The sequence below is a fragment of the Thiocapsa sp. UBA6158 genome, from assembly GCF_002423035.1.
GTDB lineage: Bacteria > Pseudomonadota > Gammaproteobacteria > Chromatiales > Chromatiaceae > Thiocapsa.
Window position 1 is genome coordinate 1 of record NZ_DIUM01000094.1, and the last position, 54,793, is coordinate 54,793.

The following is a 54,793-nucleotide window of genomic DNA, read 5'->3' on the forward strand; positions in this document are numbered from 1 at the left end:
GGTGTAACTGCTCTTTTTAGGATCAAGGACTGGGGAGACCTGGTCAACGAAGGGGTCGCCGTGATCACACCCAATCCCAAGACCTCGGGCGGGGCGCGCTGGAACTATCTGGCGGCTTGGGCCTGGGCGGAGAAGGAATACGGCGGCGGCGAGGCAAAGGTGAAGGACTTCATTGCGCGACTCTACAAGAATGTCCCGGTGCTCGATTCGGGTGCCCGCGGCTCGACCACCACCTTCGTGCAGCGCGAGCTCGGCGATGTCTTGCTCTCCTGGAAGAACGAGGCATTCCTGGCACTCGAGGAGTTCGGCGCGGACAAGTTCGAGATCCTCGTCCCATCCCTGTCGATCCTCGCCGAGCCGCCGGTCACGGTCGTCGACCGTACCGTGGACAAGAAGGGGACCCGCGCCGTGGCGACGGCCTATTTGGAATTCCTCTACTCGCCCGAAGGCCAGGAGCTTGCCGCCAAACACTTCTATCGTCCTACCGATCGCGAGGTCGCGGCACGGTTCAAGGATCGGTTTGTCCAGGTCGATATGGTGACGATCGAGGACCTCGGCGGCTGGAAGGCCGCGCAGGAGAAACATTTCGCCGACGGGGGCATCTTCGATCAGATTTACAGCGTTCGCTGATCGATTCCGCGTTGAGTCGAGCGCGCGAGGCCAGGCGTTCGCAGCCACCCGAAACGCAGGAGGTCGGGCCTCGCTCACGCTCGGTCCAACCTACGCCGCCCTATCCGATGGAAGCTCTCCCCGATGACGACGACATCGACAAGAGTTTCATGATCGCCTCGGCCGCCTCCTCGGCCGAGAGGCGGATCGAGTCGATGCGGATCTCCGGGGCGTCGGGCGGATCTTAGACGCTGTCGATGCCGGTGAAGTTCTTGAGATCGCCGCGACGCGCCTGCGCGTGAAGGCTCTTGTGATCGCGGATCTCGGGCAGATCACATGACGACTTACTCAGATCTCAGCCGTTGCAGGAGATCCAGCAAAGGTGCAGCCTTATCGAAAGTCTCGCGATACTCGGCCTCGGGGTCGGAGTCGGCCACGATGCCGCCGCCGGCCCAGAGGCGAACGACACCGGCCGAATAGACCAGGGTGCGGATGACAATGTTGGTGTCCATGGCCCCATCGTAGCCGAGATAGCCGATGGCACCGCAATAAACCCCGCGACGGTGCGGCTCCAGCTCTTCGATGATCTCCATGGCACGGAGCTTGGGCGCACCGGTGATGGAGCCGCCCGGAAAGCAGGCCCGCAGGAGATCCACCGCGTTGCGCCCCTCGGCGAGACGACCGCGCACCGTGCTGACCAGATGATGAACCCGCGTATAGCTCTCCACCTCGAAGAGCGTCGGGACATGCACACTGCCGATGGCGCAGACCTTACCCAGGTCGTTGCGCAGCAGGTCGACGATCNNCGACGATCATGAGGTTCTCGGCGCGATCCTTCGCGCTTTGGCGCAGTGACTCCGCCAGCCTCGAGTCCTCGGCAGGATGACTCCCCCTCGGCCTGGTCCCTTTGATCGGCTTGGTCTCGACCCGGTCGCCGCGCACGCGCAGGAAGCGTTCGGGCGAGGAGCAGAGGATGCTGCAATCGGGAGTCGCAAAATAGGCCCCGAACGGCGCGGGATTCAGGCGCCGCAGGCCTTTGTACGCCTGCCAGGCGTCACCCTGCGCGGGGGCGGCGAAGCGTTGCGCGAAATTGACCTGGTAGCAGTCGCCCTCGTGCAGGTAACGCCGGATGCGCTCGAGTGCGCACATATACTGAATACGGCTCAGGTTGGACCGAACCGGCGCCAGGACACGGAAGGCACCAGTCGCGGGATCTGCCCCGGACAGGGCGCGAATCAGACGTCCGAACACCTCGTCGAGACAGGCCGAATCCTGCGCAACGATCCGGGAACAGCCGCGTGCGTGATCCACCACAAGCGCCCAGTCATAGATCCCGACAGCCATATCCGGGATACAGTCCGCGTCTTCCGCCATGTTCGGGAGACGTTCCAGACGGCGGGCAAGATCATAAGCGAAGTAGCCGATCGCGCCCCCGCAGAAGGGCAGACCGGGGATGCGGGGTCGCCGCGGCCCAAGCGCCGTGTCCATCAACACGAAGGGATCCTCGATGGAGTCGCGCACGCCGTGTGCGTCTCGAATCTCGGTCCGATCCCCGCGCGTCACCAAGGTGACGCGCGGGTCCGCGGTCAGGATATCGTAGCGCCCCAGCGTGCCCGCCGCCCGGCCGCTATCGAGAAAGACCGGCCAAGCGCGCCCGACCAGGGTCTCGAAGACTGGACTGCTGTCGGGCCGATAGGGAAACTCGCGTATGCAGGGGGGCATCAACCTGAATCCGGAAATTGGAGGTGCAAAGAACCTAAAGCATGCGTGGAACGGCGATCTCCCGTGACATCCTGATCGCTCGTACGGTGAGCCGCCACACCGATGTCCCCGAGGATCCGGAAGCCTCGCCCGGGACCACCCTTCTCCGCCACCAGGGAGTCTTGCCGATGAGCCTCGTCCACCCGAGCGACAACCGCCGCCGCACCGTCATCGACCTCTTCTCGGGTGCCGGAGGCATGAGCTACGGCTTCCACGCGCACCCTTCGTTCCGGATCGTCGCGGCAGTCGACTGCGAGCTCGGAAAGCCGAGCAGCGGTCAGGGCCGCTCGGGCTGCAACGACACCTTTCGGCTCAACCTGAATCTTGCACCGATGCCCGTGGACCTGGCTCATGTCGAGGACGCCGACATCGCAGGCGCAAGACACGACATCCTCGGCGGACTGGATCTGGACGTCTTGTCCGCGTGCCCGCCCTGCACCGGATTCTCGAGGGCGAACCCGAACAACCACATGGATGACGACGAGCGTAACAGCCTGGTGACGAGAACGGCGCGATGGGTACGTATTCTCGCACCGCGGGTTCTGGTCATGGAGAATGCGAGAGAGCTTTTGAAGGGCAACTTCGTGCATCACTTCGGCGAGCTTCGTCGGCAGCTCGAACGGATGGGCTACGACGTGCAAGCGACAATCCACATGCTGGACAGATTCGGTCTCCCCCAGCGTAGAGAGCGCGCGTTGGTGGTCGCGACCAGACTTGCGGTCGGCGCCAAGAGCCTCGAAGACCTCTGGCAAGGCTACGAAATCGATCCAAAGGCCGCTCACGTGCGCCGATGCATCGGTCACCTGCCGCCGGTGTCTGCGGGAGAGCGCCATCCGGAGGATCCCTTCCACGTCTCGCCCGGGATGAACGGCGAAACGCTCGCCCGCATCCATGCGATCCCCGCCGACGGAGGATCATGGATCGACCTTCAGGGGCATCGCGATGCCGATCGCCTCATGACGCCTGCAATGAAACGCTACGTCGCGGCCGAGGACTTCGGATCCCATCCGGATGTCTACGGGCGCATGGCCTGGGACCGACCGGCAGTCACGATCAAGCGCGAATGCGCACACGTCGGCAACGGTCGCTACAGCCATCCGGAGCAGCATCGACTCTGCACCCTCCGAGAGCTCGCGCTGCTGCAGGGTTTCCCCGAGCATTACCGGTTCGGCGGCGGATCCTTGTCCAATCAGTACCGTCACATCGGAGATGCGGTCCCGCCGCTGATCTCCCATCAACTTGCCCATGTCGTGGAGTGGATGTTCACGGGCGATAAACCCGAACTCGCTGACTGCGTGCTGCCCGGCACCAGTCTTCACGCGGAGGACATCCAGCCGGCGCCGATCCAACCCCGTCGAATCTAGGAATACCCGCCGGAGGTTCCGATGGGGCTCGCCCCGTTCCGCGACGCTTCCACCGCCGGATCCGAGTCGCCCAAGGGCTCCACCCCGTCGCGCTCGCAGCGCTCGAGCAGCTCGGCCAGGATCCCGACGCCGGGCACCGCCAGATCGGGCGGCGCCACGTCGGCCAGCGGGACCAGCACGAAGGCACGTCGGGCCATCTCCGGATGCGGGATCGTCAGGCCGGGCTCCTCGATGCGCTGCTCGCCGTAGATGAGGATATCGAGATCCAGGATACGCGGTCCCCAGCGGGTGCCGTCGCGCCGACGACCGTGGGCCAGCTCGATCCGATGGAGCTCCGCCAAGAGTGCCTGCGGTGCCAGGCGGGTCTCGAGACGGGCCGCCGCATTGATATAGTCGGGTTGACCGGGCGGACCGACGGGCGCGGTCCGATACAGACGAGAGACGGCCCGCAGACGGCTTTCGGGCAGCGCGGCCAGCTCCTCGATGGCCGCCCTTACCTGCCGCTCCGGCTCCTGCAGATTGCTGCCGAGGCCGATCCAGACGGCGACCGGCGCGTCGAGGGTCGACCGACCGGGGAAAGAGTCAATCAGGGTCATGAAAGCCGCCTCGAACGCATCCGCAAAAAGACCGCCCCCGGCATCCGTTCTCGCGGATGACCGGGGGCGGTCGGCGCACACGCGATGGTGTGCGATGGGCGCTCCAGGCGCCTTGTCGATTACGCAACCTCGATCCGCCGACGCTCCGTCTTCTCGGTCTTCGGCAGATGGATCTCGAGCACACCGTCCTTGAACTCGGCCTTGGCGTTCTCCAGATCCACGTTCTCCGGCAGTCTCAACGACCGCACGAAACTTCCGCGCGCGATCTCGGACCGATAGTAGGTGCCCTTCTCTTCGGTCTTCTCATGCTTACGCTCGCCTTTGAGCGTCAACACCTGGCCGATAAGCTCGATTTCGAGATCATTCTTCTCGACGCCCGGCACCTCGGCGCGTACCAGAAGCTCTTCCTCGCGGTCGATCAAGTCGACCCTCGGAGTCATCTCGACCGCATGCTCGAGGCGCGCCCACTCCGGCCACATCTCACGGAACGGATGCATCCAACCATGCCGCCAACCACGCTGCGGGCCACCCAGCATGAGGTCATCGAAGGCGCGATCCATCTCGTCGAAGAGTGTCATCTCACGACGCGGGACCGCTTCGCCAAGCGCTTTGCTTTTGGTTTTCATGGCAGTCCTCCTGTCTTCTATTCCCACCTAAAGTATAGCTCAGAGACCGAGGCTTGCTCACCTCGCACACCCTGCACCACATCATGGCTGTCACGGATTGATCGCCCGATGATTTCATCGTCATCAGGGCAACGCCGCCACGCAGACCATGCCCGCCTCAAGCGGCCAGCGCCAGCCGCTTGGCCGCGCCGAAATCCGTCTTGCCGCTGCCGAGCTTGGGGATCGCCCCGACCTGCAGCACCTCGGCGGGGATGCTCAGGGGGTTCATCCCGGCCTCGAGCAGTTGCTTGCGCAGACCATCGGCATCGATCTCGGCGGCGACCAGGAGCAGGATGCGCTCGCCCTTGCGCTCGTCGGGTAGGTTGACGGCAGCCAGCTCCAGCTCGGGTTGGCCGAGGATGCGGCGGATCTGATCCTCGACCGCACCCAGGCTGATCATCTCCCCGCCCAGCTTGGCGAAACGCGAGTAGCGGTCCACGATGGTGAGGAAGCCGTCAGGGTCCAGATGGCCCTTATCTCCGGTCTTGTACCAGCGCTGACCGTCCAGCTCGACCACCACATCCGCGGTCTTCGCCGGATCGTTGAGATAGCCCTTCATCACCTGGACGCCGCCGATCAGGATGAGCCCGTCCTCGCCCGGCGGCAGGGTCTCCAGGGTCGCGGGGTCGACGATGCGGAAGCTGGTGCCGGGCAGCGGCAGGCCCACGGTGCCGGGACGCGAGCCCGCCTGGATCTTCCAGGTCGCGGTCTCGAGCGCGTCCGGGACGTTGACGCTGGCGACCGGCGTGGTCTCCGTCGCTCCGTAGCCCTCGTAGATCGTCTTGTTGAACTTGAGCGCGAAGGCGTCGCGCACCTCCGGGGCAAGCCGTTCCGCACCGGCGACCACCACGCGTACGGACTGGAGCATCAGCGGATGGACGCGCTGATTGCGGATATAGAGCCGCAGGAAGGTCGAGGTGCTGCACAACACGGTCGCACGATAGCGGGCGATCGCCTTGGCGGTGCCGACCGCATCGGTCGGGTCGGGATGGCAGACCATCGGGATGCCCTCGAGCAGCGGCAGGAAGGTGGTCACCGTGAGCCCGAAGGCATGAAAGGGCGGCAGGTTGGCGAGGATGAGATCGTCCGGCTCGGTGTTGAGCACGTCCGAGATCTGGCGCACGTTGGCCATGATGTTGCGATGGCTGAGCTCGATCCCCTTGGGCGTGACCTCGCTGCCGCTGGAGAAGAGGATGGCGGCGGTATCGTCGGGACGACCGGGCCGCCCGAAGAGCCAGAGTAGGAGCCTCGCGGGCAGAAGGATGCCGATGCCCAGAAGCGCCAACGCCTCCGCCTTGCCGATCTCGGCGCGCAGTGCCTCCATCGGATGCAGCGTCGCCTCCGCGAAGGCCGCGTCAAGGTCAATCCCACGCTGTTGCAGCTTGACGAGAAAGCGATCCGAGGTGACGACATGACGCACGCCGGCGTTGCGCATCCCGGCCAAGAGCGACTCGCCGCTTGCGGTGTAGTTGAGATTGACCACCTGCTTGCCGACCAGCAGCGCCGCCAGATTGGCGATCGCAGCCGCACTGCTCGCGGGCAGCAGGATGCCGACCGCCGGCTCCGGGGCGAGGCGCTTGATCCGGAGCGCGAACAGCAGGACCGCCGCGATCAGGCGCCGATTGGTCAACCGGGTGCCAACCGAATCGATCACGGACACCTCGCCGAGGCGCCGTTTCGCCGCCGCGAGCCAGGCCGCGGGTAGGGTCGGCAGGGTCGCGATATGGGTCTGCCAAGAGGTCACCGACAGCTCGAAGACCGCCTGCTTCACCTGCTCCGCGCTCGCCTCGCGCGACAGCGGCCGGCCGAAGGCGACCAGCACGTCGCGGGTTCGGCCCTCGCGACGACTGGCCTTGAGCTTCTCTTTGGCGTAGGAGAAGCGACTCCCCCAAAGACCGCGCAGATAAAAGGGCAGGATGACGCCGGACGTGGCGGCGCGCGCGGATTTCTCGAAACCGCGCTTGAACTCGGAGAGCTGCCCGTTCTTGCTGATGGTGCCTTCCGGGAAGACGCAGACCACCTCGCCCGCGTCGATCAATCGCGAGACGGTCTCGATCGCCGCGCGGCTGCGCCCGCCCGAGATGGGCACCACGCCGAAGAAATCCAGGAACCAGCGCAGGTACCAGCGCTCGTAGATCACCCGCTCCATCACGAAGCGCACCGGTCGCGGGCTGGCCATCTGCACCATCGCCCAGTCGACCCAGCTGATATGGTTGCCGAGCATCAGCACGCCGCCCTGGGCCGGCATGTTCTTCAAGCCGATGACGTCGAGCCGATAATGGGTCGACATGGCCCGCGCCATCAGGAAGCGCACCATCGACTGGGGCAGCTGATAGAGGGTGTAGATGGCCCCGCAGAGCGCGACGACGGCAAGCGCGAGCATCACCGTCAAACCGCCGATGTGCAGATAGGCCGCGAGCACCGTGAGTCCGAGGAAGCTCAGCATCACGATGTTCTGGATGAAGTTGTTGGCCGCGAGCACGCGCCCGAGCCCTTTCTCGCCGGCGTTGAACTGGATCAGGGCATTGAGCGGCACCAGGAAGATACCGCCGAGAAAACCGAGCAGCAGGAAGTTCAGTCCATGCGCCCAGGCCGATCCCAGCCCCGGCAGGACAAAGAGCGCCGCGGAGACGCCGAGCGCGCCGACCGGAATCAGACCGGTCTCGATATGGTGACGCGACACCCGCCCGGCGACGACCGAGCCCAGGATGATGCCGATCCCCGAGCAGGCCAGCACGCCTTGGATCACGACCGTATTGGTCTCGCCGAGCGTCTCTTTGGCGAACGCCGGGAAGGCGGCGAGGATCACCTGCGCGATCGACCAAAAGATCGCCAGCCCGACGATCGAGAGCCAGATCACCTGGTTGTCCCAAGCGGCGTGCAGGTTGTTTCGCAGATAGCGCCCGCTGGCGTATTCCGGCCAGGCAAAGCGCATCTCGGTACCGGAGGCACGCGCAGGCAGGCGGTAGGCCAGCACGACCTCGATCAAGGCGCCCGCGACCAGCACCCAGCCGAGCGGCGCCATCATCCCCATCACCTCGTCCGGCGTGCTGTAGCGCATACCGGTCAGATGGCCCTCGAAGAGGATCGAGAAGACGAAGATCCCCGCCAGGATCGCCGTCGTGGTCGTTGCCTGGACCCAGCCGTTGGCCGAGGCCAGCGCCTCCTTGCCGACCAGCTCCTTGATATAGCCATACTTGGCTGGAGAATAGAAGGCGCTCTGCACCGCCAGCAGGAAGGTCATGGCGAAGGCCGCCCAGAACCAGGCCAGATAATAGAAGCCCGTAATGGCGAGCGTGACGGCAACCGCCACCCAGGCGCTCGCGCGCATCACCAGATGCTTGGGGAAGCGGTCCGCCAGGAAGCCGGACGGCGTAAACAGCAGAACGAAGGGGAGCAGAATCAGCGCATTGACGATTGCCGTCAGCAGGATCTGGGCATCGCCGTCATAGGTCTTGAAGAGCGTGTTCTGGATGATGATCTTGTGACCCAAGTCCACGAAGGCATTCAGAAAAATCATGCCGATATAGGCGACGAAACCGGTGATGCGGAAGAGCTGACCCATGCGCATGCGCCCCCTGGCGTCGACCGATAGGATTGTCGTTGTCGTTGTCGTTGTCGTGTTCGTCCGAAATCCGATTACGACAACGACAACGACAACGAGCAGGGTACAAGGGGCGACTTAAGTCGCCCCTACCGATCACTCGGGAGGCGATTCAGTCGATAGGCGGGACATGTAGTCGCTCACCGCCGCGATATCCGCATCGCTGTAACCCTTGATCGCCTTCACCATCTCGGGATTCGCATTGCGCCGTCCGCCGTCGCGAATCAGCTTGGACTCATGGTCGAGATAGCTATAGTGCTGATGCGCGACGCGGGGGTAAAACTCCGCGGCGTCGCCCTCGCCCTGCGCGCCATGACAGATCGCACAGTCCTTCTCGTACAGGGCTTGACCGCGGGTCAGGTCCGTACCCTCGCCTTTGAGATTGGTCGGCGGAATCGGAAGCTGCGAGAGATAGGCGGCGATGTCGGCAACCTCCTCCGACGACACGACCCAATCGGCGACGAAGGGGTGCATCTTGGGGTTGTCCCGCCGCCCCGCGCGCACGTCGATCATCTGCTTGATGAGAACACTCGCATGTTGGCCGGCCAACTGCGGATAGATGGCATCGCCGCGACCCGAGCCATCGGCCTGATGACAACCGCGACAAACGGCGTAGACCTCCTCGCCGTTCGAGGGGTCGGCGCGATGGGCCAGCGCGATCATCTGGTCCTCGTTGGGCGCATTCCAGACATAGCCGGGCGACTCGATACCGGGCGCACGGGGTTGCGCCGGCGGAGACGCGGACGCACTGCCGGCTGCCAGCACGAGCGCTCCCAGGCAGACGAGACGGATGATCATGTCGTTCATTCCTCCTCCGTGTCGAGGACGATCAGGCTAGCGATGTATTGGGCCACGGCCAGTGTTTCGGCCTCGCTCATGCGATCGGCCACCGTCTGCATGAGTCCTCGGTCGTTGGTCCGCTCGCCGGCGGCATACCGGCGCATCTGCTCGAGGGTGTAGCCGACGTCCTGACCGGCGAGCCGCGGGAAGCGACGCGTGCCCTCGCCCTCGTCGCCGTGGCACCCGGAGCAGGCCGGTATGCCGCTGCCCGGATTGCCGTCGTCGTAAACGCGTCTGCCGAGCTCCAGCAATGAAGGATCGGTCACCACGCCCGGGATCACCTGGAGAGCGGCATAGTAAGCAGCGACATGCGGGATCTCCTCGTCGGTCAGTCCGCCGATGAAATTGCCCATCACCTCGTTGGTGCGCCGGCCCGCGCGGTAATCCTTCATCTGCTTGACGAGATAGGTCGCGTGTTGGCGGGCCAGCCGAGGCGTGTTCGGCATCGGACTGGTCCCGTCCTCCGCATGACAGGCCACACAGACCCGCGCCGCGATGGTCGCACCCATCTCGGGATCGCCTTTGGTTTGAGCAAACAGGGGCGCCGCCGAAAGAACCCCGACGCAGCCGGTCAGGACAACGAGCAATTGAATTGCGAGCAATCTCAATGCGGTTCCTCGAATCTGATCGTCCTCTAATCATGTCGCACGCCATCGGTCGCGGGCAAGTCAACAGTCTTGCGTCCGCACTCGGGACGCGGTTTAGCGGCTGAACGTCCCCAGGCCCTCCTCGTCCAGATATTCAATTTGCAGCGATGCGGCGTGATCGTCCGCGAACGCAAAGACCGCACCGCTGATGCCGAGCGCATTCTCGCCGACGGGTCGAAAGGTAAAGGCGTCGCCGTCGAAATGGCTCAGCGCAAGCACCGTCGGACTCGGTCCGAGCCGCAGGACCAATCCGGCATCGGTCGCCTCCACGACGGCCGTTCCATAGAGCTTGTTGGCGTAGCGACCCACATAGCTATCGAGCGGGCGTGCCGGAGCGGGTGCGAGCGGGGCCTCACCGAACTGTGTGTGCCAGGCGTATAGACCCGCCATCGCGCTGCCGTAGAGCGCCGGCCAGTCGTGTCGGATCTCACCTGTCTCCACCAGCTCGAGAAAGCTCGCGGCAATACCCTCGGGCGCACCGACCGGCTGCCCGTTGGTGAGGATCAGGATCCCCAGCGACTCCGAGGGGAGCATGGCGAGCGTCGTCGCGCCACCCAGGAGGAAAGCGCCGGAGTGAGACCAGCGCACCCGGCCGGCGCTATCGACACTGACCCCGAGACCCAGCCCGTAGAAGCTCGGTCGACTGCTCGGCCCGTGCAAAGGAGCACTCAACAGATTCGGCGAGTAGATCCGCGAAAGCGCCTCCGAGCCGATGACCGGCTTGCCGTCGAGCGCCCCTTCAGCCAGAACGAGCCGCATCCACTGCGCCATATCGGTCACGGAGCTGCTCACGCCGCCCGCGGGCGTTTGGGCATCGGGCCGGCGGACCTCGGGCGTCACCATCCAGACGCCGTCACGGCGGATGTGTGCGATGGCACGATTGGAGGCCGCGACGAAGTCTGCGAAACGCGAGCTGGTCGCAGCCATGCCGAGCGGGCCGTAGACTAGGTCTTGGCTCAGGTCTTCCCATGCTGTGCCCGCGGCGCGCGCGACCGCCTCGGCCGCGGCGGTCAGACCAAAGTTGGTGTAGGCATCGCTGGCCCGGAAGGGCGCCAGGGGATAAAAACGCAGCCGCGAGAGGATCTCCGCGCGCCCGTAGCCGATGTCCTCCAAGAGGTCCCCGGCATGGTCAGGCAGCCCGCTGCGGTGGGCAAAGAGATCCGCGATGGTCACCCGCGGCGTGATCGCCGGATCCTGCAAAGCGAAATCGGGCAGATGGCGGACGATCGGATCGTCCCAGGCAACCGCGGCTCGCCCGGCGCCGTCCTCGTCGACACCGGCTCGATCGACCGCGGCCGCAACCACAGTCGCTGCAACCGGCTTCGACAAGGACGCCAGCTGAAACACCGTCGCGGCATCGACGGGCGCCTCGCCGTCCAAGCTGCGTCGGCCGAAGCCCTTCAGGTAGACGACGCGATCACGATGGACGACCCCAATCGCCATGCCCGGAACACCGGTCGTCGCCAGCGCCGCCTCGGCCATAGCGTCGAGCTGCGACACCGCGGCGTCGACGCGACCCGCCGGGATCGCGACATCCGAGAAGGCGGAGGGGTCGAGGCGGGCCGATGCGGGCGGGCTGGATTCGCCGACCGGGTTGACGATCGGCGGGCTCGGGTGCTCGCTCGCCGGCACGCCGACCGGCGCGAGCAGCATCAGCGCCGTGAGCACGAACGGACGCACCTTCATCGGCTCCACGTTAAGATGGATCATTGCCGCCAGCCTCCTGAGTCAGACATGGATCCACGCCGATTCACCTATGCCTTCAATGTCCGCCTGCACGACACGGACGCCGCCGGGCGCCTGTTTTTCGGCCACCTCTTCCGTCATGCGCACGATGCCTACGAAACCTTCATGACACAGGTCGGCCTCCCGCTCGAGCGCCTCATCCGCGAGGGCGAGCTCCTGCTCCCTCTCGTGCACGCCGAGGCGGACTATCACCGACCGCTCCGCCAGGGTGATCGGGTTCAGGTCGTGCTGACGATCGACGAGATCCGCGCCCGCTCCTTCGCCGTGGCTTATCGCTTCGAGATGCCGGACGGCACACTCGCCGCAACGGCGAAGACGGTCCATCTCCGGATCAATCGCGACGGCTCGCCCGCTGCGGGACTGTCCGACGAGATTCGCAACGCCATCTTGCCCTATCTGCACGAGGACCACCCGCAGTGACAAGACGGCCGCCCATGCCGCCTCTCAGCTACCGGGCCGAGACAAGGGGATCTTCACCCCCTGCTCGTCGACCCGTACGAAGGTAATGCAAGTCGTGAAGATCGGCTCCTCGTCGCCGGTCCTCAGATCGTCGGCAAAGACATGCACCGAGTAGCTGATCGAGGTGTTGCCGCGACAGCTTTCGATCGCGTCGAAGCGCAGCACCGCGCCCTGCTTCACGCTGCGATGGAACTCCACGCGGTCCATCGCGATGGTGACGAAGCGGCAGCCGGGATGGTCGCGACTGGCCGCGATCCAGGCGATCTCGTCGACCCACTTCAACAAAAAGCCCCCAAACAGGTAGCCGTAATGGTTCAGAAACTCGGGGCGAACGACTTTGAAACTCTCCACGAACGGGCTCTCCTGGTCATCGACAGATCATCGATTGGTCATGAGTGGGTCAGAAACGGCCGTTTAACTGCGCTGGATCTATATAACAGTCCGAAGGTCCAGGTTATTTTTCGCCCCCGCGCATCCTGACACGACAACAACGATGACTTCGGGATCCTGAGGGGGACTCATGACCGGGCATTCTTCCGTAGGCTGGGTCGACATCGTCGTCATTTTGGCCTACCTCTTCGCGACCGGCTATCTCGGCTGGCTCGGTTATCGCGGCACCCGCTCGGCGGCGGACTTCCTGGTCGGCGGGCGTTCGGCCCATCCGATCATCATGGCGGTCTCCTACGGGGCCACCTTCATCTCGACCGCAGCCATCGTCGGCTTCGGCGGCGTGGCCGGGCTCTTCGGCATGAGTCTGCTGTGGCTCACCGTGCTCAATATCGGGTTCGGGATCCTGATCGCCTTCATCTTCCTGGGCGAGCCCACACGGCGACTCGGCCATCATCTCCGCGCCCACACCTTTCCCGAGCTGCTGGGTCGACGTTACCAGAGTCGCGGGATCCAGATCTTCGCCGGTGCGCTCATCTTTCTCTTCATGCCGCTCTACGCGGCCGCGGTCATGACCGGGGGCAGCATCTTCGCGGCCACCCAGTTCGGGATCGATTTCGAGGTCGCGCTCCTGATCTTCGCGCTCATCACCGCCGCCTACGTCATCCCGGGCGGGATCAAGGCGGTGATGTATACCGATACACTTCAGGGCTTCGTCATGGTCTTTGCCATGATCTTCCTGCTGGTCTTTACCTACATGAGCCTCGGCGGCATCACCGAGGCACACAACACCCTGACCGACATGGCGGATCTGGTTCCCGCACCGCTCGCGCAGATGGGGCATCAGGGCTGGACCGCGATGCCCGCCTTCGGCTGGGGCGCGCCCAGCTACGATCTGTGGTGGACCGTGATCACCGCGTTGGTGCTCGGCGTGGGGATCGGCGTACTCGCCCAGCCCCAACTCGTCGTACGCTTCATGACGGTGCGCAGCCGTCGCGAGCTCGACCGGGCGGTGCCGATCGGCGCCGTCTTCATTCTGCTCATGGTCGGGACGCCCTTCGTGGTGGGCAGCCTCTCGAACGCCTGGTTCGCACAGAAGGGCCCGCTGCTTCAGGGCAAGGTCGTCGAGGTCATCAATGTCGAGAAGGACCGCGCCTTGGTCGAGCTGATGCAGCAGAGCGAATCCGGGGCCTGGACATCGATCCTCAACCCCAAGACACAGGCGCCGGTTCGGGCACCCATGATCATCGGCGAGCGCACCTCGGCACAAGACGGCGAGGGCGCGACCTTCGAGCTGGTCGCCGGCCGCTCCATCGCCGCAACCTACACCAAGGGCGATGCCGACAAGATCATCCCGGCCTTCATCATGGCTGCGATGCCCCATTGGTTCGGCGTCATCTTCTTCCTCGCACTGCTCGCCGCCGCCATGAGCACCATGTCGAGCCAGTTCCACACCATCGGCACGGCGGCGGGGCGCGACCTCTACGAGCGCATCTCGGACAAGGGATATCAACGCGAGCCGAGCATCCTGGTGATGCGCCTCGCCATCATGATCGGACTCATCATTGCCGTGACCATCAGCTACACGGTGCGGCAGGAATACGTCATCGCCCGCTTCACGGCGATCTTCTTCGGACTCTGCGCGGCAAGCTTCCTGCCCGCCTACATCGGCGGGCTCGTCTCCAAGCGCGTGACCCGTGCGGGGGCGCTGGCCTCCATGACCGTGGGCATGAGCATCTCGCTCTTCTGGCTGGCCTTCATCAAGGCGCGCGAGGCCAGCGCCATCGGGTTGGTGCAGCTGGTCACCGACGGCAAGACCAGCCTGCTCGCGAATTATCCCAATTGGCCGTCGGTGGATCCGATCATCATCGCGCTGCCGGCATCCCTGCTGACCTTGATCCTGGTCAGCGCGTTCACGCGACCGCCGGATAAGGCGCATTTGCGTCGCTGTTTCCCCGATTAAACCGCGTTAAACCGCGTCTCGCTGGGATATGAGAGGTCTCGGGGTGCTGCTGCGTTCTCGCCATCAATGCATCTTGGCGTGGACGCGGTTTAAGTATTTTTAATTTTATTTGAATTGCGTCGACTAGGTTTGTTTTGGGATCGGCGACGAAACGCCTTTGCACCAGATCAACCGTAGCCTCGGACGCAATTCAATTCAGGAGCGCATGGGATGCTGGGTATCGATGATCCGTATGTCCTCATGGCCTATCTCGGCGCCGTCTCGATGGCCGTGATCGGCATTATCTACGGGCTCGTGCGTCGCAACGCAGCGCGCGACGAGGTGACACCTGAGGACCGCCTCTGGGCACTTGACGAGAAGAAGGTGGACGATGACTTCTAAAGGCTCATCGACTTGGCTGGCTGCACTCGCCGCAGCGCTGTTTTCGGCAGATGTCGCGGCAGGCACTCAGACAGCGGACGCAGCCTCGAGCTTCAAGCCGGGGGCGGATCTGCGTCTGCGCCAGGTTCTCATCGGCCATGTCGGCCTGAACGACCAAAGCCCGACCGCCGACCGGACCTTTCAACGCTACCGCGGGCGTCTTTGGGGGATCTACGCGCCGACCGACCAGATCGTCGGGACCGCGCGGCTCATGTGGGAAGGCCGCCGTTACGACAAGCCCAAGGAGAATCAATGGCCGGTGCCGGGTTTCGAGACCTGGTACAGCGGCGGACTCTTCTTCGATCTGCTCGATGTCGCCTTCAACGACATCGGCGGCGCGCCGCTCTCGGTCAAGGTCGGTCGCCAGGAGATCATCCTCGGCAACGGCTGGCTGGTACTCGAAGGCACACCGCTCGACGGCTCCCGCACCCTCTATTTCGATGCAGCCCGCGCGACCTATCGGCTGGAGTCCATCGGGACCACACTCGACATCATCTACCTCAATCAGGACGCCGACACGGGTCGCTTCCCGAGCCCACTGAACGGCGTGACCGAGGATCAGATCGAGCAGAACGAGACCGGAGCCATCCTCTACGCCCGCAACAAAAGTCTGGTCAAGGCGACGGACCTCGACGCCTATCTGATCTACAAGAGCAGCACGCCGGACAATACGCCGGGCAACATTCGAGTCAACAACGGTGCACCCTTTCCGTCCCCGCCCGATTCAGGCGTCGCCTACACGCTCGGCATGCGCGCCGAGTCCAAACCGACCCCGCACTGGGCGCTGCGCGCCGAGGGTGCCTACCAATGGGGCACCCGCAATGATGCGGACCTGGACGCATTCGGATTCAACGCACGCGCCACCTACAGTCTGAATGATCCACTCGCCAACCGGTTTCATCTCGGCTACGAGTTTCTCTCCGGCAACGACCCCGACAGCAACGACACTCAAGCCTTCGACCCACTCTGGGGACGCTGGCCGCAGTGGAGCGAGCTGATGATCTACCAGTGGCCGTTGGAGAGCCGCGTCGGGGAGGCGACGAACCTGAGTCGTCTGAATCTCGGCTGGGGCATCCAAGCCCACCCGACCACACTGATCACGGTCGACTATCACGCACTCTGGGCCGACGAGATGAGCACACGCAGCCAGGCGCAATTCGTCAACCTCAGCGGAGAAAGCCGCTTCCGCGGACATCTCGCCACCGCCTGGTTCAAGACCAAGCTCAGCAAGCACGTCGCCGGACACCTGGTCGCCGAATACCTCTGGCCCGGAGACTATTACGCCGAGAACCGGCGCGAGGAGTCCTACTTCGTCCGTGCGGAGTTGAACCTCACCTGGTGAGGCCGGGCAATACAGGCAATCGTCGCCGAGCGGCGAGTCCCCGGGATAGTCGACTTGCAGTCGACCTCTTCCACCGGCCTAAAGGCCAGCGGGTCGACTGCAAGTCGACTATCCCGGGGAAATCCGTGCTTGCGTGTAAAGAGGATCCAAGCGGCCCGGCGTCCATGCATGTCGGCTCAGCCGGCGCTGCCGAACACATAGCCGAGATCGATCTCGACGGTATCGAACGGCGGTACCCGGACGCGTCCGGGTACCGTACCGGGCGGGTAGTCGGCGGAGAAGATGATGCGATAGCCGCCCGCGTCGAGCGCATAGGCGATCAGGGTCCGATCTTCCGGGGAGATGATCCAGTAGTGCGGAACGCCGGCACGCTGGAGCAGCATCAGATGATGAACCAGGTCCTTACGCTCGTGACCTGGGGAGAGGATCTCGCAGACCCAGTCGGGGACCAGCGTCATGACGCCGCTCGGGCGCTGCGGGAACCGCGCCTTGCGCCATCCCGCGAGATCGTGGCTCGGGCACTGGTGCTCGCTGTATTGAACACTGATCTCGGTGACGATCCACCAGCCTTCCGGACCGCCGCGACGCTTGAAGACCTGGATCTCGTCGGACAGCGCCGATTGCGCAAGACCATGCTCGAAGCGCGCCATCGGGCGCTGAACGATGTCGCCATCGATCAGCTCGACGCGCTCGTCTCCCGGCCACGCCAGGAGATCGTCGATCGTTCGGAGTCGTCTGGCTTCCACCGAATCACCCTCATGCTCGACCACACTTGCCGACACGCGCCGCGGTCGAGCCTCGTTCGAGTCTAGCCGGGGACGAGACACCCGGAAAGCCGGCCCCGCATCCCGTACGGGGCGCCGGCTCAGGCTCAGTGCCCGCCACCCTTCAGAGCGGTGTTCATGCCCTCGATGGTGTCCTTGGCGTCGCCGAAGACCAGCGAGGTGTTCTCCTGGTAGAAGAGCAGATTGTCGACGCCCGAGTAACCCGGACGCATGGAGCGCTTGAGGAAGTAGACCTGACGCGCGCGCCCGGCCTCCAGGATGGGCATGCCGTAGATGGGGCTGGTCTTATCCTCCTTGGCCGCGGGATTGACGACGTCGTTCGCGCCGACGACCAAGACCACGTCGGTGCTCGGGAAGTCGGGGTTGATCTCGTCCATCTCGAGCACGCGATCGTAGGGGATGTCGGCCTCGGCGAGCAGCACGTTCATGTGCCCGGGCATGCGGCCGGCGACCGGATGGATCCCGAACTTGACCTCCACCCCGCGTGCTTCCAGCAGCTCCATCAGCTCCTTTAGCGCATGCTGCGCCTGAGCAACGGCCATGCCGTAGCCGGGGATGATGATGACGCGGTTGGCGTCCTCCATCCAGTAGACGGCATCTTCGACCGCGGCCGACTTCACGCCCTTCTCGGCGGCGACCGCGCCCGCGCTGTCCGCGCCGCTGCTGTCGGAGCCGAAGCCCCCGAAGACGACGTTCAGGATCGAGCGGTTCATCGCCTTGCACATGATGTAGGAGAGGATCGCGCCCGAGCAGCCGACCAGTGCGCCGACAATGATCAGAAGGTTGTTGTGCAGCGTAAACCCCGTCGCCGCCGCGGCCCAACCCGAATAGCTGTTCAGCATCGAGATGATGACCGGCATGTCCGCCCCGCCGATCGGGATGATCAGGGTCACACCGAGGGTGAAGGCGAGCAGGGTCATGAGGGTCAGCGAGATCAAGCTGCCGGTCATGGCGAAGTGCACCGCCAAGACGAGGGTCGCGATCCCCAGCAGCGCATTGAGCAAATGTTGACCCTTGAACTTGACCGGGTTGCCGCTGAGCAGACCTTGCAGCTTGCCGAAGGCGATGACCGAGCCGGTGAAGGTGATGGCACCGATGACCACACCCGCGGAGATCTCGCCCATCAAGAGCGCGTTCAACTCGCCTGCGCCGCGCTTGGTGAGGAAGGTCCCGATGGCGACCATGACCGCAGCCATACCGACGAAGCTGTGCAGGGCCGCGACCAACTGCGGCATAGCGGTCATCTGGATACGCAGCGCCACGATGACGCCGATGATGGCGCCCAACGTCATCCCGACGATGATGAATCCGTAGGACTGGACCTGATCGCCCATCAGGGTCGCGACGACGGCGATCAGCATGCCGAGCATGCCGTAGAGGTTGCCCCGCCGAGCCGATGCCGGATGGGTCAGGCCCTTGAGGGCCAGGATAAAGAGCACGGCCGAGACCAGATAGGCCACCGCCTGGAGATTCACTGAAAGCGTCATGACGGCCAATCCTTACTTTCTCTTCTTGAACATCGAGAGCATCCGGTGTGTCACCAGAAAGCCGCCGAAGACATTGATGGACGCCAGGAGCACGGCAAAGAAGCCGATGATCTGGGTAAAGAGCCCAGCATCGGGATCGCCGGCGACGAGCAGAGCGCCGACCAGAACGATACCCGAGATGGCGTTGGTGAGCGCCACCAGCGGGGTGTGGAGCGAGGGCGTGACGCCCCAGACCACCCAATAGCCGATGAAGCAGGCCAGAACAAAGACATAGAGGGCAACGAGCGAGGGATCGAGTGCCTCGGGCATAGGGGTAACTCCGGTTGGACGGTGATCATGGGCGCATCGCCGATGATCCGTGGTCAGTCATCGCAGAAAAAGCGTTCGGGCCGCAAAGCTGTCTTTGCGGCCCGATGTCTCGGATCGATCTCAGGTCGAGGACTTCACCAGCATGGCGGCCGTGATGTCGTCCTCGGCGAGGTCATTGAGAACGGGGCCGGACTCGCTCGGGGTGAACATGATCTCGATCAGATTGGCGAGGTTGCGTGCGTAGAAGGCGCTCGCGTCCGCCGGGACCAAGGCGGGGAAGTTGGTCAGACCCACGATGGTCACGCCGTGGCGCTCGACGATCTCGCCCGCAACCGTCAGGGGGCAGTTGCCGCCGTTGGCCGCAGCCAGATCGACGATGACGGAGCCCGGGCGCATGCGCTTCACGACATCTTCCGTCACCAGGACCGGTGCCGGGCGACAGGGAATCAGGGCGGTCGTGATGATGACATGGGCCTTGGCGAGCTGGTCGCTCAGGGCCGCCTGCTGCTTGGCCTTCGCCTCTTCGGAGAGCTCCTTGGCATAACCGCCTTCGCCCGAGCCGCTTTCACCCAGGTCCAGCTCGATCGGTTTGGCACCCAGGGAGCGGATCTGCTCTTGGGTCTCGGGGCGCACGTCGTAGGCGTAGACATCGGCGCCGAGTCGGCGCGCGGTTGCGATCGCCTGAAGCCCCGCGACACCCACACCCAAGACGACCAGCCGAGCCGGCTTCGCGGAACCCGCGGAGGTCATCATCATGGGCAGGAAACGACCGTAGCGCGCCGCCGCCTCGAGGGTTGCGCGATAACCGGCGATGTTGCTCTGCGACGACAGTGCATCCATGGACTGGGCGCGCGAGGTGCGCGGCATCCGCTCCATCCCGAGAACGCGGACCCCTTTGGCGAGCATGGCCGAGAGGATCTCGTCTTCCCCGCAGCTCTCCAACAGACCAATATAGAGCCCGCCCGGACGCAGCGCCTCGACGTCCGCGACATCGGGCCGACGGACCTTGAGCAGGAGATCGACATCGAAGGCGCCCGCGCGGTCGGTCAGCTGCGCACCCGCCGCCGTGTAGTCAGCGTCCGGGTAGCCGGCACGCACCCCGGCTCCCGCCTCGACCTCCACCTCGAAACCCTTACCGATCAATTTCTTGACCACTTCCGGGATGGAGGCCACACGGGTCTCGCCGGGGGCGGTCTCCAAGGGAATTCCGATCTTCATCACTCTGTCGTCCTATCCGCAGATCAGCCGCCAGCGAGCGGCAAAAACCCCCGTATTATGGGTGGGAGGGACGGTCGCCGCAACCACCACACGCTGACCGCTGCGGGCGCAGTCGGGCCGAGCGGCAGCTCGGGCACCTTCAGCGTTCTCCGCTCCCGCGCAGCGCCTTGATGATGTGCGAGGAAATCTCCTCGATCGACTGGCTGGTGGTGTTGAGCACCGGGATCTGGAGTCGCTTATAGATCTGGGTCGCCATCCGGATGTCAGCCTGACAACGCTCCAAAGACGCGTAACCACTGCCCGGGCGACGCTCTTCGCGGATCAGCTGCAGGCGCTGCGGATCGATGGTGAGCGCGAAGAGTTTATGGCGACAGTCCCATACCAGCTGAGGCACATCCCCGCGCTCGAAATCCTCTTCGGTGAGCGGATAGTTGGCCGAGCGTAGACCGTAGTGCATGGCAAGATACAGACAGGTCGGCGTCTTGCCCGAGCGCGAGACACCGATCAGGACGACATCGGAGCGATGAAAATTGTCCGGCCGTATCCCGTCGTCATTGGCCATGGCGAAATTGATCGCCTCGATCCGCTTGGTGTAATAGCTCGGTTTGGTGATGGCGTGGCTGCGCCCGGATTTTCGGCTCGGCGGAACGCCCAGCTCCACGGAGAGCGGCTCGACGAAGCCCTCGAAGAGCTCGACGTAATAGCAGTTGCCGCTCTCGAGGATCGCGCGGATCTCGTTGTTGAGCATGGTGGCGAAGACGATCGGGCGGGCCCCGTCGCGATCGGCGGCCTCCTGCATCCGCTGCGTCAACGCCTTGGCGCGCAGATCGGTGTTGATGTAGGGCATGTAGACCTGCTCGAAGTCGACGGTATCGAACTGCGACAGCAGGCTGTGGCCGAGCGTCTCGGCGGTGATGCCGGTGCTCTCTGAGACGAAGAAGACGGTACGGTTCATAGGCTCGGACGGAGTGATGCAAATCAATGCAGTCTATATTGGAATTTGGTGATATGGGAGACTGCTGATCCCGGCAGCACCTCGACGCGACACCCAAGCCGGATGCGCCGGACGATCCGAGAACGATGTCGGTCGGCACACCGACCGATCTTCGCCGAGCCGGCAGGCCACCCGGCCGGCCCACTCAACAGGCCGAGGAGCTTCCCGATGCCCAAGATCAACAACGACCGCGCACTGCGCGATGCCCTCAACGGACTCGCCCCCCGAGAGCAACGCATTTTAGGCTCCCGCTTCGCCCACCACGTCATGCCGTTGAGCAAGGACGAGCGGGTCATCCGCGCCATCGAGGTCGGGATGCGCGACCAAGCCGCCCCGGGCGAGCTGGAAGACGCCTTCAAGGCGGCCAAGGCGTACGCGACCAAGACCTACACCGACTGCGGCAAAGACACCGATTGGCTGGCCCAAGCCGACCATTTCGTCGCCGCCTCCGCTGCGGCAGCCCTGACACCCGACGCACTCCTGACCGAGAAGCAGAACCGCGCCTGGAAGGCCGCCATGCAGGCCCGTATGGCCGTCAATTGCACCCTGATCGAGGAGGACGACGCACCCGAGACCTCCGAGGCCGAGCATCAATACGCGCTGGCCGAGGCATTCTTGGGCTGAGCCTGCACGGCGGTCGGGGCGTCCGCTCGGGCAAGCCCGCCCGCCGGTCAAACCTCGACCCGACCGCCGTCCTGCGCCGCGAGGATCGCGTCATAGATCGCCCAAGCCGCGGCCGCCTCCTCCTCGCTCATTCGACTGATCGCATGGCCCAGGTGAACGACCACATAGTCGCCGACACCGATCGCCTCGTCCTGCAGCATGAAGAGATTGACCTCACGCTCCGCGCCCTTCGCCGTGCACCGGGCCACGAAGCCGTCGACGGACTGAATCTGCATCGGGATACCGAGACACATGGACAAGCCCCCAAGGGAAGTCGATCATTGCTCGGCAGGCTAAGCCGCACCGCGCGCACCCGCAAGGACTCAGATCAAACGATCTTACGATCACCCCTCATCAGCCCGAGAAGGTCTACCGCCGTGCAACCAACCACACTCATCCTCGGCCTCGGCAATGTCCTCATGACCGACGAGGCGGTCGGCGCGGAGGTTGTTCGTCGACTCGAGCAGGAGAGCGATCCGGACGCACCCCTCGTGTTCATCGACGGCGGAACCCTGAGCTTCACGCTCGCCCTACCGATCGGGGACTGTCCGCAATTGATCGTCGTCGATGCCGCCGCGATGGGCGCACCACCCGGCAGCGTCCGGGTCTTCGAGGGCGAGGCGATGGATCGCCAGCTCAGCGTCAATGCCAAGACCGTCCACGAGGTGAGCCTCTCCGACCTGATGGATATCGCACGACTCACCGACACGCTGCCGCTCCGGCGCGCCCTGGTCGGCATCGAGCCCGAATTCGTCGGCTGGGGCGACCGGCTGACGCCCACGGTCGAGGCGGCGATACCCGACGCCATAGGGCGGATCCTCGCTCTTCTGGATCGCTGGGCGACCTGAAGGACGCGCCCCGGCGAGAACGGCTTCGACAGCGCATGCAAATGCGCATGAGCAGGCGCACACGCCGAGTGCGTCGACGCCGACAAGCATCCTTGATTTGTGTACGCGCTCGTTCTATCGTTTGCAGGCACGTTTCGTTTACATCCGTAACGTGCATCCATCCAACCGCAACCGAGGATCAGCCTACATGCGACCCACGAGGATCCGCTCTCTTTCTGCCTTTGCTCTGTCCACAGCCATGATGACCTTTGCGCTCAGCGGCCCGGTCTTCGCCGCGTCGGTGTGCAAGGGCCTCGAAGAAGCGGTATGCGGGACTACGGAGGCATGCCGCTGGCAAGCCGGTTATACACGAAAGGATGGAGTCGAGGTCGCAAGCCACTGCCGCAGCACGGGGAAAGCGAAAGCGGCAACACCGCAGACGCCGACTCCCGAAGCGGCTGCCGAGGACGGTGTCGATAAGCCATCCTGAGCGATCGCTCGGGCAGCCCCGGCGACGCCGTGTTTCCGGGTCGCCGGGGTGGCTCATGGGGGGCGGCCCGATCCGAACAGGGCGGCCGGGGCGGGCCTGTTTCGGCAGTGCGTAACCGAAACGCTCCCCCTGCTGCCGGACCCGGGGTTACCGATCCCCGATCGTCGGTTGCTCCCGATGCCGGGCCGGATGGTCGCCGAGCTCGCCCGCCTTCACGTGCAGGGCATAGAGGACGTCCTCGTCGGCGATATGATCGATCAACCAATCCTGGGTCATCTCCAAGGCCCGATCCGCGAGATCCTGACCGGGACCGAAGGTGCGCAGATCGTTCTCCAGTTCTTCCCAGCGCCGCATGAAGGCGACATGCTGTCTCAGGTGCGCGTCGAGATCCGGATAGCCGTGCCTGCGCATGAAGTCTTCTTCGGTGGAGAAGTGGGTCTCCGCGTAGCTTCGCATGAAGGCGACGGCATCGATCACGCCGCTCTTGGCCTCGCGATCCAGGATCGCCTCGTAGAGCTGATGCGATGCGGCGAAGAAGCCTTGATGCTGTCGGTCGATCTCCTCGATCCCGATGCTGTAGATATCGGACCACTCTCTTAACATGAAAACCCCTTCGGAATTGGAAGCGCATCGCACGCCCGGGATCGAGCCTGGTCGTCGATCCCGGGCGGCATCGTCGGTTCGATGAGGCCTGCTCGAGACCGCCGTTCGCAGCTCCGGACGCAACACGGCTGATCGGAGCGCAAACACCGCATCAGGCGGATCGAAGCACCGGGCTCATCATGGCCGGGAGTCTAGCACAGGCCGGCTCGAGCGCTGACCGGACCCCGAGCGCCCGGGGCTTCAGAGCGACCCCCAAGAACCGCGCCGACGGCGAAAGCTCAGCTGCGGCAAAAACAAGCCGATCAGCACCCCGATAAGGATGACCCCGGCACCGATCATGAACCAGCGCTGGTTGGTACGGTTGCCGAGGTCGCGGTTGGCCTGCTCGAGATCGGCGCGCTCGCGCGTAAGCTCGCTCACCTGGATGCGCAGACGCTCTCGGTCGCTGGTGATGTCGAGGATATTGGTCGAGGCATGGCGAATGGTGGCCAGCTCCTGCTCGAGCCGCAGCTTCTCGCGCTGTATGCGCTGGAAATCGGCATCGAGCCGGTCGTACGCCGTCTGCAGGGACCCGAGCCTCGCGGCCAGCGTGTCCGGCTCGCCTTGCAGCTCGACCAAGCGTTTCTCGAGCTCGATGACGCGATTGCGCGCGGCAGGCTCGTCCTGCAGCTCACGCTCGAGTACATAACCGACGGTCCCGTCCTCGGTACGCACGCGCGCGTATTCGGTCGCCCTGTTCACGCCGACAACCTCCACCGGCGTACCGCTCGGCAGCATGCGGATGATGCGATAGCGATTGCTCTCGCCCGTGCGCAAGGTGACCTCGAGCGAGTCCGTCACATAACGCGTCGCGGCACATACCGGCGGGATCTGCGCTGAGTGTGTGATCAGGAGCAGGACGAAGAGGAGCGCGGAACGTCTCACGGGGCATCCTCGGCGCGGCGTCGGTCGGACGTGAGCAGTCTCGCGACCGTGCCGAGCGGTCACGTCGGGCCAACGAAAACGGCAAGTTATACCAGGGCCCGGCGCCTGTCACCGTCGAGGCAGCAGGAGAAATTCCAGCAGCGCCTTTTGGGCGTGGAGACGGTTCTCGGCCTCATCCCAGACCACGGATCTGGCACCGTCGATGACGGAGGCGGCCACCTCTTCGCCCCGATGTGCCGGCAGGCAATGCATGAAGAGTGCGTCCGGCGCGGTCCGCGACATGACGGCATCGTCCACCTGGAAGGGCGCGAAGAGGGCCTCGCGTTTCGCCTGCTCCTCCTCCTGGCCCATGCTGGCCCAAACATCGGTCACGACCAGATCCGCCCCCTCGGCGGCCGCCTCCGGTTCACGCAGGATGCTGCAACGATCATGGACCGCGGCGAGCAGATCGGCATCCGGCTCGAACCCTTCCGGACAGGCAATCCTCAGCTCGAAATCGAACACCTGTGCAGCCTCCATGAAGGAGTGGCACATGTTGTTGCCGTCGCCGATCCAGGTCACGCGTCGACCGCGGATATCGCCGCGATGCTCGTGATAGGTCTGCATGTCGGCCAGCAGCTGACAGGGATGCAGACGGTCGGTCAGGCCGTTGATGACGGGCACGCGCGAATTTGCCGCGAAACGCTCGACGATGTCGTGATCGAAGGTCCGGATCATGACCGCGTCGACCATACGCGAGAGCACCCGCGCGCTGTCCTCGATCGGCTCGCCGCGACCCAGTTGGGTGTCGCGCGGGGACAGGAACAAGGCGTGACCGCCGAGCTGAACCATGCCGACCTCGAAGGACACCCGGGTGCGGGTCGATGATTTCTCGAAGATCATCGCCAGGGTACGGTTCGGGAATGGCCGATAGTCCTCGCCGGATTTCAACATCCGCTTGAGCTCGGTCGCACGCGCGATCAATCCTCGGGCCTCTTCGGCACTCAGATCGAGCAGGGACAAAAAGTGTCGACAGTGTGTCTCGTGTGTCTGATCGGCATCCATGGACATCGTCTCTCCCGCGGGGCGTTGCTCAGGCATCGCTCAGCCAGCGCTTGACCAGGGTCGTCAGCCCTTCGAGAAGTCGGTCGGCCTCGGCACGGGCCAGGATCAGGGGCGGCAGGAGTCGGATGACACGCTCCGCCGTCACGTTGATCAACAGACCGGCCTCGAGCGCCTGCCCGACCAGATCGGCGCAGGGACGTTCCAGCTCGATCCCCAGCATCAAACCCCGCCCCCGCACCTCGACCACGCCGGGCACCTCGCTCAAGGCGGTGCGGAAACCGGCGAGCAGATAGGCGCCTTGCTCGGCCGCATTGGCGATCAGGTCTTCGGCAACGATCGTCTCGAGTACGGCACGCCCTGCCCTGCAAACCAGTGGGTTACCCCCGAAGGTCGAGCCGTGCGAGCCCGGCCCGAAGACCTCGGCCGCCGCCCCGCGGGCAAGACAAGCACCGATCGGCACGCCGTTGGCGAGGCCCTTGGCCAAGGTGACGACGTCAGGGAGGGTCCCGCCGTGCTCATGCCCGAACCACCGCCCGGTGCGCCCCATCCCGGTCTGAATCTCGTCGCAAATCAAGAGCCAGCCGTGCCGATCGCACAACTCGCGCAGACGCTGTCCATAGTCCGGCGCCGGGATCCGGATACCGCCCTCGCCCTGGATGGGCTCGACCAGAATGGCCACGATGTTCGGACGATTGGTCGCCGCGGTCTCGATCGACTCGACGTCATCGTACGGGACCCGCACGAAGCCCTGCACGAGCGGCTCGAAGCCGGCTTGGACCTTGCGATTGCCGGTCGCCGACAGGGTGGCGAGGGTGCGCCCGTGGAAACTGTTCTCGGCGACCAGGATCGCGGGATTCTCGACCCCGCGCCGGTGGGCATGGAGACGCGCGATCTTGATCGCGGCCTCGTTGGCCTCCGCACCGGAATTGCCGAAGAAGACCCGATCCATGCCGGACATCTCGGTCAGCATCGCGCCGAGGCGCTCCTGCTCGGTGATCCGGTACAGGTTCGAGGTGTGAATCAACAGCCCGGCCTGCTCGCAGATCGCATCGCGAACCGCCGGGTGCGCATGCCCGAGCCCGCACACGGCGATGCCCGAAAGCGCATCGAGATAACGCCGGCCTTCCGTATCCCAAAGCCAAACGCCCTCGCCGCGCGCGAAGGCGACGGGCAAGCGTTTATAGGTGGCCATCAAGGGTTCGGTCATTGGGGCAGACCCCGCTCAGTCTCCGAAAAACAAAAAGAGGCGGTTCCTCCGCAAGGGAAACCGCCTCTGCTCAAAGGCGAAGCTTGCGAATATAGCGCGAAAAGAACCTGAGCGACAAGAACCCGAGACACCTGCCTGCAGCGCCCCCGAGCAGACACGCGATCCGCAGCAGACGAGCGGATCCGACCCAATCGTCGGCCGGTCCGCGAATGCGGCGAGATCGCGCTCCGGCCTGAACATTAGAATAGACTCATACGCTTCATTACACCGTCATGTTTGATCCGCCAGTGATAGACCGCGGCAGAGACGTGGACCAGGATCAGGCACAGAATCACCCAACCGACCATCGCGTGAAGTTGGAACAGGATCTTGCTCAGCTCCTTATCCTCGGGGACCAGGCCGGGTAGGGTGAGGTTGAAGAACTGTACCGGAAAACCGCCGGTCGCCGTCCCCAGCCAGCCCAAAACCGGCATCAGGATGAGGGCGACATAAATGAGCGTATGCACGGTCAGACTGGCCGCACGCTCGAATCCGGTCAACGGGGGTTGATAGGCCGGAGAACGGAAAAGCCGCTTCAGGGCAAGGCGTAAGATCATCAGGATCAGCAGCAGGATACCGAATGTCTTATGGTATCCGTAGAGTTGATTGGTCATCTCCAACCCGAGGAGATCCTTGAGCCCGTCGAATCCGAGGGTTCCCAACAAGGAGCCGACGGCCAGCAAGCCCAAAACCAGCAGGGCAATCATCCAATGCAGAAGTCGCTGAGCATAGTTGTAGCGAAGGGTCTCCATCCGGTCCTCCGAAAGACATTGATGTGATAAGTCACGTCGGCGGCGTTATGCTCCGTGCACGCCAAAACGCCCCCTGAGCCATCCAACGCGGTTACTTCCGGTCTCTCCGGCCATAAAGTGGTCCCTATGGGCACCGACACAACCACCCTCGAAGACTCGCCGAGCGACGGTGTGTGCGCCATGGAACGTCTGCATCCTCGGTTTCGGCTACGCCGGCGCGACCTTTCATGCACCTCCGATCGCAACGGTCCCCGGGTTGTGTCTTGCCGCCATCGCCGGCAGCGACGCCGCCAAACGTGATTCCGATTCGGTCGCGTGCCTTGCCGGCGCACTGCTGGGAGCGGCGCTGGGTACGGCGGCGATTCCGACGCAGTGGCTCGACATGCTGCCGCAGCGCGATGAGATTGCGGGGCTCGCGGATCGCCTACTCGGGCTTGCACCATGACGGCAACGCGCGTGCGCGAGTCGATCGATAGGGTCAACAGAGGAGCGGATATGTACGATCTGATCGGCGACATCCACGGCTGCGCTGCAGCGCTCAAGGCGCTGCTCGCCAAGATGGGCTACAGCGTGCGAGACGGCGCTTGGCGACATCCGACGCGCCAAGTGATCTTCCTCGGCGACTTCATCGATCGCGGACCGGAGCAGGTCGAGGTGATGGAGATCGTTCGCACGATGGTCGACACCGAGCAGGCGCTGACGGTCATGGGTAATCACGAGTTCAACGCCGTGGCTTGGGCCACGCCGGCGGCGACGGGTTCGGGCGACTATTCGAGACCGCACACCGAGGACCATCGGAATCAGCACACGGAGTTCCTCGCGCAGGTCGGCGAGGGCAGTCCGCTCCACGAGGAGCTGATCGACTGGTTTCGCGGTCTCCCGCTCTGGCTCGATCTGCCGGGTCTGCGTGTCGTGCATGCCTGCTGGCATGCACCCTCCTTGAAGATCCTGACCGAGCACTTGGACGACGGAGACCGGATCCGCGACCAGGCCGCATGGGCGGCGCTTACCCGAAAAGGTGACCCCGCCTTCGAGGCTCTGGAGACAGTACTGAAAGGATTGGAGATTCCGCTTCCCGATGGGGTCGAATTCAAAGACAAGGACGGCAAGATCCGCCGGCATGTCCGCACCCGCTGGTGGAAGAACCACCCGATTACCTATCGCGATCTCGCGATCGCACCGACCGAGGTCATCCCCCGGATCCCGCACGAGCCGGCGCCCGAACATATCCTGCCGGGCTACGACGGGGCCAAGCCGGTGTTCGTCGGCCATTACTGGATGAGCGGCACTCCGCGCCCGCTGTCCTTGCGCGTCGCCTGTCTGGATTACAGCGTTGCCGCCGGCGGCAAGCTTTGCGCCTACCGCTGGGACGGGGAGCGCGACCTCATGGACGAGCACTTCTGCTGTGTCAACAGCGATGGCGGCCGAATCGCAACGCAAGGATCGGCATGACGGCGCTCAGAGCACCAACAGCAGCACGGCCGGGAGCGTGATCAGGGCGGCGGCGTTGCCGAGGAGAACGATGGAGGCCACGCGCTCGGGCTCCTGGTCGTAGCGTTCGGCGAAGATGGCATTGAGCACTGCGGGCGGCAGTGCGGCGAAGACGATCAGGAGATTGGCCTGCTCGGGAGGCAGCGCAAGAACAAGGGCGATCGCCCACGCCAGCAGGGCACCGCTGATCGGTCGGACGAAGGCGCCGAGCAGCCCGACACGCCAATCCGCCAGGTTCACGTCGAGGAGACGCACGCCCAAGGTGAAGAGCATGAGCGGGATCGAGACCTGTCCGAGCATGTCCACAGGCCGGGTGATCAGCTCGGACAGGGCGACGCCGGAGAGGTTGACGGCGAGTCCGGCGATGCAGGCGAGCATGACCGGGGTGCGCAGAACACCGAGGATATCCGCACGCCGATCGAGCATCCGGGTCCCGACCGAGAAGTGCAGGACATTCTCGATCAGGAAGAGCACGACCGCTGCCGCCATCGCCTGCTCGCCGAAGGCCAGTACAAGCAACGGGATGCCCATGTTGCCCGAGTTGACGAACATCATGGGCGGTACAAAGGTGCGTACCGAGATGCCGCTCAGTCGCGCGATCGGCCAGGCGATCAGACCCGAGCCCAGCACGAGAACCACACCAGCCACCGCGAGCAGCCCGTAAGCGCCGAGGTCCGCGTCCTTCGATGCGAGTGCGGAGAAGACCAAGGCGGGCACGAAGACGTCCATGTTGAGCGCGGTTGCCGCGCGCATGTCCGGGCGGTGGCACCGGGCGTAGAGAAATCCGACCGCGACCACGGCGAACAGGGGCAGGACGATGAGGAGGATGCGCTCGAGCAGGACGCGACCCCGTCAGCGCAACGATCCGAGACGGCGCGACACCGGGCCGACTTAAGGGCGTCGCCGCACGAACGCCATCAGAAGCCTCCGCCGGTGCGAAAGCCGCCGCTGCTCCCGCCGCGCTTCCCGGCCGCGCCGCCGCCGGTGCGACCGGCGCTCCCGCGGCCCAAGCCGCCGAAGATGTCGCCCGGACGACGCGCATCGCCGAGACCGCCTCCCCAGACCGTACCGCGACCGAAGGCGCCGGAGCCGAAGCCGGGGTCGGAGCGCTCCGGGCGATAGCGCTGCTGCTCCTGCATGACGCGCCAGAGGTTGCGTCGGTCCAGGGCGCCGCTCAGGAACTGCCCGAGCATCATAGCGATCATGGCCGCGTCCCCGAATTGGGAATCGGCACGGTCGTAGCGGTTGCGCTTGAAGTCCGTCCGCAAGGTCTCGACCTCGTCGAGCCGCTGCCGGGCCTGTACGAGCGACTCGCGCAGCGTCTCGAGTGCACCATCGTACCGGCGCCGCTCGTCCTCGCGCTCCAACAGCCGGGCGACGATCAGGTCGTCTTCCGGGAATGGGGTGGCCAGCGCCTCGCGACGCAGCTCCATCAGGTCATCGCGCTGCAGCTCGGAGGTCACCAGCTCGAGCGCCTTTGCGCTGTATTCATCCTGCCCGGCGGCATAAAAGGCCTTGCGCACCTCGAGCCCCTGAAGATCGCTCTGCGCTTGGGCGATACGCCGGTCCACGGCATCGAGTGCCGCCTGCGCCTCGACGATCGCCGCGTCCAGGGCCGGTATACCGTCCTCGATCCGTGCGGCTTCATCGAGTGCCTTCAGGCCGGCAAGCTCCGCCTCGGCGGCACTCGCGAGCGCCGCGGCGTGCTCGCGCAGGCGCTCCGGGATCTCGTTGAGGCGGGCATAGTTCGCACCGGCGTCGGCATAGCCGATCAGACGGGCGACCTTGCCGTCGAGCCACCGGGTCAGCGCCCATGCCCTGTCGTCGGGCTGGCCGTAGCGGCGTTTCCAGAGGTACATGAAGAGCGGATCTTCTCGGTAAGAGACGCCCTTCTCTTCGCGTTCCGCTTCGCTGCGGTCGGCCTTCTCGGCGGCGTGCGCGGCCTTGCGCTCGACCTCGGTCGCACGTTCCCGCCGGGCCATGTAGGCGTTATCCCCGGCGAGCCGGGACTGGGTGCGGGCCTCGGCAGCGTCCGCAGCCTGAACCGCGGAATCGACCCGAGCCGCCTGCTCGTTGCGCTCCGCCTCCAGGGTGCGCAGTGCGGCTTCCGCAAACTGGATCTGCTCCTTGAGCAGTGTCAGCGCGGTCTCGCGTTGAGCCAGAAGTGCTGCGACCTCTCGCTCGGATTGGTCCAGGTGTTTGAGCAACGCAGCGTCGGCAAGCAGTCCGACGCGAAGCCGGGCGAGCGCCTTGTAGTCTTCGAGCTGCCCGCGGCGTTGCGCCTGCAGTTGCTGCTCGGCGGCCTCGACCTGTGCCTCGACCGCCGCGACCCGGGCGCGAGCCTCGTCGACCGCCCGATCGATCTCGCCGAGGGTTTGTCTGCCGGACATCATGCGCGGTCTCCAGAGTGAGCGGCGTCTGCCGTGCAGGTGTACCGAGCCGCATCGCGGCGTGCTCGATCAATCAAGGGACCGGGAGTTACCATTTTGTGATGGCCCCGCCGGTCGTGCGCATGTCGTAACGCGGAACCAGCTCGCCGCGCGCCTTGTAGCCGAAACGCTCGCGCTCGAGGATGCCGTCGTCCCGCTTGTCGCGTGCAACGGCATTGAAGGTCTCCTCGTCCACGCGAAGACCCCAGATGGCGACGGTCTCCATCTCCCGGGTCTCTTCGTTGAGGATCGGCACGCGGAGCACCCGCCCGGTCGGATCCACGGCCTCGACCAGTATGTAATAGTTGCGTGCCCCGCTGTTGACATCCGGGATGCGCCAGACACCGCTCCGCTCGCCTGGACGGTTGACGATGCGTAGGCTGTACTCCTGCCCCAAGATCGTCCGGGCTGTCTCCAGCTCGCGCAGCGCGAGGCGTGCGCCTTCGGTGTCGTCGTTGCGCAGGGCGGACTGGCCCGCACCGAGATAGCGCTCCAACGTCTCGCGAGCTCGGTCGTTTCCGGCCAGCGCGATCGCCTCGGAATGGACGCGCACCAAGTCATCCGGCAAGGCGGCATCCGGCGCGACGAAGGAGACATAGTGGATGACTGCGGCGAGGATCATGATGCCCAGGATCCCGCCGACCCACTTACCCCAGTCGCCGCGGTTGACATAGATCCGGGCAAGCCGGGTCGCGAACGAGCGCGGCGGCGGGACGTAGGTGAAGCGCCCTTCCTTGAGCGCGGCCACGCCCTGCTCGATCACATGGTCCGGCACATCGATACCCTGAGCCGTGTAGATCTTGCGCAGACGCTCCTTGAGATCCTCCTCGCGACCGAGGTCGTCGAGCTCGGTCTTCACAAGACGCTCGCGGCGTCGCAGCGTATCCACGACATCCATCGCGAGCATGACCTCGTCGAGCGGATGCGTGCTGCCGGCAACCGCGGCTTGCGCCGCCGCGGCACCGACCGGCCGCACGCCGCTGTCGACGGCCTTATCGGTGCTCATGCGTCGACCTTGAGCTCGAGACCCTTGCCCTCCTCGGCGAGGCGCGCGAGCTTGCGCTTGCCCTCCTCCACCGCGTCGCGGATCTCTTCGGCGTTGCGGGTGCTTTGGGCACGCATCTCCTCGATGATCTCGTGCGATCGGGTCTGCCAGGTCACCACGGAGTCGACCAGCTTCTTGACCGCGTCGGCGCGCACGGTCGGCCCGTAGCCGGCCCGAACCGCCGCTTCCTGGACCTTGCCGCCGATATCGGCCAGGACCTCGAGCGACTGACTCACGCCTTCCTTCATCGCCTCCACCGTTTGCGTGCCCTCGTGCAGCCCGAACATCCCGGTGAAGGATGCGGTGAGCGCGGTCAGGACGACCTCGTTGGTGCTGAAGAAGCTCACGGCCTGAGCATAGACGCGCTCCTTGGCGTTGGTCGTCTGGAGCAGACGCGCCATGACCACCTCGGAGGTGTTGTAGGAGATGGTCAGGTTGTCCGACAGATCCTTGGCGATCTGATAGCGCTTCTCTTCGAGCTGCAGTGCGCGCACCTGCTCGTCGCGGGCCAGCTCGTCGCGTGCGCGCTCGGCGGGCTCGGCGGAGGCATTCGCCTCGACCTGCGTCATGGCCTGGGCCAGCGCAGCCTTCGCCGCGTCCAGCCGACCCTGCGCGGTCTTGAGGACTTCGAGCGCCAGCACCTCGGACTGCTTCAGCGCGCCGCGGAAGTCTTGATAGGCTTCGAGGATCGCATGCTCGCGCCGAATCTGGTCGTCGGTGGAGGCGGTCACATCCAGATAGCTCGTCTTGATCTTGTCGAAACGGGCGGCGATGTCGCCGCGCGTGACCTTCATCCAGACGTTGCTCATGCGCTCGAAGGTGTCGAGCTTACCGTCCTCGATCTGATCCACCATCGTCTTGGCATCGTCGCGGATGCTGTTGAAGGCGTTGGTGATGTCCTCGTAGCGGCTGCCGATCTCCATCGCCTGGACCTGCCGGCGAACGACGTCGTTGAAGAGTGACGCCTGGCTGAGTGTGCGCGCGATGGCGGCGACGCGCCCTTCGTCGAGGGTCGAGATCTGGTTCAAGAGCGCAATGATCGGGTCGGCCTGTCGATCGCCCTCGGCCGGGAGCAGTCCCAGGTCGTGAAGGCCGTTCATGGCCTTGTCCAGATACTGCATCGGGGTCGCGCTCGCGACGGCAGCGGTCTCTGTCGTGCTCATGGTGTCCTCCGCAAGGCCGGCGGATCCGCCGGTCTTGGACTGTGGTGAAGGTCATCGACAGCGCAGGTGCGCAATGAATGGCCGGGCGTCTTTGCGTGTGCTAGTTTTAGCCTTGCTGCATTGGCGGTCAAGGCGTTACAAACCACCGGAGGACACCATGGGACTCTTCGATTTCGCAAAAGACATCGGCAAGAAGCTCTTCGGCAACGAAGCAGAAGCCAGCGACAAGATCAAGGCGGAGATCGAGCGGGACAACCCCGGGATCAAGGGATTGAGCGTGAATTACGACAACGGCGTGGTCTCGCTGACCGGCGAGGCAGAGAGCCCGGAGGCGATGGAGAAGGCCGTACTCATGGCCGGCAACGTCAAGGGCGTCGCCGAGGTCAAGGCCGACCAGCTGACCGCGCCGCCCCAGACCGTAGAGGTCGACTTCTACACGATCGAGAAAGGCGACACGCTCTCGGCCATCGCCAAGAAATACTACGGCGATGCCAACGCCTACCCCCGCATCTTCGAGGCCAACCGGGAGGTCATCAAGGACGCGAACCTGATCTATCCCGGACAGAAGATCCGCATTCCCAAGTCGGCCGGTTAGCTTTTCGAGCGCATCGGGCGGCTTCAGCCGCTCTGCGTCGTTTGAGGAGGGCTGGGCGACTGAAGTCGCCCCTACGCCCTGCTCCCTGCGCGAAACTCCTGTTTCTATTATCCTAAATCGCGTCCCCTCCGAGATATCGCCCCGCTCCGACCCCGCCCGCTACTCAAACCACGCGGTTGACCGCGAGACGCGATTTAGCCGCGCACCAACGCCAACATATCCGCATAACTCAACCGCCCCCCGCCCTCGCTGCCCTCGAGCAACCCATCCGCCAAATCACGCTTGGCGGCATGCAGCGCCAGGATCCGCTCCTCGATCGTATCCTTGGCGACCAGTCGGTAGACGGTGACCGGACGCTGCTGTCCGATCCGGTGGGCGCGGTCGGAGGCCTGATCCTCGACGGCGGGATTCCACCAAGGATCCATGTGGATCACATAGTCCGCGGCGGTGAGATGCAGACCGACGCCGCCGGCGCGCAGGCTGATCAGAAAGAGCTCGCCCTCGCCGGCCTGAAAGGCGGCGACGGCAGCACGGCGCTGGGGTTCCGGGGTGGAGCCGTCGAGATATTGGTAGCGGATGCCGCGGGCATCGAGATGGGCGCGGATCAGTGAGAGGTGGTCGACGAACTGGCTGAAGACCAGGGCCTTGTGACGATTCTCCAGAAGCTCGTCGAGGATCTCGTTGAAGGCATCCAGCTTGGCGCTCGACAGGTCGCTGTCGGGGAGTGCCAGACGCGGATGGCAGCAGGCACGGCGCAGGACTTGACGCAGACGCTGCCGCGCGCCCGCGTCCTTGTTCTGCTCGATCGGGATGGCGAAGCGACGGTTGAAGGTCTCCAGCGAGCCGAGCAGCCCCGAGCTGCAGATGATCAGATCGAAGCGGCCGGCGGCGTCCAACATGGCGGCCCGATCACCGGAACCGAAGCGGCGCGGCTGTAGGGTGGGCGCGAAACGACCGGCCTCGTCGATCCAGTTGCCGCAGACCGAGGTCGGCGCCAACACCAGGGTCGGACCCTTGGGGGCGCGCGACAGGATCAGGGCCAACGCCTGGAGCGTCTTGCCGAGACCCATGTCGTCGGCGAGACAGGCGCCGGCGCCCCAATGCGCGAGCCGGGTGAGCCAGCGGTAGCCCTCGACCTGATAGTCGCGCAGCTCGGCCTGCAGCGTGGAGGGGATCTCGGGCTCCAGCTCCTCGACGGCGGCGAGGCGATCGAGCAGGGACTGCCAGGCCTTGTCTGCATCGAGCGTCATGCCGTCGATCGCCTCGGCGATAGCCGGTGCGGCGAGCGGGTGGAAGCGGCCGTTGTCGGTCAGACCGCGCAGGCCATCGAGCTTGCGCCGCAACGCCTGACTGAGGACCAGGAAGGCGCGCTCGCCGAGCGGGATAAACCGCCCCTTCGCGGCAGCCGCCAGATCCAGCAGCTCCTGCATGAGGAGGATCCGACCGCTGTCGAGCCGGATCTCGCCCTGCAGATCGAGCCAGTCGCCCTCCTGCTCGATCTTGACGCGCAGTTGGGCCATCTGCATCTCGGGAGTCAGTCCGATCCGCTTGCCTTCGGGCCAATCCAGAACGACCGCCTCGCCGAGCGCATGCAGCTGCTCGAGCGTCGTCAGCGCCGTTTCCAGGTCGTCGAGCGACCAGCTCCAGGACGCGTTGTCGCGGAGCGCGGGACAGGCGTCGAGCACCTCGCGGGCCGCGGTACGCTCGCCCTCGAGATCGCGGGTACAGCGTACGGCGCGCCCTTCGATCTCGGTGAGCAAGGTCGCCCGCCCCTGCCCCGGCAGGAGCTGCGGACCGCTGTCGCCGAACGGGTGCATCCGCAGCTCGAGGCTCGGACCGGCAGCGAAGGGGCTCAGGTGCAGGTGCGGTCGGGCATCGGCGGCCATGGTCTCGGCGGCGCCGGCGTCCCCGGCGATATCCGAATGGACGGTGACCATCGGGGCCACGGCGGCCAGCCCTTCGAGCAGTCGCGCCTCCGCGTCTCGGGGGATCTTCAGGCCGCCGGGCCCCAGGATACAGGCGCAGATCTCGCGGTCCTGCGGGGTCAGATAGGCGAAGCTCTCCGGCTCTTCGACCAGCTTCTGAAGGGACACGGCACGCCCGCTCGTCCAACCGCCCCGCTTCATGCGCTTCTACTCGCGCGGCTCCAGCATGGCGTGCGTCTTGACGAAGCCGATCTGCCAGGCTATGCGCCGATCGGCGCCCTCGGTGGTGTCGGTACCGGGTGCGGCATAGGCGCCGAGTCCCTTGAGTGCGTCGAGTGCGATCTCCCAGGTCGCCTTGCGTGCGAGCAGATCGGTCATCGACGCCAGAGCGTCCGGCGGCGCGCCGAGCTGCGGGCGCTCGCCTTCGAAACCGAAGGCATTCAGCAGTGCCGATGCCTCGTGGGCGTACCAGAGGTACCCGGCCTGATGCGCCTTCGCCGCCCAGCCGGCGAGCACGTCGAGCGCCTCGGGTGCCGGCCGCTCGCCGAGCCAATGCAGCATCAGGGACTGGAACAGGAGCACGAAGGCACCGCGCAACCCGAGGCGTTGCTCCAGCCAGGCGCACTCGTCGACCCGACGCTGTCCGGCCAAGACCGCCGTCAACTCGCCGAGCAGCCGATACACGGGCTCGACGGGGTCGGTGACATCGGCACACAGCGCGGGGCCGTGACGGGGTCGGAGGTCAACATGACCGCGATGGCGGGATCACGGCACTTGATGAGCCGAGCCGGCCCGGCATCGGCGAGCGCGGTGGCCCGCTCCTCGACGTCGCGCAGCAGTTGACCGACCTCGGCCGGCAGGGTCTCGTGGGTCGAGGACTCGATGAAGGCTCGGATGCGTCCTCGCTCGCCGGGGTCGGCGCTGTGCCGCAGCACGGCATCGGGATCCAGGTGCCAGAGGGTTGCCGAGAGCGGCTTGGCGATCTGCTCCAGCACCAGCCGCTCGGCCGGATCGGACCGCCGGCCGAGCGTGGCTCGCCCAGGTCGTCGTCCGCGTTGTACCAGTCACCGCCGAGCAGGACGCTCTCCAGTTTGGTCATGGAGGCGCTGCTCGGCAGCCCCGTCTTGGCGCCGACGCTGATGCGGCCCTGACCGATCAGGCGCAGCACGCCCGGCAGGTCGTGATGGATCAGGGTCTCGGTGGCGAGACGCCGGAGCGGCTCGGAGGCTGCCTCTTCGGGTCCCGGGATGATCGCCGAGGCAATACTCGTCGGCAGATCGTCGTCGGCGAAGCTCGTGATCTCGTGCGGCTTCGGCACCGCGACGATCGACGCCAATCGCTTGCGCAGATCCTCGGGGATCGATCCGTCGTAGAAAAAGAGCGGCAGCAGCGAAGGCTGCTCCTGGCGGCCACGCTCGGGCCGCAAAAAGGAATAGGAATAGGCCACCGGTGCGAAGGCCTTCGGAACCGAGCCGTATCCTGCCTTGAAGCCGTCGCGGTCGAAGAATCCACCCCAGCGATGCACGCTCTCGGCGACGGCGTTTTGCTCGAGCTCGGAGAGTCTCGCCCGGTACTGGCTCAGATCCGCCGACAGGAGCTCATGCGAGATCGCCTCGACCATATCCGCTTTCCGAGTCGAGCGGTTCCCGCTCAACAACAGGTTGCGGCGCTGTTTCAGTTGCTCGGCCGTCAGGAGCCAGAGGGCCTGTTGTAGTGTCATGGGCAGACTCGGCAGAGGGTGTCGAACGGGCAAAGGCGAGCAAGGCGGAGACGAACGCCCCCCCGGACAAGGCCCGCGCCTGCGTCAGGTCGCGGATGGCGCCGATCCGATCGTCTTCAACGAGACAACGGATCGCGCGCGCGACGGCGGCATCGCCGGCCCGATCGACCGCCTGCAACAGCGTCAGCTCCAGCCCGCAGCGGCGACACTGCTCGGAGCCGTGGAGACGGGCGCGACAATTGGGGCAACGGTCCATACGACTCGCCGCGCCGGACTCAAGATTCCAGATAGAAGATGAGATCGGAGAGCCCGTCCATCGCCTCGTGGATGGCGACATCGTCATGCGCCGCGACCGCATCGCGCAGCGTCTCGATGAGGTTCACCAGATCTTCGCGGTCTTCGGCATTGGCGGTCTCCATGAGGCGCTCGGCCTTTTCGATCAGGGCCGTGGCCTGAACGCTGTCGCGCCGCTCGGCACTCGCCGTGACGCTCTCCCCGATGTTCTCCGGCCCATCGCTCGGCTCGGTGTTGAAGTCGCCGTCGATGAGTGCGCCGATGCGTGCGCGTGCGGCGGCCATGGTGTCCTGCTCGAAGCGGGCGGTGGCGTTGTCGATGACGATGCGCTGCTCGAGCCCGGTGCGCTTCTCGCGCGAGGTCACCTTGAGGATACCGTTCACGTCGAGCGAGAAGGTGGTGACGATGACGTTGCCGGCCGGCGCGTCGCTCAGTCCCTCGATGCGGAAAGCGCCGATCTCGGTGTTGTTGAGCGCATCCGGGTCCTCGCCTTGGTAGACGCGCACGTCGATCGCGGGCTGGCCGTCCTCGATGGTGGAGAAGGCCTCGCTCTTGGTCACCGGGATGGGGGTGTTCTTGCGGATCAGAGGGATATAGACGAAGGGATAAAAGTCGCCGTTGAGCTCGCCCAGCGCGCTGGTCCCGAAGGTATAGGGGGTCACGTCCACCAGCACGCGCGAGACGCGCTGACCGCCGATGACGGCCGCCTGGATGGCCGCACCGCTCGCCACGCACAGATCCGGGTCGACCTCGCTGCGCGGCTGCATCCGCAGCAGCTCTTCGAGACGCTGCTGGATCAAAGGGGTGCGGGTTGCGCCGCCGACCAGCAAGACCTCGCTGAGGTCCTCGATGCCCAAGCCGGCCCCTTCGAGCGCGGTATGCACCGCGTCCATGGTCTCGTCGATGTAGGGCGCGATCATCGCCTCGTAGTCGTCGCGCGAGATCTCCAGAGACAGATTGACCGGTTTGCCCTGGTGCTCGAGCAGATATTCCTCGTCGATACGCACGAAGGGGGCGTCGCTGAGCGCGATCTTCGCCGTTTCCGCCGCGCGGGTCAGACGTGCCATGGCGACGCGGTTCATGCTCGGGTCCGTGCCCTGCTCCTTCAGATACCCGACCAAGTGATCCAGGATCTTGCCGTCGAAGTCGTCGCCGCCGAGCTGGTTGTTGCCGTGGCTCGACAGGACCTCGGTGACCTCCTTGGCGAGGCGCACGACCGACACGTCGAAGGTGCCGCCTCCCAGGTCGTAGACCAGAATGGTCTTGGGCTCGTGATGATCGACCTCGTAGGCGAGTGCGGCGGCCGTCGGCTCGTTGATGATGCGCACGACCTCGAGCCCGGCGAGCTCGCCGGCGTCGCGTGTCGCCTGGCGCTGCGCATCCGAGAAGTAGGCCGGGACCGTGATGACCGCCTTGGTCACCGGTTGGCCCAGATCGGACTCGGCGGCGCGCTTGAGCCGTCCGAGAATGAGCGCCGAGATCTCCTGCGGGCTGTAGCGCTGCGCACCCATCTCGATGAGGGTGTCCTCGCCCATGCGCCGTTTGACCGAGCGGATGGTGCGCTCCGGGGCCAGGATGTATTGGTTGCGCGCGCTCTGACCGACCAAGAGGGCGCCGTCGTCCGCGATCCCGACCACGGAGGGCAGGATGGGGCTGCCGTCGACCGGGATGAGTCGGACACGACCCTCCTCGACCACCGCGACCTCGGAGTTGGTGGTGCCGAGATCGATGCCGATGATGATGTCGCTCACTGGGGATGGTCCTCGAATTTGTTGACGATGACGTCGGCGAGACGCAAGAGCGACTCGCCGCGCCGATAACCGGTACGCAGTTCCGCGAGCACCGTGCCGATCGGCAGGGCGGGATCGCGCCCGACCTCGAGTGCACGCATGATCCGCGGATCGAAGGGCCGCCCGACGGTCTGGATCGGGCGCACCTCGCGCCGATCCAGAGTCTCGTCGAGACGGCGCAGATTCATACTCAAGCCTTGCGTCATACCCGTGATGAACTCGGCCGCACCGCTGGCGTGCGCAAGCCAATTCGGCCGATAGGCGGCGGCCTGACCGCGGCCGTCCCGCAGGCGGTCACGCAGCTCGATCAGCTCGAGCAGGATGTCGCGTTCGGCGTTCAGGGCGATGTCGCGGGCATCCTGCTGACGTCGAGAAAGCTCGGCGGACAGGTGCTCGTTCGCCTGCCGGAGGCTGTCGAAGAGATCGCGGAACTGCTCGAGCGCCGTCTTGACCTGACGCGACTCAAGCTTGACCTCGTTCTTGAGCGCGGCCAGCTCGGCGAGCAGTGTAAAGAGGTCGGGCGCGTCGGTCTCGTCCGTGTCCTCGATGCCCGCATCCGAGCCCTCGCGCGCGCCCGGCTCTTCCTCCAGATAGGCCCGGAAACGCTCGAGCAATGCCGCCTTAGCGTCCTCCATGCGTCAGACCTCGCCGCGCGCCAACGCCGTCAGCGTTGCCCGCTTCGGGCGTCTCGGCTCGCCCAACGGTGCGGCCTTCGCCAGGATGTCGGCCGTGGTCGGCGGGGTCTGATCGAAGAGTGCATAAGCGAGGCGATCACGACGCGTGCGGATCTTCTCGTAGGCCCCGCGCAGCGCCTCGAAACCGGCCGGATCGCGCTCGGGAGAGGCGCGGCGCAGACCGGCGAGATAGGCCGCTTCGATGGCGGCGTCGTCCGCATCGAAGGGGACGCCGAGGATGAGAAAGGGGTCGGTCATGCGATCAGGGTCCGATGGTTGTTGAACCGCGTCCGGCGGGGCATGCGGTGTTGTGGTTTGGTTTCAATCTTGTTCGGGCAAGCGGCGTCCGCGGGGGGCGCGGTTCAAGTTGTCGAGGTTCGGTTGTCCCCGGAGACTCCGCATCGGCCGGCTCAGCGGCGCTTTCGTTTGGCGCGATTGCGTTTGCGGGTGCTCGGAGACGGCCCGGGGTTGAAATCGCCCGAATCCGGGAAGGGCAGACCCTTGGTATTCATGTCGGCCGCCAAGGCATTGATCAATAGGTCCAATGCCTCCTTGCCGAGATCGCGCTCGATCGCGCGCATCGATTCGCCGACCGGACCCGGCATCTGCAACAGGGCGCGGAAGCCGCTCGGCCCGAGGGTGCGAATCATGTCGGCTAAGAGCGAGATCGACCTCTGGGCCATGTCGCCGTCGTCGATGTCGTCGTCTTCGTCATCCCATTCGTCTTCGTTGAAGCCGCCACCGAAGCCACCGCGCGGCGGTCCACCGAAGGGCAGGGAAGGTCCGCTCAGGACCTCGATGATCCGATGCACCAGACGGGAGTCGCCGTTGTCGCGCGCGCGCTCGAGCGCCTGCTCCAAGCGCAGGGTCTCGTGCATCGGGATATTCCAGGGCACGACACCGCGGTGACGGGCCTCGAACGCATGGAGCTCGAAGACCGGCTCGCCGCGCCAGCGCTTCAAGGCGGCCTCCGCGAAGGCCAGCCGCACGTCGTGCATGTCGGTGCGGCGCAGGGTTTCGCAGATCGACTCCATCTCGCCCTGATCGAGCTTGAGGCGGGCCGTCTGCTTGAGCGGCCCCTTCAGCTCGCGGCCGACCTCGCTCGGGAGCTTTGCGCCCGTATCCAGATGCGCCCGGACGCGCGCGAAGAAGGCACGCAGGTCCGCCGCGTCGGGCGTCGATGCCTTGGCGAGTCCAAGCTGCTTCAGCAGCCGGGCGCCGGGAATACCGCAGGCGCCGGCCTCCAGCAGGAGGATGAGGCGGGCAGCCAATCCATTGCCGAGACTCTCGGCCAGTGCCTGCAAACGTCCCTCGCCCTGCGGATCGAACGCGAGCAGCTCGGCCAGACCGCGCACCAGTTCCAAGCGTTCGCGCGTGCGCTCGGTGCGGCTCCACTTCTCGGCTAAGGCCAGCGCACGCATGGCCAAGTCCGCTCGCTTAACCCTTAAATTCTTGCGGGCATGCGCGAGATGCGCCTCCACCAGCCGTTCGCGCACCCCGCTGTTGATCGGATCCACCGCCAGGATGTCGGCGGCGATGGTCGCGGCCTTGTTGAAGGCCCCGCTCGCGATCGCGGTATCCATGGCGGCGGTCAGAACCGCTTTGTCGGTCGGCCAGCGCTCTTGGGCGCGCTTGAGGATGTTGCGGGCGCCCTTGAGTGCCTTGCCGCCGCGCAGATAGTAGGCAATCAAAGCCAAATAGGTAGATCGGTCGTCCGGGTCGTGCTCGAGGCTGGATTCCAGGTCGGCCGCAATGGTTCCCGGTAAGGATTCCGGGTCGGGATCCGGCTCCATCCGCTCGAGGATTTTAAAGAGGGTTTCTGGACGACGCAGCACGAGCGCGATCCGCAACGCGGCATCGCTGCCCGGCTCGACGCGAGGCTCGGCGGCATCCGCCATGAGGTCCGCGTAATCCTGCCAGTAGGTGACGACCTTCCAAGGATCGGATTCCGCCTCGCTTTCCCAGGCATCCAGCAGGTATCCGTCGATCTTGCGCAGCGGCTTGCCGCCGGCCTCGATCCACCATTTCGCGCCGGTCTGCGGCTTGGGCAAGAGCAGACGCAATCCTCGCTCATGGACCCAGGCGTCGCCGAGCGCCCGGCGATGCCGAAACATCAGACGCAGAAGCTCTTTCGGCTGCGGCGCATTGCCGAGCGTCTGCAACTCGTTCCAGAGGATCGCACGCTCGGCGGGCCAACCGCGCAGAGAGAAGACCAGATCACGTGTCGCCGTGCCCATATCGCGGAGTTTCGGCGCCAGCTCGTTCTCCGAGAGGAGTGCCAGACGTGCGGCATCGCGCAACCGGGCGAAGCCCGAATTGTCCTCGACGCGGTCCAGGAGCTTGGCCGCCTCGTTGCGCACCTCCTCGGTCCAGTCGCCCCGATGATCGCGCGCGGCGGGGTCGAGACGGCTCAGTGCCTTGAGGATCTGAACCAGATCGCGATAAGGCGAACGGAACGGGATCGCCTTCAGCGCCTGCGCGAGCGCCTGATCGTTGCCGACACAATAGGCATCGAGGGCCTCCTCGGCGACGGTCGCTTGGACACGGATGGGGTCATCGGCGGGCAGGGCTTCGGCAATCCCGGCGGTGCCGGCGAGCATCTGGGCCGCCAGGTGGCCGAGCAACAGCGCTCTGGACTCGGGATCGGCCTTCAAGTAGACGTCGTTCAGCATCGGCATGACCTGAGCGACACGACCCAGACGGAGCAGGCAAACCGCATGATCCGGATGTACCGGGAGCGCCCCCAGCGCGGCGCGGTTCTCCCACATCACCAGCGCCTCCTTGTGCATGCCTTTGGCGCCGAGCTGGCGCGCGCGCCCCTCGTAGGCATCGGCAAGCCCGATCCGCAATCCATCCCTGTCTTCGCCCGTCGGGGCATTCTTGAGCAGCTCCTTGTAGCCCGCCATCGCCTCGCGAAAGCGCCCGCTATCGAGATCGGCACGTGCCGATTCGGGCGTGACCGCGCAGGTCTGCTGACGGGCCTTGACTGAAGGTCGCTTCTGCTTTTTTGCCATATCGAATCGAATCGGGGGTAGAACGGAGGGGGTCGCCGGTCGCGCAGTATACATCGGCGGCCGGCGAGCTTCAGCTGCGAACAGGCGGCGCGCGTGTCGATCCTGCGAACGCTCGAAGGCGCGGCGGAACACACGCTGAAGAACGGCACGCCGATCAATGCAGAAAAGGATTCTCCACTCGAACCCCCTCGATGACCTGCCCGTGGCTCAGGTCTTCCGAGAGCAGGACTTCCGCACCGCCGCTCAATGCCGTCGCCACGATCATCGCATCCCAAAAGGACAACTGATGACGTCCTTGAATCTCCGTGGCATGAAGAACCGTCGTGACCGTCGGTATCTCGATTTGCCAGACACCATAGGCGCCGATCAGACCCCGTGCCGCTGCCGGCGATAGCGGCTGCGGAATTTTACGCGTGACGTTGACGAAGAATTCCTGCAGAACCTGAATACTGAGCACACCGGCTTTGGAACCCCAGAGTCCTCGGAGGAGCAGGGCGGCTCGTTCGCGCTTGTGGCCGGCATCTCGATCATGGGCATAGATCAGGACATTGGTGTCGATGAAATGCTTAACGCTCATGGAGCTCGTCCCGAGCGACTGGTTTTCCACCCAGATGAAAACCGGTCTCCAAGGCGTCGAGTGCAGCGCGCTTGGCCTGCTCATAGTGTTCCGCTTGCTCGACGATGGTAGACAGCTCATCCGCGAGCATCCGCGAGACGGATGTCGATCGCTGCGCGGCGATGACGCGCAATTTCGTCAACAGGGCCTGGTCAATCGACAGGGTTATATTTTGTTTCATTCGATGAACAATCTCGGTTGCACGTGACTGACGTGCAGCACGTTTAGCACGTGCCTCGCATCCGATCAAGAACGCCGCCGGATCGCGGGCGATGGCGAGACGGCCGAGCCGCTCAAGGTGTGCATCATGCGCTCCTGAGGTTATCCTTCAAACCATGCAGACATTCAAACCCCTGACCAAGCTCCTCGTGATCATGGCATTCTGTCCGTCGTTCGCCGCCGCCGAGGGTCTCTGGAACGGGCTCAAGGCCGGGGCCGGGAGAAACTGATGCGACTACAAGGGCCACTGCCGATTGCACGAACCGTGGCGCTGCGTCTCGCGCTCTTCTCGCTGCTGTGGTGGGTCTTGACGGAGGGACAGCCCGGCTCCTGGTCGCTCGGCGCTCTCTTCGTCGCGCTGGCCACCGCACTGAGTCTGGCTTTATCGCGTCCGGTGCCCTGGTCCGCAGTCGGATTTATTCGCTTCGTTCCCTTTTTCCTCTGGTGGTCGCTGCGCGGCGGGGTGGATGTCGCCTGGCGCGCCTGTGCACCGAGCCTCCCCATCGCGCCCGGCATGCTGACCTATCGGCTACGTCTTCCGCCGGGTCGGGCGCGTGTCTTCATGACAGCCGTGATCAGCCTTCTGCCGGGAACCTTGAGCGCCGAGATCGTTCGGAATAGTCTCTTTGTCCACGCTTTGGATCAGCGTACTTCGAGCGAAGCGGATCTGGCAGCCTTGGAAATGAAGGTCGCCGCGCTCTTTCGGATCGGGCTGAGCACGCAGCCGAGCACTCGCGCCGAGACCTCATGATCCTAGTGTATCTCGTACTTGCACTCGTCTTGATCCTCACGCTGGCCGCCGGTCTTTGGCGCATCCTGCGCGGACCAACGCCGGCGGATCGGATGCTCGCGGCCCAGCTGTTCGGCACCACGGCCGTCGCGGTCCTGCTGCTGCTCGCGGAGGCATCCGGCCATCCCGCAGTGCGGGATGTGGCCCTGGTGTTCGCCCTTCTGGCCGCTGTCACCATGGTTGCCTTCGTGCGTCGGAGTTGGGGAGGCGAGGGGGAGGACAGCCATGTCGATCCTTGAAGTCGTCGATATCGTCTCGGCCGGCTTGCTGATCCTCGGCGGAGTCTTCTTCCTCGCCGGTACGGTGGGGCTGCTGCGCTTCCCCGATGTCTACACCCGTCTGCATGCCCTGACCAAGGCCGACAACCTTGGACTTGGGCTGATCGTGGCCGGGCTTGCGGCACAGGCGGAGTCATTTGCTGCGGTGGGCAAGCTGGCTCTCATTTGGCTCTTGGTTCTGGTCGCCTCGGCATTTGCCTGCCATCTGGTCGCGCGTGCGGCGCTGCGCCGCGGGATCGGGCCATGGACGTGATCGCGCCATGGACTTGATCGGACAGGTCGCTTGGGCGATCGATGGCCTGCTCGCACTTCTGCTCCTCTGGCTCGCAACGCGGGCCCTGTCGAGCCCACGGTTGCTGGAAGCCGTGGTCCTCTTCGTCGGCTTCGGTCTGACCCTGGCGCTGGTCTGGGTCCGGCTCGACGCCCCGGATATCGCGCTGGCCGAAGCGGCCATCGGTGCGGGCTTGACCGGCGCCTTGCTGCTCGCCGCACTGGCCCGGCTGCCGGTTCCGGCACGCGAGGACGACCGCGCGGAGTCGGGCCCAGCAGAGAACACTCAATCGAAGGAACGCCGAGATGCCGAGCCATGACCTCCTTCGCCGATGCGGCGTTCTGACGTGACACCGATGGGGTTGGGCGCACGCGCCGGGCATCTGCTGCTGATCGGGTTGCTGGTCTCGATATTCGGCGGACTCGCGCTCGCCGTCCTCTCGCTCCCGTCCGAATCGCCCGGGCTGTCCGCACAGGTCGAGGCAGCGATGGCCGACACCGGGGTGACGCATCCGGTCACGGCCGTGCTGCTCGACTTCCGTGGCTACGACACCCTGCTCGAGATGGTCGTCTTGCTGTTGGCTTTAGCCAGCGTTTGGTCCTTGGCCGAGGGGTCGCCCTTCGCCGATCGGCGGCCCGGCACCATGCTGGATCGGCTGAGCCGACTCTATGCGCCCTTGATGGTCATGGTCGCCGGCTATCTCTTGTGGGCCGGGAGTGCATCCTCCGGCGGGGCCTTCCAGGCGGGTACGGTGCTCGGTGCGGCCGGCGTGGTTCTGACCCTCACGGGCTGGCGGTTGCCGATCGCGCTGGCGGGCTGGCCGCTTCGGCTGATCCTGGTGTCCGGCGTGCTGGTCTTTATCCTCGTGGGCCTGGTCTCGCTCTTCTTCGGAGCGGTTTGGCTGGACTATCCGCTCGAGTGGTCCGGCGCACTCATCCTGCTGATCGAGGCGATCGCCAGCCTCTCCATCGGCGCGACCCTGGCGGCACTCTTTCTCGGCGGACGCCCGGAGGAGCATCCATGACGCCGGCGGTCTTCTATGCACTGACGGGGCTCGGACTCTTCGTGCTCGGTCTGCATGCCTTGATCGTGCACGCCCACTTGCTGCGTAAGATCCTGGCGTTCAACGTGATGGGCAGCGGGGTCTTCCTGGTCCTTGCCGGACTGGCAGGTCGCACGCCGTCGGGGATCCCGGATCCGGTGCCCCACGCGATGGTGATCACCGGGATCGTGGTGGCGGTCGCCGCCACGGCCTTGGCGCTCAGCCTCATGCTGCGTGTCGCGGGAGCAACCGGGAGCGCCCGCTTGCCCGACGAGACCGAGCGCTGAGCCGATGGATACGGCTGTATTGATCCAAAGCGGACTGACCGCGCCCATCCTGGTGCCCCTGATCGGCGCACTGCTCGCGTTCGTCATACGACGGTGGGCGAGCCCGATCGGACTGCTCAGTGTCGCTGCACTCCTCGGAGCCGTGATCCTCCAGGTTCCCGAGCTGATCGCCGACGGCCCGCAGCGCCTTGCGGTGGGCGGCTGGGGTGCGCCCTTGGGCGTCGATCTCTACGCGGACGGGTTGAGCATCGCGATGTTGCTCATGACCGCCGTCGTCGGTCTCGGCATCAGCCTTTACGCCGCCGCCTGTTTCCGGGGCACACCCGCCCGGGGGCAGGCCTTCTGGCCACTCTGGCTGCTCCTGTTGACGGCGCTCAATGCGCTCTTCCTCTCGGCCGACATCTTCAATCTCTATGTGACGCTGGAGATCCTGGGTCTCTCGGCGGTGGCGCTCACGGCGATTGTGGGCGGTGCGGATGCGCTGGTCGGGGCGATGCGCTATCTGTTGGTCAGCCTGCTCGGATCGCTCGCCTATCTGCTCGGGGTCGCACTGCTTTACCACGCCTACGGGACGGTCGACATCGCACTGCTGGCCGAGCGGATTGACGCGGAGCCGGCCGCGTGGGCCGCGATGGGCCTGATGAGCGCCGGCCTGATGCTCAAGACGGCACTCTTCCCGCTGCACTTCTGGCTGCCCCCGGCGCATGCGAGCGCGGCAGCACCGGTCAGTGCGGCGCTCTCCGCGCTCGTGGTCAAGGGCTCTTTCTATCTGCTCGTGCGCTTTTGGGTCGAGCTCTTCGGCGAGATCGCCGGCGGGGTCGCGACACTGCTGGGTCTGCTCGGCGCAGCGGCCATTCTTTGGGGCTCGATTCAAGCCCTGGTTCAGACGCGGCTGAAGCTCCTGATCGCCTATTCGACCGTGGCCCAGATCGGCTATCTGTTTCTGGCCTTTCCGCTGGCCGTCGGGAGCGGGATCATGGCCTGGAGCGGTGTGCTCTATCTCGCCCTCTCCCATGCCTTAGCGAAGGCGGCGATGTTCCTGGTTGCAGGGAATTTGCTGCGTTTTGGCGGACATGATCGGATTGCGGACCTGGATCGGGTCGTGCAGCGACTGCCGCTGAGCATGGCGGCCTTTGCCTTGGCCGGGGTCAGCATCATGGGGCTGCCGCCGAGCGGCGGCTTCGTCGGCAAATGGTTGTTGCTGGAGTCGGCGTTGACGCAGGGCCGCTGGGGCTGGGCGATCGTCATCATCCTCGGCGGCGTTTTGGCGGCAACCTATGTCTTCAAGGTTGTCGGCTATGCCTTCACCCAGTCCGAAAATCCGCATCAGGCCCAGCCGGTACCGGCAACGATGGAGTGGGTCGCCTTCGCACTGGCCGTAGCCGCGGTGCTGATGGGGTTGATCGTCTCCCAGCCACTCGCCTTGTTCGAGATCGGCAACCCCTTCCGGATCCGGACGGAGCTCGCGGCGCCATGACCTTGAACGCCTGGGTTCCGCTCCTGGTCCTCTGCAGCTCTCTGGTGCCGGGTCTTCTGATCTTCGGTCTGGACGAGTCGCGCGTGCGTTTGCGCACCAGGCTCAACCTGGCGGGGGCCTTGACCAAGCTCGCGCTGGTGGGGGTCATGCTCTGGGGCGTCGCCCACGGGCACACCTACGAGATCCGCATCACCTTTCTGCCTGGATTGGATCTGGCCCTGCGCGCCGGACCGCTGGCGCTGCTCTTCCTGGTCCTCTCGAGCCTGCTGTGGCTGGTCACGACCATCTATGCCATCGGCTATCTGGAGGGCTCGCCGCATCGCAGCCGCTTCTTCGGGTTCTTCAGCCTGTGCGTGACCGCGACCGTCGGGGTGGCCATGGCCGCCGACATGCTGACCTTCCTGCTCTTCTACGAGATGCTGACCCTGGCGACCTACCCCTTGGTGGTGCATCGCGGCACCGAGGTCGCGCGCCGTGCCGGTCAGGTCTATCTGGCCTATACGATCGGCGGCGGCGCTCTCATGCTGCTCGGGATCGTCTGGCTCTACACCCTGACCGGGACGCTGGAGTTCACGCCCCGCGGGTTCGTCTCCGAGCTGGATTCGTCGCATCATCCGGCCCTGATCCTCATCTTCGTCTTTCTGATCACCGGACTCGGTGTGAAGGCCGCCCTGATCCCGCTGCATGCCTGGCTGCCGATGGCCATGGTCGCCCCGGCGCCCGTCAGCGCCTTGCTGCATGCGGTCGCGGTCGTGAAGGCCGGCGCCTTCGGGATCGTACGGGTGGTCTACGAGGTCTTCGGGGTCGAGTTCTCGGCCCTGCTCGGGGTCATGCTGCCGCTGGCCATTCTGGCCGCGGCGACCATCATCTACGGATCCCTGCGCGCCATCTTCCAGGATGATCTGAAACGGCGACTCGCCTTCTCGACCGTGAGTCAGGTCTCCTACATCGTCCTGGGCGTCGCTATCGCCAGCCCCATCGCCACCGTCGGCGGTCTGGTGCATCTGGTCCATCAGGGACTCATGAAGATCACGCTCTTCTTCTGCGCCGGGAATCTGGCCGAGACCCTGGGAATCCACAAGGTCAGCGAGATGAACGGGGTGGGCCGCCGGATGCCCTGGACCATGGCTGCCTTTACGGTTGCGGCCTTCGGGATGATCGGCGCACCGCCGGTGGCCGGCTTCATCACCAAGTGGTATCTGGGCCTAGGCGCCCTGGACGCGGGCCAACATTGGGTGCTGGTGGTCCTGGCGGCAAGCAGCCTGCTCAATGCCGCCTATTTCCTGCCGATCCTGCATGCCGCCTGGTTCCGCGAGCCACCCGCGACCTGGCCGGAGGAGCGGGACTTCGGGCGTCGCGAGACCGCACGCGCACTCTTGTGGCCGCCCCTGATCACGGCGCTGGCCGCCGTCCTGGCCGGGCTCTTCGCGGCGATGCCCTTCAGTCCGCTGGAATGGGCGCGCTTTATCGCGGAGCAGGAGTTCAGGCGACCGTGAGCGCGGAACTCCTTCAGTCGGCAGTGCTGTTCGCCTTGGTTTGGCCCTTCCTCGCCGCGTCCCTGTGGGCGATTCGCGCGGCACGGCCGTTGGCAATCCGGCTTCTACCTTGGTCGGCGGCGCCGGCGCTGGCTGTTGCACTGCTTGTCCCGGATCTGACGCTGTCGCTGCCCGAGACCCTCCTGGGGAGCGGGCTGGCGCTCGATGCGACCGGACGGGTCTTTTTGGCGACAACGGCGCTGCTGTGGCTGGTCGCGGGCACGCTGATGGTCGGTCGACGACCCGGCGATGTCGGCGAACGGCGTTCGGCCTTGCCGGCGCTGCTCGCCGCGGGGGCCGGATTCGCCCTCGCCTTGGCGGACGACGGGCTCTTGTGGTTCGCCGCAGGGACGCTGGCGGGCTATGCGGTCTACGCGCTGACCCTGCAGGTGGCGACGCGCGCAGCGCGCACGGCCGGCCGACGGCTGGTCATCCTGCTCGTGCTCAGTGACCTGCTGCTGTTCGAGCTGTTCTTGATCCTCGCCCATGCGGCCGGCGGGACCTCCTTCGCCGACCTGCGCGGGGCGGTCGCGGCGCTCGACAACCCAACATTCGTCCTGGCCCTGATGACGCTCGGATTCGGGGTGAAGGCCGGCGTGCTCGGTGTGCATCTGTGGCTGTTGCCCGCGTTCGGATCGACGACACCGGCCGTGCGCGTCGCGCTGATCGCCTTCGCGGCCGCGGCCGGTTTGCTCGGCTGGCTGCGTCTTCTGCCGTTGGGCGAGCTTTCCTGGACGGCCATGGGCGTGGCGCTCCACTGGTTGGCCTTCGCGACGGCGGCCTATGCGCTGATCACGGGCTTTTCGAGGAGTAGTGGACAACAGGCGCTTGCGGGCAGCGTCCTGATGGCGTTGACGGCGCAATGGCTGTGGGCGCTCGCGGCCGCGCTGCAACGACCCGAATCGGGTGCCGCCATCGCGGCTCTCTTGCCGATGCTTGCGCTGCAATCCGGTCTCGCGCTCGCGGCGCTGGTGCTGCTGGATGACGCCGACCGGACCCGACACCGCGTGCTGCGCATGGCGATGGCCTGGCTCGCCATTGCGCTGGTCCTGCTCGCGCCCCTGCCGATCTTCGCGGTCTGGATGGGTGCGGGACCCCTTGCCGTCATCGATCTTTCTTGGCCGTCGATTGCGGTCGCGCTGCTGCTCGGTCGGCTTGTCGCGGGTATGGCGCGGCATGAGGCGACCGCGAGTCGGTCAAGGCATCCGCGCAGCCGGATGTTCCTCGGCGCCTACCTCCTCGTCCCCGCTCTCGTCGGTGCGGCGACAAGCCTGCTCGGATACCCCCCGACGGGCCTTTGGTCGCCGATTCAGGCCGATTCGCCCCCCTGGTCCCTGAGTTCGGCTGTCGCGGTCGCGGCTCTCGTCGGAGCCCTCTCGATCGGTTGGCTCGCGTCGCTCGCCTCGGAGCATCGACCCCCGCGCGATTCGACCGCTTGGTCGCCGAACCCGCTGCGCTCGCTCCATGAGAGGATGCGCGCCCTGCGCGGTCAACTGCGCCGCATCGTGCGGATCCGACTGCCGGGCTGGCGCGACGCCATCCTGGACGCGCTCGCGGCAGCCGCGTCGAGTGTATCTGTCGGCGCGCTCGCGCGGCAGACCGAGGCAAGGCTGATGCGGTGGGAAATCGCCTTGGCGATGCTGCTCCTGGCCGGTCTCGCCGTCGGGTGGTCGGCGTTTGGTGGTTGATCGGAAATGCATTCCGACCGGTCCTGTTGCCGCTGGTTCGGAAAGGCTCTAACCTCTGGCAATTCGAACCAATATCAAAGAGCACGCCATGGATTTCGTCGCCGACAAAGATGCGGACCTGATCCCCTTCGTGTTGTCGCAGATCCTCGATACCTCGATCAACGGGATCACGCTCTCGGATCCGGATCAAGAGGACAACCCGATCATTTACGCCAACGAGGCGTTCGAGCTGATCACGGGCTACAGCCGCGAGGAGATCGTCGGGCACAACTGCCGCATCCTCCAGGGTCAAGACCGCGACCAAGAGGGGTTGGAGAAGGTTCGCGAGGCGATCCGCGAGCGCAAGCGGACCACGGTCACGCTGCGCAACTATCGCAAGGACGGAACGCTGTTCTACAACCGATTCTCCATTCGTCCCTTGTACGATCGGCAAGGCAAGCTGATTTATTTCCTCGGCGTCCAGTACGACGTGACCGAGCAGATTCATGCCCGGGAGGAATTGGAACGACTCAAGGAGATGTTGCGCGTGGCCGACCGCGAGACCTGATCGGACCTCGGCCCTGGCGGCATCGGTTCTTCGTCGTCACCGATCAGCGAAAGCCGAGCTCGAATGCCCTTACTCCGCTCCGGAGTCCGGGTCGATATGCAGCAAGGGGTTCATCGGCCTGCTCCGGTTGTGCTTTCCAGGCTGGTGTCGTCGGATTCTACTGCGTCGTTGGTTCCCGACAAGTGTACGTCAAGGAATGACTGCTGGTTGCGCCTTACTCTCGCTCGGCACCAACGACAGGTTACATGCGCTCGATGCCGAGACGCCGCAGGATGCCCTTCTCGATCACCACCGCGAAGAAGGCGAAGACCGAGAGACCCAGGATCAGCCCCCAGGCCGCGAGATCCAAGCCGCCGGTGTGGAAGACGGCCTGCATGGGCGGGGCATAGGTGAAGAGGAGCTGCAGCCCGATCAGGACGAGACTGGCCCAGAAGGCGACCGGATTCCCGTAGAGGGTGTGTCGGGCCATGGTCGGTGCGGTGAATCGACGCACGTTGAACAGATACACCAGCTCGCCGAAGACCAGCATGTTCACGGCCGCGGTGCGGGCAACCTCCAGGCTTTGGCCACGCATCAGCTCCCACTCGTAGACCCCGAAGGTCAGAGCGATCATCAGCAGGCTGACGAAGATGATGCGCACGAGCATCACCCGGGTGATCAGCGGCTCTTTCGGAGGTCGCGGCGGACGGCGCATCACGCCCTCCTCCGCCGGCTCGAAGGCCAGCGCCAACGCCAGCGTGACGGCGGTCACCATGTTGACCCAGAGGATCTGGCTGGCGGTGATCGGCAAGGCCACGCCGGCGAGCACCGCGACCAGGATGACCCCGGCCTGCGCCCCGTTGGTCGGCAGGATGAACACAAGCGACTTCTTGATGTTGTCGAAGACGCGCCGGCCCTCGCGAACGGCTTGGGCGATGCTGGCGAAGTTGTCGTCGGTCAGGACCAGGTCGGAGGCCTCTTTGGCCGCGTCGGTCCCGCGATGGCCCATGGCGACGCCGATCTCGGCGGACTTGAGCGCAGGCGCATCGTTCACGCCGTCGCCGGTCATNNTGTGCTCGGGACTGGCGCGGGCGATAACGTCGGTCACCTGGACACGCTGCCTCAGCTGCGCGTCGCTCAGACGCTCCACCACGTCGCCCGTGAGCGCATCCTCGCCGGACAGACCGAGCTCGCGCCCGATGGCCGCGGCCGTCACGGCGTGGTCGCCCGTGATCATCTTCACGCGGATTCCGGCGGCCTGGCACTCCGCCACCGCGGCGATCGCCTCGGGTCGCGGCGGGTCGATCATGCCGGCGAGTCCGAGCAGGGTGAAGCCGGGCTGGATGTCGTCCATGTCGAGCGCCGTCGCCCCCGCAGCGACCTCGCGACGTGCCAAGGCCAAGACACGCTGACCCGATCGCGCGGCCTCGAGCATGCCATCCTCCCAGGCCGCGCGCTCCAATGGCCGGCCGGCGGCATCCTCGGCACACAGCTCGAGAACCCTTTCGGGCGCACCCTTGATGAGTACAAAGGCATGACCGGCATGATCATGATGCAGGGTCGCCATGAAACGATGCTCGGACTCGAAGGGGATCTCGTCGACGCGCGGGTGCTCGGCGTTCTCCGCGACCGGATCGAGACCCGCCTTGAGCGCCAGGGCCATGAGCGCGCCTTCGGTCGGATCGCCGACCAGGGTCCAAGCGCCCGTATCGTCGCGGCTCAGGTGGGCGTCGTTGCACAGGAGCGCGCAGCGCGCCAGGCCCAGCAGGCCCTCGTCACGACGCGGATCCAGCGATCTGCCGTCCTGCTCGAAGCCGCCGTCGGGCGCATAACCCGCACCGCTCACCTGGATCTCGCGATCCGGCAGCACCAAACGAACCGTCGTCATCTCGTTCTTGGTCAGGGTGCCGGTCTTGTCCGAGCAGATCACCGTGACCGAGCCCAGGGTCTCGACCGCGGTGAGCTTGCGGGTGATGGCGTTGCGCTGCGCCATGCGCTGCACGCCGAGCGCGAGGGTGATGGTGAGGATCGCCGGCAGGCCCTCGGGGATGGCGGCGACGGCGAAGCCGATCGCGGCGAGGAAGACCTCGCCGAGCGCGAAGTCGTGCAGGGTGACGCCGATCACCAGCATCAGGATCGCCAGCGCGATGATGACCACCGACAGGATCTTGCTGAAATG

The 54,793-nt window shown here is 65.4% G+C and carries 54 protein-coding genes and 1 pseudogene; 21 read left to right on the plus strand and 34 right to left on the minus strand.

All coding sequences use genetic code 11. From position 1 onward, the window contains the following. Positions 1–630: sulfate ABC transporter substrate-binding protein (locus tag B4N44_RS12870; RefSeq protein ID WP_296701438.1), on the plus strand; the 630-nt coding region annotated here is incomplete at its 5' end. Positions 631–853: 223 nt separating this feature from the next. Here B4N44_RS12870 and B4N44_RS12875 read toward each other — a convergent pair. Together B4N44_RS12875 and pabB are read right to left on the minus strand one after the other, a co-directional pair. Continuing rightward, positions 854–961: an adenylyl-sulfate kinase gene (locus tag B4N44_RS12875; protein ID WP_349681090.1), complete on the minus strand. Its 108-nt coding sequence runs from the start codon at positions 959–961 to the stop codon at positions 854–856. Beyond that, positions 954–2,331: pseudogene (gene pabB, locus B4N44_RS12880) on the minus strand (aminodeoxychorismate synthase component I). The gene B4N44_RS12875 and the pseudogene pabB overlap by 8 nt, the downstream one beginning before the upstream one ends. A 167-nt stretch (positions 2,332–2,498) precedes the next feature. On the opposite strand from pabB, the gene B4N44_RS12885 reads away from it, so the two are divergent. Beyond that, entirely contained in the window at positions 2,499–3,734 is a 1,236-nt protein-coding gene (locus tag B4N44_RS12885) for a DNA cytosine methyltransferase (protein WP_296701440.1), read from the plus strand. Here the strand turns inward: B4N44_RS12885 and folK are convergent. The 6 genes from folK to B4N44_RS12915 form a co-directional block, all read right to left on the minus strand. Continuing rightward, the gene (gene folK, locus B4N44_RS12890; RefSeq protein ID WP_296701442.1) at positions 3,731–4,330 is read right to left on the minus strand and encodes a 2-amino-4-hydroxy-6-hydroxymethyldihydropteridine diphosphokinase; all 600 of its coding nucleotides are present in this window, start codon (positions 4,328–4,330) and stop codon (positions 3,731–3,733) included. The genes B4N44_RS12885 and folK overlap by 4 nt on opposite strands. A 119-nt stretch (positions 4,331–4,449) precedes the next feature. After that, the gene (locus B4N44_RS12895; protein ID WP_296701444.1) at positions 4,450–4,956 is read right to left on the minus strand and encodes an Hsp20/alpha crystallin family protein; all 507 of its coding nucleotides are present in this window, start codon (positions 4,954–4,956) and stop codon (positions 4,450–4,452) included. A 157-nt stretch (positions 4,957–5,113) separates the two neighbouring features. Further along, positions 5,114–8,560, minus strand: a complete 3,447-nt coding sequence (locus B4N44_RS12900) for an acyl-[ACP]--phospholipid O-acyltransferase (RefSeq protein ID WP_296701446.1) — start codon at positions 8,558–8,560, stop codon at positions 5,114–5,116. A 135-nt stretch (positions 8,561–8,695) separates the two neighbouring features. After that, positions 8,696–9,406, minus strand: coding sequence for a c-type cytochrome (locus B4N44_RS12905; RefSeq protein ID WP_296701448.1), 711 nt, complete (start codon positions 9,404–9,406; stop codon positions 8,696–8,698). Beyond that, positions 9,403–10,047, minus strand: a complete 645-nt coding sequence (locus B4N44_RS12910; protein ID WP_296701450.1) for a c-type cytochrome — start codon at positions 10,045–10,047, stop codon at positions 9,403–9,405. The genes B4N44_RS12905 and B4N44_RS12910 overlap by 4 nt, the downstream gene beginning before the upstream one ends. 93 nt (positions 10,048–10,140) lie before the next feature. Continuing rightward, on the minus strand, positions 10,141–11,796 hold the full coding sequence (locus tag B4N44_RS12915; protein WP_296701452.1) for a serine hydrolase: 1,656 nt from the start codon (positions 11,794–11,796) through the stop codon (positions 10,141–10,143). Between the two features lie 24 nt (positions 11,797–11,820). On the opposite strand from B4N44_RS12915, the gene B4N44_RS12920 reads away from it, so the two are divergent. Continuing rightward, on the plus strand, positions 11,821–12,252 hold the full coding sequence (locus B4N44_RS12920; RefSeq protein ID WP_296701455.1) for an acyl-CoA thioesterase: 432 nt from the start codon (positions 11,821–11,823) through the stop codon (positions 12,250–12,252). 24 nt (positions 12,253–12,276) lie between these two features. Here the strand turns inward: B4N44_RS12920 and B4N44_RS12925 are convergent, their stop codons facing one another. Further along, positions 12,277–12,642: an acyl-CoA thioesterase gene (locus B4N44_RS12925; RefSeq protein WP_296701457.1), complete on the minus strand. Its 366-nt coding sequence runs from the start codon at positions 12,640–12,642 to the stop codon at positions 12,277–12,279. A 169-nt stretch (positions 12,643–12,811) separates the two neighbouring features. Between B4N44_RS12925 and B4N44_RS12930 the strand changes: the two genes are divergently transcribed. The 3 genes from B4N44_RS12930 (at position 12,812) to B4N44_RS12940 (ending at position 16,403) form a co-directional block, all read left to right on the plus strand. Then, on the plus strand, positions 12,812–14,641 hold the full coding sequence (locus B4N44_RS12930) for a sodium:solute symporter family protein (protein WP_296701459.1): 1,830 nt from the start codon (positions 12,812–12,814) through the stop codon (positions 14,639–14,641). A gap of 210 nt (positions 14,642–14,851) precedes the next feature. Beyond that, the gene (locus tag B4N44_RS12935; protein ID WP_175534606.1) at positions 14,852–15,022 is read left to right on the plus strand and encodes a symporter small accessory protein; all 171 of its coding nucleotides are present in this window, start codon (positions 14,852–14,854) and stop codon (positions 15,020–15,022) included. Continuing rightward, positions 15,012–16,403, plus strand: coding sequence for an alginate export family protein (locus B4N44_RS12940; RefSeq protein ID WP_296701465.1), 1,392 nt, complete (start codon positions 15,012–15,014; stop codon positions 16,401–16,403). Before B4N44_RS12935 ends, B4N44_RS12940 begins: the two co-directional genes overlap by 11 nt. 176 nt (positions 16,404–16,579) lie before the next feature. Here B4N44_RS12940 and B4N44_RS12945 read toward each other — a convergent pair whose 3' ends face one another. The 5 genes from B4N44_RS12945 to ppsR form a co-directional block, all read right to left on the minus strand. Then, positions 16,580–17,185, minus strand: a complete 606-nt coding sequence (locus B4N44_RS12945) for a Uma2 family endonuclease (RefSeq protein WP_414718148.1) — start codon at positions 17,183–17,185, stop codon at positions 16,580–16,582. Between the two features lie 89 nt (positions 17,186–17,274). Next, positions 17,275–18,675 (minus strand): NAD(P)(+) transhydrogenase (Re/Si-specific) subunit beta, encoded by a 1,401-nt coding sequence (locus tag B4N44_RS12950; RefSeq protein WP_296701466.1) that lies wholly within the window; start codon positions 18,673–18,675, stop codon positions 17,275–17,277. Positions 18,676–18,687: 12 nt separating this feature from the next. Next, complete coding sequence (locus tag B4N44_RS12955; RefSeq protein ID WP_296701468.1) at positions 18,688–18,984, minus strand: proton-translocating transhydrogenase family protein; 297 nt, start codon at positions 18,982–18,984, stop codon at positions 18,688–18,690. A 120-nt stretch (positions 18,985–19,104) separates the two neighbouring features. Next, positions 19,105–20,202 (minus strand): Re/Si-specific NAD(P)(+) transhydrogenase subunit alpha, encoded by a 1,098-nt coding sequence (locus tag B4N44_RS12960; protein ID WP_296701471.1) that lies wholly within the window; start codon positions 20,200–20,202, stop codon positions 19,105–19,107. A 139-nt stretch (positions 20,203–20,341) separates the two neighbouring features. Next, complete coding sequence (gene ppsR / locus B4N44_RS12965; protein ID WP_296701475.1) at positions 20,342–21,157, minus strand: posphoenolpyruvate synthetase regulatory kinase/phosphorylase PpsR; 816 nt, start codon at positions 21,155–21,157, stop codon at positions 20,342–20,344. A 207-nt stretch (positions 21,158–21,364) separates the two neighbouring features. Between ppsR and B4N44_RS12970 the strand changes: the two genes are divergently transcribed. Continuing rightward, entirely contained in the window at positions 21,365–21,820 is a 456-nt protein-coding gene (locus tag B4N44_RS12970; protein WP_296701478.1) for a hypothetical protein, read from the plus strand. A gap of 47 nt (positions 21,821–21,867) precedes the next feature. Here B4N44_RS12970 and B4N44_RS12975 read toward each other — a convergent pair whose 3' ends face one another. Continuing rightward, on the minus strand, positions 21,868–22,113 hold the full coding sequence (locus B4N44_RS12975; protein WP_296701480.1) for a HypC/HybG/HupF family hydrogenase formation chaperone: 246 nt from the start codon (positions 22,111–22,113) through the stop codon (positions 21,868–21,870). Between the two features lie 123 nt (positions 22,114–22,236). Here B4N44_RS12975 and B4N44_RS12980 point away from each other — a divergent pair, with 123 nt between their 5' ends. After that, entirely contained in the window at positions 22,237–22,707 is a 471-nt protein-coding gene (locus B4N44_RS12980; RefSeq protein ID WP_296701482.1) for a HyaD/HybD family hydrogenase maturation endopeptidase, read from the plus strand. Positions 22,708–23,323: 616 nt separating this feature from the next. On the opposite strand, the gene B4N44_RS12985 is transcribed toward B4N44_RS12980, so the two are convergent. From B4N44_RS12985 to B4N44_RS13005, 5 genes are all read right to left on the minus strand, one after another. Beyond that, the gene (locus B4N44_RS12985; protein ID WP_296701484.1) at positions 23,324–23,779 is read right to left on the minus strand and encodes a bacteriohemerythrin; all 456 of its coding nucleotides are present in this window, start codon (positions 23,777–23,779) and stop codon (positions 23,324–23,326) included. A 240-nt stretch (positions 23,780–24,019) separates the two neighbouring features. Further along, positions 24,020–24,703: a TIGR04211 family SH3 domain-containing protein gene (locus tag B4N44_RS12990; protein WP_296701486.1), complete on the minus strand. Its 684-nt coding sequence runs from the start codon at positions 24,701–24,703 to the stop codon at positions 24,020–24,022. A 108-nt stretch (positions 24,704–24,811) separates the two neighbouring features. Further along, complete coding sequence (argF, locus tag B4N44_RS12995) at positions 24,812–25,747, minus strand: ornithine carbamoyltransferase (protein WP_296701489.1); 936 nt, start codon at positions 25,745–25,747, stop codon at positions 24,812–24,814. 28 nt (positions 25,748–25,775) lie between these two features. Continuing rightward, complete coding sequence (locus B4N44_RS13000) at positions 25,776–26,954, minus strand: aspartate aminotransferase family protein (protein WP_296701491.1); 1,179 nt, start codon at positions 26,952–26,954, stop codon at positions 25,776–25,778. Positions 26,955–27,193: 239 nt separating this feature from the next. Next, a complete protein-coding gene (locus B4N44_RS13005) occupies positions 27,194–27,745 on the minus strand; it encodes a cytochrome b (RefSeq protein ID WP_296701493.1) in 552 nt (183 codons plus the stop codon). Between the two features lie 169 nt (positions 27,746–27,914). On the opposite strand from B4N44_RS13005, the gene B4N44_RS13010 reads away from it, so the two are divergent. Together B4N44_RS13010 and B4N44_RS13015 are read left to right on the plus strand one after the other, a co-directional pair. Next, complete coding sequence (locus B4N44_RS13010; RefSeq protein WP_296701495.1) at positions 27,915–28,190, plus strand: hypothetical protein; 276 nt, start codon at positions 27,915–27,917, stop codon at positions 28,188–28,190. Positions 28,191–28,240: 50 nt separating this feature from the next. After that, entirely contained in the window at positions 28,241–29,197 is a 957-nt protein-coding gene (locus B4N44_RS13015; protein WP_296701498.1) for a metallophosphoesterase, read from the plus strand. A gap of 6 nt (positions 29,198–29,203) precedes the next feature. Here B4N44_RS13015 and B4N44_RS13020 read toward each other — a convergent pair whose 3' ends face one another. The 4 genes from B4N44_RS13020 to B4N44_RS13035 form a co-directional block, all read right to left on the minus strand. Further along, positions 29,204–29,989 carry an AEC family transporter gene (locus tag B4N44_RS13020; protein WP_349681089.1) on the minus strand — a complete coding sequence of 262 codons (786 nt, stop codon included), beginning with the start codon at positions 29,987–29,989 and terminating at the stop codon, positions 29,204–29,206. Positions 29,990–30,153: 164 nt separating this feature from the next. Next, on the minus strand, positions 30,154–31,629 hold the full coding sequence (locus B4N44_RS13025; protein WP_296701500.1) for a hypothetical protein: 1,476 nt from the start codon (positions 31,627–31,629) through the stop codon (positions 30,154–30,156). An 85-nt stretch (positions 31,630–31,714) separates the two neighbouring features. Next, positions 31,715–32,671 (minus strand): DUF6384 family protein, encoded by a 957-nt coding sequence (locus B4N44_RS13030; protein WP_296701502.1) that lies wholly within the window; start codon positions 32,669–32,671, stop codon positions 31,715–31,717. Beyond that, entirely contained in the window at positions 32,668–33,873 is a 1,206-nt protein-coding gene (locus B4N44_RS13035; RefSeq protein WP_296701504.1) for a cell surface protein, read from the minus strand. The genes B4N44_RS13030 and B4N44_RS13035 overlap by 4 nt, the downstream gene beginning before the upstream one ends. A gap of 157 nt (positions 33,874–34,030) precedes the next feature. On the opposite strand from B4N44_RS13035, the gene lysM reads away from it, so the two are divergent. After that, positions 34,031–34,468: a peptidoglycan-binding protein LysM gene (gene lysM / locus B4N44_RS13040; protein ID WP_296701506.1), complete on the plus strand. Its 438-nt coding sequence runs from the start codon at positions 34,031–34,033 to the stop codon at positions 34,466–34,468. A gap of 194 nt (positions 34,469–34,662) precedes the next feature. On the opposite strand, the gene B4N44_RS13045 is transcribed toward lysM, so the two are convergent. From B4N44_RS13045 to B4N44_RS13085, 9 genes are all read right to left on the minus strand, one after another. Next, entirely contained in the window at positions 34,663–36,561 is a 1,899-nt protein-coding gene (locus B4N44_RS13045; protein WP_296701507.1) for a DEAD/DEAH box helicase, read from the minus strand. A 39-nt stretch (positions 36,562–36,600) separates the two neighbouring features. Then, positions 36,601–37,077 (minus strand): hypothetical protein, encoded by a 477-nt coding sequence (locus B4N44_RS13050; protein WP_296701509.1) that lies wholly within the window; start codon positions 37,075–37,077, stop codon positions 36,601–36,603. Positions 37,078–37,135: 58 nt separating this feature from the next. Next, the gene (locus tag B4N44_RS13055) at positions 37,136–38,113 is read right to left on the minus strand and encodes a hypothetical protein (RefSeq protein ID WP_296701511.1); all 978 of its coding nucleotides are present in this window, start codon (positions 38,111–38,113) and stop codon (positions 37,136–37,138) included. Between the two features lie 275 nt (positions 38,114–38,388). Then, positions 38,389–40,158: an Hsp70 family protein gene (locus B4N44_RS13060; RefSeq protein WP_296701512.1), complete on the minus strand. Its 1,770-nt coding sequence runs from the start codon at positions 40,156–40,158 to the stop codon at positions 38,389–38,391. Then, positions 40,155–40,832, minus strand: a complete 678-nt coding sequence (locus B4N44_RS13065) for a nucleotide exchange factor GrpE (RefSeq protein WP_296701514.1) — start codon at positions 40,830–40,832, stop codon at positions 40,155–40,157. Before B4N44_RS13065 ends, B4N44_RS13060 begins: the two co-directional genes overlap by 4 nt. A 3-nt stretch (positions 40,833–40,835) precedes the next feature. Further along, positions 40,836–41,129 carry a molecular chaperone DnaJ gene (locus tag B4N44_RS13070; protein ID WP_296701516.1) on the minus strand — a complete coding sequence of 98 codons (294 nt, stop codon included), beginning with the start codon at positions 41,127–41,129 and terminating at the stop codon, positions 40,836–40,838. Positions 41,130–41,281: 152 nt separating this feature from the next. Then, positions 41,282–43,885 (minus strand): hypothetical protein, encoded by a 2,604-nt coding sequence (locus tag B4N44_RS13075; RefSeq protein WP_296701518.1) that lies wholly within the window; start codon positions 43,883–43,885, stop codon positions 41,282–41,284. A 154-nt stretch (positions 43,886–44,039) separates the two neighbouring features. Continuing rightward, positions 44,040–44,462 (minus strand): PIN domain-containing protein, encoded by a 423-nt coding sequence (locus B4N44_RS13080; protein WP_296701520.1) that lies wholly within the window; start codon positions 44,460–44,462, stop codon positions 44,040–44,042. Further along, the gene (locus B4N44_RS13085; RefSeq protein WP_296701522.1) at positions 44,452–44,682 is read right to left on the minus strand and encodes a hypothetical protein; all 231 of its coding nucleotides are present in this window, start codon (positions 44,680–44,682) and stop codon (positions 44,452–44,454) included. The genes B4N44_RS13080 and B4N44_RS13085 overlap by 11 nt, the downstream gene beginning before the upstream one ends. A gap of 267 nt (positions 44,683–44,949) precedes the next feature. On the opposite strand from B4N44_RS13085, the gene B4N44_RS13090 reads away from it, so the two are divergent. The 10 genes from B4N44_RS13090 to B4N44_RS13135 all read left to right on the plus strand — a co-directional run bounded on the left by B4N44_RS13090 (position 44,950) and on the right by B4N44_RS13135 (position 52,635). Next, entirely contained in the window at positions 44,950–45,471 is a 522-nt protein-coding gene (locus B4N44_RS13090; protein WP_296701524.1) for a Na+/H+ antiporter subunit E, read from the plus strand. Next, positions 45,468–45,749, plus strand: coding sequence for a monovalent cation/H+ antiporter complex subunit F (locus B4N44_RS13095; RefSeq protein WP_296701527.1), 282 nt, complete (start codon positions 45,468–45,470; stop codon positions 45,747–45,749). The genes B4N44_RS13090 and B4N44_RS13095 overlap by 4 nt, the downstream gene beginning before the upstream one ends. Continuing rightward, positions 45,736–46,041 carry a monovalent cation/H(+) antiporter subunit G gene (mnhG, locus tag B4N44_RS13100; RefSeq protein ID WP_296701529.1) on the plus strand — a complete coding sequence of 102 codons (306 nt, stop codon included), beginning with the start codon at positions 45,736–45,738 and terminating at the stop codon, positions 46,039–46,041. Before B4N44_RS13095 ends, mnhG begins: the two co-directional genes overlap by 14 nt. A 7-nt stretch (positions 46,042–46,048) precedes the next feature. Continuing rightward, entirely contained in the window at positions 46,049–46,378 is a 330-nt protein-coding gene (locus B4N44_RS13105) for a Na(+)/H(+) antiporter subunit B (RefSeq protein ID WP_296701531.1), read from the plus strand. Positions 46,379–46,390: 12 nt separating this feature from the next. Continuing rightward, the gene (locus tag B4N44_RS13110) at positions 46,391–47,083 is read left to right on the plus strand and encodes an MnhB domain-containing protein (protein ID WP_296701533.1); all 693 of its coding nucleotides are present in this window, start codon (positions 46,391–46,393) and stop codon (positions 47,081–47,083) included. Next, complete coding sequence (locus B4N44_RS13115; RefSeq protein ID WP_296701535.1) at positions 47,080–47,388, plus strand: NADH-quinone oxidoreductase subunit K; 309 nt, start codon at positions 47,080–47,082, stop codon at positions 47,386–47,388. The genes B4N44_RS13110 and B4N44_RS13115 overlap by 4 nt, the downstream gene beginning before the upstream one ends. 4 nt (positions 47,389–47,392) lie before the next feature. After that, positions 47,393–48,865: a complex I subunit 5 family protein gene (locus tag B4N44_RS13120; RefSeq protein ID WP_296701538.1), complete on the plus strand. Its 1,473-nt coding sequence runs from the start codon at positions 47,393–47,395 to the stop codon at positions 48,863–48,865. Continuing rightward, a complete protein-coding gene (locus B4N44_RS13125; RefSeq protein WP_296701540.1) occupies positions 48,862–50,361 on the plus strand; it encodes a proton-conducting transporter membrane subunit in 1,500 nt (499 codons plus the stop codon). Before B4N44_RS13120 ends, B4N44_RS13125 begins: the two co-directional genes overlap by 4 nt. Next, positions 50,358–52,088 carry a proton-conducting transporter membrane subunit gene (locus tag B4N44_RS13130; RefSeq protein ID WP_296701542.1) on the plus strand — a complete coding sequence of 577 codons (1,731 nt, stop codon included), beginning with the start codon at positions 50,358–50,360 and terminating at the stop codon, positions 52,086–52,088. The genes B4N44_RS13125 and B4N44_RS13130 overlap by 4 nt, the downstream gene beginning before the upstream one ends. An 88-nt stretch (positions 52,089–52,176) precedes the next feature. Beyond that, a complete protein-coding gene (locus B4N44_RS13135; RefSeq protein ID WP_296701544.1) occupies positions 52,177–52,635 on the plus strand; it encodes a PAS domain-containing protein in 459 nt (152 codons plus the stop codon). A gap of 241 nt (positions 52,636–52,876) precedes the next feature. Here B4N44_RS13135 and B4N44_RS13140 read toward each other — a convergent pair whose 3' ends face one another. Further along, positions 52,877–54,781, minus strand: a complete 1,905-nt coding sequence (locus tag B4N44_RS13140; RefSeq protein ID WP_422664315.1) for an HAD-IC family P-type ATPase — start codon at positions 54,779–54,781, stop codon at positions 52,877–52,879. Between the last annotated feature and the right edge of the window lie 12 nt (positions 54,782–54,793).

Excerpts from the sequence above, each read along its gene's own strand:
- B4N44_RS12885 (WP_296701440.1), top strand. The coding sequence starts at position 2,499 with ATGAGCCTCGTCCACCCGAGCGACAACCGCCGCCGCACCGTCATCGAC.
- folK (WP_296701442.1), bottom strand. The coding sequence starts at position 4,330 with ATGACCCTGATTGACTCTTTCCCCGGTCGGTCGACCCTCGACGCGCCG.
- B4N44_RS12895 (WP_296701444.1), bottom strand. The coding sequence starts at position 4,956 with ATGAAAACCAAAAGCAAAGCGCTTGGCGAAGCGGTCCCGCGTCGTGAG.
- B4N44_RS12900 (WP_296701446.1), bottom strand. The coding sequence starts at position 8,560 with ATGGGTCAGCTCTTCCGCATCACCGGTTTCGTCGCCTATATCGGCATG.
- B4N44_RS12905 (WP_296701448.1), bottom strand. The coding sequence starts at position 9,406 with ATGAACGACATGATCATCCGTCTCGTCTGCCTGGGAGCGCTCGTGCTG.
- B4N44_RS12915 (WP_296701452.1), bottom strand. The coding sequence starts at position 11,796 with ATGATCCATCTTAACGTGGAGCCGATGAAGGTGCGTCCGTTCGTGCTC.
- B4N44_RS12920 (WP_296701455.1), top strand. The coding sequence starts at position 11,821 with ATGGATCCACGCCGATTCACCTATGCCTTCAATGTCCGCCTGCACGAC.
- B4N44_RS12930 (WP_296701459.1), top strand. The coding sequence starts at position 12,812 with ATGACCGGGCATTCTTCCGTAGGCTGGGTCGACATCGTCGTCATTTTG.
- B4N44_RS12935 (WP_175534606.1), top strand. The coding sequence starts at position 14,852 with ATGCTGGGTATCGATGATCCGTATGTCCTCATGGCCTATCTCGGCGCC.
- B4N44_RS12940 (WP_296701465.1), top strand. The coding sequence starts at position 15,012 with ATGACTTCTAAAGGCTCATCGACTTGGCTGGCTGCACTCGCCGCAGCG.
- B4N44_RS12950 (WP_296701466.1), bottom strand. The coding sequence starts at position 18,675 with ATGACGCTTTCAGTGAATCTCCAGGCGGTGGCCTATCTGGTCTCGGCC.
- B4N44_RS12955 (WP_296701468.1), bottom strand. The coding sequence starts at position 18,984 with ATGCCCGAGGCACTCGATCCCTCGCTCGTTGCCCTCTATGTCTTTGTT.
- B4N44_RS12960 (WP_296701471.1), bottom strand. The coding sequence starts at position 20,202 with ATGAAGATCGGAATTCCCTTGGAGACCGCCCCCGGCGAGACCCGTGTG.
- ppsR (WP_296701475.1), bottom strand. The coding sequence starts at position 21,157 with ATGAACCGTACCGTCTTCTTCGTCTCAGAGAGCACCGGCATCACCGCC.
- B4N44_RS12970 (WP_296701478.1), top strand. The coding sequence starts at position 21,365 with ATGCCCAAGATCAACAACGACCGCGCACTGCGCGATGCCCTCAACGGA.
- B4N44_RS12975 (WP_296701480.1), bottom strand. The coding sequence starts at position 22,113 with ATGTGTCTCGGTATCCCGATGCAGATTCAGTCCGTCGACGGCTTCGTG.
- B4N44_RS12985 (WP_296701484.1), bottom strand. The coding sequence starts at position 23,779 with ATGTTAAGAGAGTGGTCCGATATCTACAGCATCGGGATCGAGGAGATC.
- argF (WP_296701489.1), bottom strand. The coding sequence starts at position 25,747 with ATGGATGCCGATCAGACACACGAGACACACTGTCGACACTTTTTGTCC.
- B4N44_RS13000 (WP_296701491.1), bottom strand. The coding sequence starts at position 26,954 with ATGACCGAACCCTTGATGGCCACCTATAAACGCTTGCCCGTCGCCTTC.
- B4N44_RS13005 (WP_296701493.1), bottom strand. The coding sequence starts at position 27,745 with ATGGAGACCCTTCGCTACAACTATGCTCAGCGACTTCTGCATTGGATG.
- B4N44_RS13015 (WP_296701498.1), top strand. The coding sequence starts at position 28,241 with ATGTACGATCTGATCGGCGACATCCACGGCTGCGCTGCAGCGCTCAAG.
- B4N44_RS13020 (WP_349681089.1), bottom strand. The coding sequence starts at position 29,989 with ATGCGCGCGGCAACCGCGCTCAACATGGACGTCTTCGTGCCCGCCTTG.
- B4N44_RS13025 (WP_296701500.1), bottom strand. The coding sequence starts at position 31,629 with ATGATGTCCGGCAGACAAACCCTCGGCGAGATCGATCGGGCGGTCGAC.
- B4N44_RS13030 (WP_296701502.1), bottom strand. The coding sequence starts at position 32,671 with ATGAGCACCGATAAGGCCGTCGACAGCGGCGTGCGGCCGGTCGGTGCC.
- B4N44_RS13035 (WP_296701504.1), bottom strand. The coding sequence starts at position 33,873 with ATGAGCACGACAGAGACCGCTGCCGTCGCGAGCGCGACCCCGATGCAG.
- lysM (WP_296701506.1), top strand. The coding sequence starts at position 34,031 with ATGGGACTCTTCGATTTCGCAAAAGACATCGGCAAGAAGCTCTTCGGC.
- B4N44_RS13055 (WP_296701511.1), bottom strand. The coding sequence starts at position 38,113 with ATGACACTACAACAGGCCCTCTGGCTCCTGACGGCCGAGCAACTGAAA.
- B4N44_RS13065 (WP_296701514.1), bottom strand. The coding sequence starts at position 40,832 with ATGGAGGACGCTAAGGCGGCATTGCTCGAGCGTTTCCGGGCCTATCTG.
- B4N44_RS13070 (WP_296701516.1), bottom strand. The coding sequence starts at position 41,129 with ATGACCGACCCCTTTCTCATCCTCGGCGTCCCCTTCGATGCGGACGAC.
- B4N44_RS13075 (WP_296701518.1), bottom strand. The coding sequence starts at position 43,885 with ATGGCAAAAAAGCAGAAGCGACCTTCAGTCAAGGCCCGTCAGCAGACC.
- B4N44_RS13080 (WP_296701520.1), bottom strand. The coding sequence starts at position 44,462 with ATGAGCGTTAAGCATTTCATCGACACCAATGTCCTGATCTATGCCCAT.
- B4N44_RS13085 (WP_296701522.1), bottom strand. The coding sequence starts at position 44,682 with ATGAAACAAAATATAACCCTGTCGATTGACCAGGCCCTGTTGACGAAA.
- B4N44_RS13090 (WP_296701524.1), top strand. The coding sequence starts at position 44,950 with ATGCGACTACAAGGGCCACTGCCGATTGCACGAACCGTGGCGCTGCGT.
- B4N44_RS13095 (WP_296701527.1), top strand. The coding sequence starts at position 45,468 with ATGATCCTAGTGTATCTCGTACTTGCACTCGTCTTGATCCTCACGCTG.
- mnhG (WP_296701529.1), top strand. The coding sequence starts at position 45,736 with ATGTCGATCCTTGAAGTCGTCGATATCGTCTCGGCCGGCTTGCTGATC.
- B4N44_RS13105 (WP_296701531.1), top strand. The coding sequence starts at position 46,049 with ATGGACTTGATCGGACAGGTCGCTTGGGCGATCGATGGCCTGCTCGCA.
- B4N44_RS13110 (WP_296701533.1), top strand. The coding sequence starts at position 46,391 with ATGCGGCGTTCTGACGTGACACCGATGGGGTTGGGCGCACGCGCCGGG.
- B4N44_RS13115 (WP_296701535.1), top strand. The coding sequence starts at position 47,080 with ATGACGCCGGCGGTCTTCTATGCACTGACGGGGCTCGGACTCTTCGTG.
- B4N44_RS13120 (WP_296701538.1), top strand. The coding sequence starts at position 47,393 with ATGGATACGGCTGTATTGATCCAAAGCGGACTGACCGCGCCCATCCTG.
- B4N44_RS13125 (WP_296701540.1), top strand. The coding sequence starts at position 48,862 with ATGACCTTGAACGCCTGGGTTCCGCTCCTGGTCCTCTGCAGCTCTCTG.
- B4N44_RS13135 (WP_296701544.1), top strand. The coding sequence starts at position 52,177 with ATGGATTTCGTCGCCGACAAAGATGCGGACCTGATCCCCTTCGTGTTG.